Origin of the sequence: Citrobacter sp. Cf116 (genome assembly GCF_030336505.1) — a bacterium.
In the GTDB taxonomy this organism is placed as follows: Bacteria; Pseudomonadota; Gammaproteobacteria; order Enterobacterales; family Enterobacteriaceae; genus Citrobacter; species Citrobacter freundii.
Window position 1 is genome coordinate 921,567 of the sequence record NZ_JAOWEQ010000037.1, and the last position, 57,671, is coordinate 979,237.

Sequence of the window (57,671 nt, forward strand, 5' to 3'; positions counted from 1 at the left end):
CGATGGACAGCGCTTCGCACAGAATCAGCGGGTAGTTATCGACACGGGAGCTGAACACCAGTCCATCCATCTGATTAAGCGCACTCATCAATGTGCGCTTATCGCTCTCAAAACCGTGATTGATGACGTTATCTCCCGCAAATGGCGAAAATTTGCCGAAGGTATGCAACTCAATTTTGTCTCCGAGCGCGGTAATCGCTCGCACCAGTTGCTGACTGGTTTTGCCGTCATAGCGCAGGTCATGAGCCACCACGGCAATTTTCGGCCGACCGCTCTCCTCAGGCATCGCGGGTAGTTCGGCAAGAATGGTTTCAGTTGCCACATCAATGCCATTATTGATAATGCGGCAGCGTCCCGCGCCATACAGGCTGTTGAAGGCGTCGGCCACATGCTGACTGGGCGAGATAAACTGGCAACCCAGCGCCAGCATCGCACGAAACATCTGCCGCTTACCGGGTAACTGCTGATGTGCTTTATCGATTTTTACCGGCGGATAGTTGCTCAGCGTTGGGCATTGCAGACAGCCAGTTTTCCAGCCTTCGCAGCCATCGGTAAAGGCACAGCGCCCGGTCACACTCCAGTGATCGTGCAGCGTCCAGACGAAGGTGATATCCGGTTTATGCGCTTTCACTTTTTGGCAAAAGGAGACTACCTCTTCCAGGTTCAACCAGTAGCTGTGCAACACATGAAAATGCAGTACCAGCGGGCCGTTAGTGCGGGTAACCGTACGATATAGCTTGTCGAGATTGCCGAACATGTCGCGGTTCGCGAAACGAAACAGCGCAATGTTCGCCGCCGACGTCAGGCGCGGCGTATATTTGATAATCTGCGGGTATTTCGCATGGCTGGCGCTTTTTTTACCGCCTTTGCCATAGCCATAGACAAAACGCGACGACAGCCCTTTTTCCAGCGACCTCAGATGCAAATCTAACGCCACGCCTGCCGCCCCACCTTCTGCGAGTCGCACATTAAATTGTAATATCTTCATTTTATTACCTTCACCCGTGCCTTCTCGCCCACGACCAGCGCATTGTCCGGAACGCTATCCACCACGACGCTCCCGGCACCAATCGTCACGTTATCGCCAATAGCAACGTCGCCAAGCAGAGTGACATTGGCCCCCAGCTCAACGCTGTTACCGATTACCGGGCAGGACAAATCGTTGGTGCCAAGATTGCCGATGGTGACGCCGTGACGTAGGGTAAAATCATCCCCCACAACCACGTGTTTATTGATAACCACCCCATAGCCATGATGGATGGTGAAACGACGACCGATTGATGCAGCAGCCTGAATTTCATAGCCAAACAGGCATTCGGTGATAAGGCGGTACATCACCAGTATCGGAGCGGCCCACAGGTTGTTTAAGATGTTTTTTTTACGCCAGACGGAGCAAAAATGGGCAATCCGATAGGCCACCACCATGCAGCAGGGGCGCAGACTCCAGCCGTTCACGCGTAAATCTTCCAGCATAATTAGCGTCCTCGCAGTCCGTCGGCCAGACGCTTACTGTTGCGAACAGAAAGCAGCGTCAGTAGCGTGCGCCAGTTCATCCGTTTGTTGCGGATCTGGTAGAGGGTAAACAGCTGATATTTCTTGCTGGCCCGGTCAAATTTGCCTTTGTGCTTGCGGTAAAACTGAAAGTAGCCGGAGAATTTATTCGGCGATGAGGTAATGCGCATCTCACCGTGATTCACATGCAGGATTTGCGTTGCCTCCTTGACCTTCCACGGTTTGCCATACGCCACCACCATGCGCAGGAAGATGTCGTAATCCTGCGCCGCTTTCAGCGTGGTATCGAACAGACATGCTTTAAACCGCCATGCCCAGGTAAATACCTGATTACCAATGATGTTGCGCTTATAAAACCTGCGGCGTGAATAAACGGACTTCGGATAGAGCGGCAGACTGGTCGGCTGCGAATACACTTCGCCCTCACAGACATAGTCATTGGCATACAGAAACGCCCGCGTGACCAAATGATGGCGATAGTTGAGAAATACACTCAGTCGGTTCGGCGTCCATTCATCATCATCATCAATCCCCGTAATGTATTGCCCGTTGGCCTGCATAATGGCCTGATTACGTACCGCGCAGGCCCCGGAGTTGGTGGAATTATGCGTATACGACACGCGCGGATCGTTGAGTTCCTCAACAAACTGCTGCAACTGCTCATATGAGGAAGAGCAATCATCCACAATGATCATCTCCCAGTGAGGATAGTCCTGCCGCAACACCGATTTAATCGCCCGAATGGCCAGCTGCTGGCGGTTCCAGGTTGGCATGTAAATTGAAATTAGCGGGTTTTCTGTGGTCATTTTCGTTTCCAAAAAAAGTTGCCTGATGGCACTACGCTTATCAGGCCTACATTCGATATGCGTTGCTGTTAGTTATTTCGAATCCGACGTGTATTCGTATTCGTAGTAGCCGTAATCCTGATACCCGCTGGCGCGGCGGAAGATCGAGTTGAGGATCACCCCTTTCACCTGAATGCCATTTTGCTCGAAGCGGCCCAGGCTGGTTTCCACCTCTTTCAGCGTGTTGACCGCATAACGCGCTACCATCAGCGTGGTTCCGACGTGGCGCCCTACGATAGCCGCATCGGTCACCGCCAGAATTGGTGGGGTGTCAATCAACACCAGGTCATAGTGCGAGCTGGCCCAGGCAATCAGTTCGCCGAAGCGCTCGCTCATCAACAGTTCGGAAGGATTGGGAGGAATTTGACCGCGAGGGATCAGATCAAAATGCGGAATCGATGTCGGTTTAGCGCTGGATGAGATATCCCCTTTGCCAATGAGGATCTCAGACAGGCCGTTGACATTATTGGTCCCCAGCAGTTCGTGGGTATAGCCTTTGCGCATGTCGCAGTCGATCAACAGCACGCGTTTGTTGGTCTGGCTGATGACCGCCGCCAGGTTGGCGCAGACAAACGTTTTCCCGATCGACGGGCTGACGCCGGTCAGCATCAAAACGTTGTTGCGCGCCTGCATCATGGCAAAGTGCAGGCTGGTGCGCAGGCTGCGGACCGCTTCGATGGCGAGATCCGTCGGATTCCCCACGGCCAGCAGTTGGCTTTGCTTGTAGCGTTTCACACCTTTAATGGTCTGAACGTTATCACGCGCTTTTTGCCATTCAGACAGCGGAATACTGGCATACACGCTGATACCATGCTCTTCCAGCGCCTGCGGGCTTTCAATACCGCGATTAAACAGAGAACGCAGCAGTACGCCCACCACGGAAAGCATTAAACCGAGAATGATACTGCCGAGAATAATCAGCGCCGTTTTCGGCTTCAGCACGCCAGGCTGGGCAATCGCGGGATCGACAATGCGCACATCACCGACCGTACTGGCCTCGGTAATCTTCAGTTCCTGTTGCTTGTTCAGCAACTGCATATAGACCTGCTGACCGGACTCCACATCACGCGTCAGGCGAACAATTTCCTGCTGTGTTTTCGGCATCGCCGTTACACGCCCGTTCAGCTTACTTTTCTCATCTTCCAGCGCCTGGCGTTTTTCCAGCAGCGTGCGGTACGCCGGATGCGCTTTGGTGAACAGCTTGGAAATCTCCGCTTCTTTGAAGGTCAGTTCATTCAGTTGCGCATCGATATTCACCATCGAATCCAGCACCGCTTTGGCTTCCAGCGGCAAATCCACGGAGTCTTTATCCTGACGAAAGGCGTTCAGCTTGTTTTCAGCAACATCCAGGTGGTTACGCACTTCAGGCAACTGTCTGGCCAGAAACGCCAGACTTTTGGCGGCTTCTTCGGATTTACGTTCCACGTTTTGTTGCAGATAGTTACGGGTAATACTGTCGAGGATCTGGCGGATTTTCTCGCGGTCTTCACCGGTAAAAGTCAGGCTCAATACACCGGTATCTTTGCCTGTTTCCGTCACCATCAGGTTATTTTGCAGGGTGTTTATCATGCCCAGCGTGGAGAATTTGCTGACGGTAAATTGGCTCTCCGGGCTGGCATGAATCGCCTCAACCAGCATCGTCACGCCATCGTGTTCCAACACCTTGCCGACTTGCCCCCGAACGCTAAAACCCCCGTCACTCACCAGTTGATAGCTTTTGTCATTCAGCACATTGAGCGTGAAGGTCTGTTCATTCATTGCCTTTGGCAGCGTGAAGGTAGTCACATTAACCGTTTCGTTCTGACGGCCCATCAGCCGGTCCCAGCCCGCGCCAAAAATAGGGAACGTATCTTTGGTAACGCCGATATCGAGGTTGAGATCGTCTACCGTTTTCCCTAATACCAGTCGTGACTGAATGAGCTGAATTTCCGCTTCCGAGGCCGGGGGTTTGTTCGACAACGCCGAGCCAATATCCTGCACCAGTGAATTTCCAGTATTTTGCTCAATTTGCACCAGCGCGTCCGCACTATAGATGGGGGTGGCGAACAGCGTGTAGACCGCGGCACACAATGCAAAAGCCGCGGTAATGCCAAGTACCCACCAGCGGGCTTCCACCACCGTTGCGACCAGACGACCAATATCGATTTCATCATTGCCCGTTACCGGCGCAGCAGACTGTTTAACTTTTTCTGTCATCGTTTTCCCTGCTCTGCGTTCAGTGCCTGAGCCCATTGGCGGGCAGACCGTTCAAGTAATGTGTACACCGCGTCAAACGCATCACGGCTTTTACGATACGGATCGGGAATTTCGCGCTCGCTGTCCCAGTGACCAAAAAGCATCACTTTGCCGCGCATCTCCGGCACCATTTCACACAGGGCAGAGATATGGCGCTTTTCCATGGCCAGGATCAGGTCATATTCCCGGCACATTCGTCCCGAGATCTGCCGGGCACAATGATTATCCAGTGACAGGTTGTGCGCCTGCGCCACGCTAATGGCGCACGGATCCGCGCCTTTCCCCACCAGCGCCCCAAGACCGGCAGAAGAGACCGTCAACGCCGGGTGAAATTGCCTTAACAAGCGCTCTGCCGTCGGGGAACGGCAAATGTTCCCCACACAGACAACTAAGATTTTGTTAAACATGACGATTACCAGTTGTGAAGGTCGCTGGCAGTGTCCGTCATATAGCGAACACCGCTAATAGTCGGCAGCAACTGATTGATCAAACGGTTCCAGCGAGCAACCGGTGCAGTAGTGACGTACACCACATCGTATGGCTGGAGTCGGAATGATGTTGCCATCACCAGCGATGTCGCATCGGACATATCAAGCTGATAGATATTGGCGATCTTGCCGTTGTTCCCGCCTTCGCCTTTCAATGGTCGAATAACGAAAATACCGCTGGCATTGGAGGTGGTCAGGTCAATACCTTCGGCATTGCCCAGCGCTTCGGTAAGCGTCATGCCACTGAAGTCCATTTTGAGGGTGCTCTGTTTTTTCACTTCCCCCATTACAAAGACTTTCAGATCGTCATTACGCGGGACAAACAGAATGTCGCCAGGATAGAGCAGTCGGTTCTGGCTCAGGTCGCCATTTTGCATCAGTGCTTGCAGTGAAATGCGTTGCTCCTGCCCTTTATGAGTCAGCACAACGTTGCGCCAGTCTGCCGCTTCGGTGAGACCGCCAGCGGCGTTAATGGCATCGAGAACGGTAAGCGGCACGTTGGTGATGGCCTGCTGACCGGATTTGTTCACCTGCCCGGAGACATAGGCCTTCTGCGAGCGGAAAGCGGCGATATTAACGTCCACCTGCGGGTCAGCAATGTACTTCGCTAAGCGCCCGGTAATATCACTACGAATCTCTGCCAACGTTTTCCCTACCACGCTGACTTTGCCGATGTAGGGGTAAAACATCGTGCCATCAGGTTGTACCCAGTTGCCGGTATCGCTTGAACTACGGTACTGCCCGGCCGGGGTGGTGAGTTCAGGATGGTCCCAGACGGTCACATTTAGGACATCCCCCGGGCCAACCCGGTACTGATACCCGGCAATCTCCTGGTCCAGCGACATATTAGGTTGTGCAACATTTGGTCGAGGACGTAATTGTTCTACCAGCCGTGGGGTGAGTGGATAAACATTCACCATGCGATCGATATCAAAATCAGCGTCCTGCTGTTTAATCACATCTTTGCCCATCGTAGACATATTGCTGCCCGGAAGCACGGTACAACCGTTTATCAAGATTACCGATACCAATACTGGTATCAATTTAAGTTTGGATTTCATCATTGATTATTTATCACTTTGGCAGAGTAATTATCACATGCAATCTAAATAGCGACTTCGCCTGTACGTATTTACCTTGCCGTTAATTGAAATGGAATTTAACTGGCATCAGTCCTAAAAAAAATGAATTCATCTACGGTCTCTTGACAGAATAATTTAGGCTTATTTCAGGCGACCAGACACGCTACCGCCCCTGGCTTCACTAGCTACCAATGCACTGATTAATTTAAATTTTTATCTTCTCCTTTATTTTCATCACATTTACAGCGGCAACGCATCGGGAATGCGCGCCACTGGTTAATGAGGAAATATTTATCTTTTAATTATTACCGCAAGAATTGTTGCAGCTAAGCGAATATCAGGCAAGATAACAAGCCACCGATACCAAGCTTTTAAGATTAATATTAAGCGTTGGATTTGTATATTTTAGGATTTTATTGATGTTGACAATATTGATATAGAAACATCCCACCTGCGATATTTCCTAAATATATTTAGATTAATAAAATCATTTCCTGTAGTTACATTAAGGCTATTATCCTGCATCTGTTCTGATATAACCGACAGAGAAATCCCCTCTCGCCATTGCATTTTTCGCCAGTTTTACCCATGATCGAATTGTGACAATTGTCATACAACTATGGGTATAGCATTTACTATGGAATGGATTGCCGATCCGTCAATCTGGGCCGGACTGGTCACGTTAATCGTGATCGAACTTGTTCTTGGCATTGATAATCTTGTTTTTATTGCCATCCTCGCGGAGAAACTACCTCCTGCCCAGCGGGATAAGGCGCGTATTACCGGGCTACTGCTGGCGATGGTTATGCGCCTGCTGCTGCTGGCATCAATATCCTGGCTGGTAACGCTGACCACACCGCTGTTCAGCATTCGCGATCTCAGCTTCAGCGCCCGCGACCTGATCATGCTGTTCGGTGGTTTCTTCCTGCTGTTTAAAGCCACTATGGAGCTCAACGAACGGCTGGAAGGAAAAGACAGCGATAACCCCACCCAGCGTAAAGGCGCTAAGTTCTGGGGTGTGGTCGCGCAGATCGTGGTGCTGGACGCCATATTCTCTCTCGATTCCGTCATTACCGCTGTTGGGATGGTCGATCACCTGGCCGTGATGATGGCTGCGGTGATTATTGCCATCAGCCTGATGGTGCTGGCGAGCAAGTCGCTGACGCGCTTTGTCAACAGTCATCCAACTATCGTTATTCTGTGCCTGAGCTTCTTGCTGATGATTGGTTTTAGCCTGGTGGCCGAAGGGTTTGGTTTCCATATCCCGAAAGGTTACCTGTACGCGGCCATCGGCTTCTCGGTGATGATCGAAGCATTGAACCAGTTGGCTATTTTTAACCGTCGTCGCTTCCTCTCAGCCAACCATACTCTGCGCCAGCGCACCGCCGAAGCGGTAATGCGGCTGCTGAGCGGGCAAAAAGAAGATGCCGAACTGGATGCCGAAACCGCGGCAATGCTGGCGGACCATCATGAAGGTCAGATTTTCGCGCCTCAGGAGCGGAGGATGATTGAACGTGTGCTGAACCTTAATCAGCGTACCGTCAGCAGTATCATGACCTCGCGTCACGATATTGAACACATCGACCTCAATGCTCCCGAAGCAGAAATCCGCGCCTTACTGGAAAAAAACCAGCATACGCGTCTGGTGGTCACTGGCGAAGACGGGGAGGAAGAACTGCTTGGCGTGGTGCATGTCATCGATTTGCTGCAACAGTCTCTGCGCGGCGAGCCGCTCGACCTGCGCGTCCTGATTCGCCAGCCGCTGGTGTTCCCGGAAACTCTGCCGCTACTTCCGGCGCTTGAGCAGTTCCGAAACGCCCGGACGCACTTCGCGTTTGTAGCCGATGAATTTGGTTCCGTCGAAGGGATTGTGACGCTGAGTGATGTGATGGAAACCATCGCCGGCAATCTGCCAAACGAGGTAGAGGAAATCGACGCCCGCCATGATATTCAGAAAAACGCCGATGGTTCATGGACCGCTAACGGGCATATGCCGCTGGAAGACCTGGTGCAGTACGTCCCTATCCCATTAGATGAAAAACGTGAGTATCACACCATTGCCGGGCTTTTAATGGAATATTTGCAGCGCATCCCAAAAACCGGGGAGGAAGTCCAGGTTGGCGACTATCGGCTAAAAACCCTGCAGGTGGAAAATCATCGCGTGCAAAAAGTCCAGCTGATACCGCTACACAGTGAAGAAGAGATGGATTACGAGGTGTAAGTCACGAGCCGGATGGGGCATTAGCCACCATCCGGCAATATGAATCAGAGCTTATCCAGCAACTTTTTAACATCTTTGCCGTTGCGGGAATCTTTATTGCGATCGGCCCAGTCATTCAGGCGACGTTTTGCTTCATCCTGCAGATGTTTACGCAAAAGCTGATCAACTTGCAGACTGTAGTTCAGTGATTGCCATTGACCATAGACTCTGAGAGGAACCGGGGTGGCCTTCAGGAAATTAATCAACTTACTTTCGCCATCCCAACCTCCCAGCACGCGAATGTTAAACAGCGTGTCGCAATTCTGCTTCACCAGATCTAACGTTCCTTTGCCGGTCAGTGCCAACATAGCGGACTCCCCTACCATGTTATCCAGCGTCACCTCACCGTTATCCAGCGTCATATCGGTTACAAAATGATCCAGACGGGTCACGTTCTCCATATTTTGCTGGGCTTTAGCATCTCCACCGCTACGCTCGACGGCCTGCTGTATCATCTGCTGGAAGTTCATCCCTTCCATTCGCGTATCGTTCATTTCGACATGGGCCTGCCCTTGCCAGCTGTGACGAAACGCCTGGGCGTCAATATCCGAGCCGGAAAAATCTCCCGCCAACGACAGCTTGCCGGTGAGTGCGATGGGGTAATCAAAGGCCTTCAGAATAGTGCCAATTTCAACACCTTCCAGGCGCGGATGAAAGACCGCTCGCGGTTCTCCCTTTCTGGCATCCAGCGTGCCGGGCAATGAGATCAGCCCGCCATCACTTTTTCCCTGCAACTGTGCAATGCTCAGTAAGCCGAACCGGTTGTCTATTTTTGCCGAGACATTCTCAAACGCCATTTTCCGCCACAGCACTTTGTCAGCCTGCAAAGCGATGTCTGCCGAAAAACCCTTGAGTCCCTGATACGAAACAGCATCAACCTGGGAAGCAATAACGGGGCGCGCCAGCGTTGACTGACTCTGACCTTGCTGAACTTCACCTTTTGCTGTCACCGCTGCGTCATGTTGTACGAGCAGGTTATCCAGATTGAGCTGACCAAATTTTAGGTCAACGGCCCATTCCGGTTTTTCCAACAAGGCCACATGCGCTTGCCCGGAGAAAGAAGAGTCATTAGCGGTCAAATTTATCTGGCTAAATGAAAGCTGTTTTTTCTCTTCCAGCCATTGCGCCTGAAGATGTCCCTGACCGTTAATCCCCTGCGGCGGCAGATCGGCCCCCTGCAGTTGCCAGCTTAACTGCTCAATATTCGCAGATAAGTTGTGCGGATAATCGGAGGCATCGACCGTACCGTTAAAGGATAACGCGAGATCGCGCTGATCGCGGTTCACACGCCCGGAGAAATCAAACGTGCCGCGGTGCTGGCTATCTTGTTCCATCTCCAGACGAATATCGCGAACGGTAACCTGTTCATCGTCTTCATGTTGGAACACCAGAACACTGTCGGCAACGCGCAGACGGGCGATATCAAACGACCATCCTTTGTCTTCCGCCAGATCGGGCAACATATTGTCTTTTGGGGCAACGGGTGCATCTTTGCCGCGTACCGCCTCAGTTTGCGGGGTCAATTGAATCACTGCGCCTTTGAGCATCACCTGCTTCACGCTGAGCTGGTGACTCAACAGCGGCCACAATGCAACGTCGAGACGCATATTATCAGCACGAACCAGGGGTTCGCTGGCGCCTTCAGCCGTTAACATCACTCGCCCTGAGAGGATACTCAGTTGCGGCCATACGTGCCAACGCAGGGGGCCATCCAACTGCAGCTGATACCCGCTACGTACGGCAACCTGCTTGACCATATACGCGCGGAAATCATTCGGATTCACCAACAGTACTAACGCAGAAAAGCCGGTCACCAGCACGACCAGAAGAATCATCAGCGTCGTCAGAAATCGTCTCATGCTATCCCCAATGGACTGATAAACACTCAGTCTTTATCGATCCGGCTGGCAACGGCGCCCTGCTGGTCGCGATACTTCGCATCCTGACGACGGTTGTAGGGTCGCGCTGCCGGACCGGAAAGCGGTTCGAAACTTAACGCGCCAATCGGCATCCCCGGACGCAGAGCCAGCGGTAATTTTCCGGAGTTGTAAAACTCCAGTACGATACAGCCAGACCAGCCCGGATCGATACGGTGTGCGGTGACGTGTACCATCAGTCCCAGACGAGCCAGCGAAGAACGACCATCTAACCAACCGACGAGATCGGAAGGCAGCGTCACGGATTCGAATGTTACCGCCAGTGCAAGTTCCCCCGGATGCAGGAAAAAGGCTTCGCCGTCCTTAAGGACGATTTCATCACTCATCACGCGATCCAGCGCGGCGCTGACTTCATCTTTCGGTCCGCTTAAATCGATATACGCCGCCGTATGACCGCGGAACGTACGGAATTTGTTGCCAAGGCGCACATCTACCGTGGCGCCATTGATTCGCTCGACAGGAGGGCGTGGATTGATCGACAGGCGACCTTCATCCAACCAGGCTTCAATATCTCGGTCACATAAACGCATGGCACTTTCTCCTTTCGTGCTTCAAACCCTTAATGCCAGGAGCGTTAAGGGTGAACCAGGTTATCACTGAACGGTACACAATTCGCTGAACTTATTCAAAGAACTGACTGATTTTAGCCTTCAGAATATCGATGGCGATGCGGTTTTTACCCCCGCGCGGCACAATGATGTCGGCGTATTGTTTTGAAGGCTCAATAAATTGCAGGAACATTGGGCGGACGGTTTTCTGGTATTGCGCCATCACCGAATCCATTGAACGACCACGTTCGTTCACATCCCGCTTGATACGGCGCATCAGGCAAATATCCAACGGCGTATCAACAAAAATAGAGAAGTTCATCTCGTCACGCAAACGCGCATCCGTCAGCAGCAAAATGCCTTCCAGGATGATGACTTTCTTGGGTTCGATATGAATTGTGTCTTGCGTACGCGTATGCTCAACATAGCTATATACCGGCAGCTCAATGGCAGAGCCGCGTTTCAGCGTTTGCAGATGTTGAAACAGCAGGCTATGGTCCATCGCGTTCGGATGGTCGTAGTTGGTTTTTACACGTTCTTCCATCGACAGATGGCTTTGATCTTTGTAATAGCTGTCTTCGGGAATAACGCCAATATGTTCGTCACCGACTTGTTCACGCAATTCGCGATAAAGAGTACTGGCAATAAGGCTCTTGCCGGAAGCCGATGCGCCGGCAATGCCGATAATGACGCACTGATGGGACTGATCAGTCATAAATTTAGCGACCTGATTAACCTGGATGTAAGGAAGGGCGGCGCCGAAACGCCAAACGCGGCAATTATAGGGATTTCATCGGCGCGACGCCACCCCAGGCTGTACCAATGCTGTCCCTGTCGCAAATTAAAATGGTCAGATTTAGAACAGCCGCTATATTTATTCACCTGCCTTAGGAATTAATAGCTTGGGAGTGTTAATTTATGAGCAGCTGGCGTATAAATTGTAAATTGTTTGTACTAGCATAATCCCAGATTAAATGTGATGCGTCCGGCATCTCTGCTGGGCGACAACGGCTATTTGGGTAGAGTGGTAATGAGTAAACAATCCCAACATGTTTTAGTTACCTTACCCCATCCTCTACTGCGCCTGGCCAGTTTAGGTCTGGTGGCTTTCATCTTTACGTTGTTTTCGCTGGAACTGTCACGTTACGGCGCACAGCTTGCACCGCTGTGGTTTCCAACCTCTATCATGATGGTGGCTTTTTACCGTCACGCTGGAAAGATGTGGCCTGGGATCGCGCTGGCTTGCTCATTCGGTAGCATCGGCGCCTCTTTACTCTTCTTCCCCGTACAGTCGCTTAATTTCGCCTATACAGTCATTAACATTATTGAGGCAGTTGTTGGCGCAGTGTTATTGCGTAAACTGCTGCCCTGGTACAATCCCTTACAAAATCTTAACGACTGGGCGCGTCTGGCATTTGGCAGCGCGGTTGTTCCGCCACTGCTGGGCGGCGTATTGATGTGGATGTTGCTGCCGAAGGAAACTACGTTAAATACCTTTCTCATTTGGGTACTGTCAGAATCCATTGGCGCACTGGCGTTGGTGCCGTTAGGTTTGCTGTTTAAACCACATTACCTGCTGCGCCATCGCAACCCGCGATTATTACTTGAGACCCTGATTACGCTTCTGGTGACCTTAACGTTCAGTTGGCTATCCATGATGTACATTCCATGGCCATTTACCTGCGTTATTGTCCTGCTGATGTGGAGCGCTGTCCGCCTGCCGCGTATGGAGGCGTTTTTAATATTCCTCAGCACCGTGATGATGGTTTCGCTGATGCTGGCCGCCGACCCTTCACTGCTTTACACCCCGAAACAGAACATGATGACGGACATCCCCTGGTTGCCGTTTTTGATGATCCTGTTGCCAGCCAACATGATGACCATGGTGATGTACGCGTTTCGAGCCGAACGCAAGCACATTTCAGAAAGCGAGTCGCGCTTTCGCAACGCCATGGAATATTCCGCGATAGGCATGGCACTGGTTGGCACCGAGGGGCAATGGCTACAGGCCAATAAAGCCTTGTGCCAGTTTCTGGGCTATAGCCAGGAGGAGCTACGTTCGCTGACCTTCCAGCAATTAACCTGGCCGGAAGATCTGAACAACGACCTTGAACAGCTCAACATGCTGGCACGCGGAGAGATTAATAGCTATTCCATGGAAAAACGCTATTACACCCGCGCGGGCGACGTCGTCTGGGCGTTGCTGGCCGTTTCGCTGGTGCGCCATAGCGACAACACTCCACTCTACTTTATCGCGCAGGTTGAAGACATTAACGACCTGAAGCATACCGAGTGGATTAATAAACGGCTGATGGAGCGCATTACTCTCGCCAATGAAGCCGGGGGTATTGGGATTTGGGAATGGGAACTGCAGCCTGACGTGATCAGTTGGGATAAACGGATGTTCGATCTGTATGAAGTTCCCGCACATATCAAACCCAGTTGGCAAGTCTGGTATCAATGCCTCGTACCTGAAGATCGCGAGTACGCCGAAAATGTGATTCGTGATTCGCTGGCCGCACGGGCTCCGTTTAAGCTTGAGTTTCGTATCGCAGTAAAAGATGGCATACGCCATATCCGCTCGTTGGCCAACCGGGTGCTGAATAAAGACGGTGAAGTTGAACGCTTACTTGGTATCAATATGGATATGACCGAAGTGAAGCAGCTTAACGAAGCGCTGTATCAGGAAAAAGAGCGCCTGCACATTACGCTGGACTCAATCGGCGAAGCGGTAATTTGTATTGATGTCGATATGAACGTGACCTTTATGAATCCGGTCGCTGAGAAAATGAGCGGCTGGCAACAGGACAGTGCCATCGGCATTCCGCTATTGACGGTACTACATATTACTTTTGGCGAGAACGGTCCGCTGATGGAAAATATCTACAGTGCTGACATGTCTCGTACGGCAATCGAGCAGGAAGTGGTCCTGCATTGTCGTAACGGCAACAGTTATGACATCCAGTACAGCATCACGCCCCTCAGCACCCTTGACGGCGGCAGCATTGGTTCGGTGTTAGTCATTCAGGACGTCACAGAGTCACGGAAGATGCTCCGCCAGCTTAGCTACAGTGCCTCACATGATGACCTGACGCAGTTGGCAAACCGGGTCAGCTTCGAAAACCATCTAAAACAATTGCTGCATTCAGTACACGACACGCGCCAGTGCCATGTACTGGTTTTTATCGATTTGGATCGTTTTAAAGCGGTAAACGACAGCGCGGGTCATGCCGCCGGCGATGCCCTGCTGCGTGAACTCTCTGCGCTTATGCTCAGCATGTTGCGATCCAGCGATATGCTGGCGCGCCTTGGCGGCGACGAGTTTGGTCTGTTGCTGCCGGATTGTAATATCGAAAGCGCCCGCTTTATCTCAGGACGCATCATCAGTGCTATTAACAATTACCAATTTATGTGGGAAGGCCGTTTGCACCGTATTGGCGCCAGTGCGGGAATTACGCTGATTGATGAGAAAAACCATGTCGCGACTGACGTTATGTCTCAGGCCGATATCGCCTGCTACGCGGCGAAAAACAGCGGCCGTGGGCGAGTCTGTGTCTATGAACCTCAGCAAAGCCAGGCCCATGCCGCGCGTAGCCAACTGTCATTGGATGAACAAAGACACACTATTACACACAACCCTATGCTGATGATCGCCAGAGGTGTTGCTTCTCCGCGTATACCGGAGACTTTTAGCTTCTGGATTATCTCGCTTCGCTTAGGCACCGCTGAGGGTGAAGTCATTGAAGATCAAGCCTTCCATGCCGGGTTGGTCGATCCCACGTTGAGTCAGGCGCTCGATCGTCGGGTATTCGGCGAGTTCTTCCAGAGTGCTGCCCCGGCTGTCGCCAACAAGGGCCTCAGTATTGCCCTGCCCCTTTCCGCCGCCGGCCTGCTCAACACAGAGCTGGTAGATGAGCTGCTGGAGCACTTGCAACGCAGCCCGCTACCGCCACGATTGCTGCATCTGACCGTTCCATCAAGCGTCATCAAAACAAGCCCAACGCAGGCGGTATCCGCCCTGCATCGACTGCGGCAGTACGGTTGTCGAATTGTGTTAAGTCAGGTTGGTCGCGACTTAGAGCTTTTTGACAACCTGAAATATCACATTGTCGATTACCTGTTACTCGACAGCGAGCTAAGTGCCAGCGCTCCCGGCAACTTGATCGACGAAATGTGGGTGTCCATTATCCAGGGTCATGCTCAGCGCCTGGACATTAAAACCATCGCCGGTCCGGTGCAACTGCCACTCATCATGGATACGCTTTCTGGCATCGGTATTGATATGATTTATGGCGATATTATTGCCGACGCCCAACCGCTGGATCTGCTACTGAATACCAGCAATTTCGCCATCAACTGACGGTTGCCAACCATCCGTATACCAGATATGCAACAGCGCATAGGAGCGCCAGGGTTTCCAGCGCTCTGCATACCGCCGGATCTGGGCTGGTGTCATGCCGGGAAAACGCTGCTTAATCAGATAATCATCCGGCAGAAAAACGTCCTTCGCCTGCCAGCCGCGCAGCGCAAAGTAGTTGGCGGTCCATCGCCCTATCCCGGGAAATGTTTGTAGCTGCTTAACGCCTTGTTCGATATCGGCAGGGGCTGTTGTCGCGAGCGTTCCTTCAAGGGTTGCATGAGCAAGGTGAATCAACGCTTCAGCGCGTTTGAGCGGCATTCCTAACGTTTTCAGGTGCAGCGGATCGGCGTTGGCAAGCTCTTCTGGAGAGGGAAAACACACATACTCGGGCGCATCCTCCAGCGTATTGCCATAAGCGTGCGCTACTTTCGCTGTCAGTTTCGCGGCCATCGCCACGCTGACTAACTGTCCTAAAATCGCCCGTACCCCTTGCTCAAAAGCATCGACACATCCCGACAGGCGCAATCCCGGACGCGCCGCGCCGAGGTTACCCAGCGCGCCGACAATTTGCTGCGGGCAACATGAAAGATCGAACAAGCGCGTTATTTTTGCCAGGCACTCGGAGGCTACAGGCTGTAACCCTGAGCTCAACGTCACGTGTAACACATTGGCGTGCAGATCCGGGACAACACTCACCAGACCACGATGCTCCCCTACGGACAGACTTCGGACATAACTCAGTTCTTCTACGGTTTCGACACCTTCAACCGCACGGGCGGCAAGAAATCCCAGCATCCAGGGCCAGTCATAAGGCGGTTGCCAGCTCAGCGTGAACATTCGGTTTTCCTTTTAAAGCAAACTTACAGCATAAACGGTATTCAATCAGTACGCCTTGCTTTCATATTCCAGTTGTCGGGCCGTCAACTATTCGTTAAAGTCACGCCCCTTCTTCACTGGCATGGGGATTTTTACGGTGTTTATTGGTTTTGACTACGGTACGGCAAACTGTTCAGTGGCCGTTATGCGTGATGGGCAGCCCCACCTGCTCAAAATGGAAAATAACAGCACGCTGCTACCCTCAATGCTGTGTGCACCAACGCGCGAAGCGGTTAGCGAGTGGCTGTATCGCCATCACGACGTTCCAACCACGGACGATGAAACACAGGCGCTGCTTAGCCGTGCGATGCGCTACAATCGCGAAGAGGACATCGACGTTAACGCCAACAGCGTGCAGTTCGGTCTGACATCGCTGGGTCAGTATATTGAAGACCCTGAAGAGGTGTACTTCGTTAAATCGCCAAAATCATTTTTGGGCGCCAGCGGTCTGAAGCCGCAGCAAGTTGCGCTGTTTGAAGATCTGGTCTGTGCAATGATGCTGCACATTCGCAACCAGGCGCAAAGCCAACTGCCGGAAGCTATCACTCAGGCCGTAATTGGTCGCCCCATCAACTTCCAGGGATTAGGCGGCGATGACGCCAACACCCAGGCGCAGGGGATTCTTGAACGTGCGGCCAAACGTGCCGGTTTTCAGGATGTCGTCTTCCAGTACGAGCCGGTAGCAGCGGGGCTGGATTACGAAGCCACACTGCAGGATGAGAAACGCGTGCTGGTGGTAGATATTGGCGGGGGTACGACCGACTGTTCACTACTGCTGATGGGGCCGCAATGGCATCAGCGCGCCGATCGCGAAAACAGCCTGCTGGGACACAGTGGCTGCCGTGTAGGCGGGAACGATCTGGATATCGCGCTGGCGTTTAAACACCTGATGCCGCTGCTAGGTATGGGCGGTGAGACTGAAAAAGGGATCGCCTTACCGATTCTCCCCTGGTGGAACGCGGTTGCGATCAACGATGTTCCCGCGCAAAGTGATTTCTACAGCAGCGCCAACGGTCGTTTACTGAACGATCTTGTCCGCGACGCGAAAGAAGCCGATAAAGTAGCCTTGCTGCTTAAAGTCTGGCGCGAGCGTCTGAGCTATCGCCTGGTGCGCAGCGCAGAAGAGAGCAAGATCGCGCTTTCCGACCAGACCATTGTAACGGCGGCGATACCGTTTATCAGCGACACGCTGGCAACCGATATTAGTCAACATGGATTGGAGGCCGCGCTCAATCAGCCCCTGGCGCGCATTCTGGAGCAGGTCAAACTGGCGCTGGACAACGCGCAGGAAAAACCGGACGTGATTTATCTGACCGGCGGCAGCGCGCGTTCACCGCTGATTAAAAAAGCCCTCGCCCAGCAGCTTCCAGGGATCCCTATCGCGGGTGGCGATGACTTCGGTTCTGTCACCGCCGGTCTGGCCCGCTGGGCTGAGGTTGTTTTCCGCTAAGCGGCTCGCAAGCTGAAAGGTGTGCGTATTGACATCACCGTTGCTGTGGCTTATTTTCAGGAGTGAGGGTTAGGGAAGGTTTCCCCTCCCCCTGGTGTCTTAGTAAGCCGGTAAGCTAATGACTAAGAGTATCACCAGTATGATGACGTACTTCATCATAACCCTTTCCTTATTTTGGCCCCTTCCTCGGGAGGGGCTTTCCCGTTCCAGCGTCCCGCTGAAATCTCTGGCTTACCTCCTTTTGCCTTGACCGCACTCTAACGCACAATGACGCATTCGCTATTTTCGCCGCAAATTGTTGCGTAACGCCTCGCAAAGCCGCGTCAGCATTCAGACGAATCCCGACAGTGTTTCATAATTCCTCCATTTTTCTCCCTTGTTCACTGGCTAAACTAGTATCATTCCGCGAATCGTTTCAGGATGAGAAACTCATAACAATGAAAGGCAGTAATAAATCCCGCTGGGTGATAGCAATCGTGATCGTCGTGGCCACCGTCGCCGCCATCTGGTTCTGGCAAAGCCGCAGCGCTTCCCAGGAAACCGCACCGGGCGCTACCAAACCAGCGCAGCACACGCCTGGGTCGGCACGCCGTGGATTGCGCTCCGGACCGTTGGCTCCCGTGCAGACTGCCACTGCCACCGAGGAAGCCGTTCCACGTTACCTGACAGGGCTGGGTACCATTACTGCCGCCAATACCGCCACGGTACGTAGCCGGGTGGACGGTCAGCTCATTGCCTTACACTTTGAGGAAGGACAACAGGTAAAAGCCGGCGACCTGCTGGCAGAGATAGATCCCAGCCAGTTCAAAGTCGCTCTGGCTCAGGCGCAGGGACAACTGGCAAAAGATAAAGCCACGCTGGCGAATGCCCGTCGCGATCTTGCCCGCTATCAACAGTTGGTTAAAACCAATCTGGTCTCCCGCCAGGAGCTGGATGCCCAGCAGGCGCTGGTCAATGAGACGTTAGGCACAATCAAAGCGGATGAAGCCAGTGTCACCAGCGCTCAGTTGCAGCTCGACTGGAGTCGGATAACCGCACCTGTCGATGGTCGTGTCGGCCTGAAGCAGGTCGATGTCGGTAACCAAATTTCCAGCGGCGATACCACCGGGATCGTCGTCATTACGCAAACTCATCCCATCGACCTGATATTTACTTTGCCTGAAAACGACATTGCTACCGTGTTGCAGGCACAAAAATCGGGGAACCAGCTGAAGGTCGAAGCCTGGGACCGAACCAATTCACAAAAACTGAGTGAAGGCGTCCTGCTCAGTCTCGACAATCAGATTGATGCCACTACAGGAACCATCAAAGTTAAAGCCCGTTTTAACAATCAGGATGATGCGTTATTCCCTAACCAGTTCGTCAACGCCCGCATGCTGGTCGACACGCAGCAAAATGCCGTTGTGATCCCAACAGCAGCCCTGCAGATGGGCAACGAAGGGCACTTTGTCTGGGTACTGAACAGCGACAACAAAGTGAGCAAGCATCTGGTTAAACCGGGTATTCAGGACAGCCAAAAAGTGGTGATCGCCGCTGGGTTGTCCGCAGGCGATCGGGTCGTGACTGACGGTATTGACCGTCTGACGGAAGGCGCAAAAGTCGAAGTCGTTGAGGCGCACGACGCCTCTGTTTCCGATGAGAAGACAGCGCCACGCGGATACGGCAAAAAAGGAGCCAACTCCTGATGCAGGTGTTACCTCCGGACAACACAGGCGGACCATCGCGCCTGTTCATTCTGCGCCCCGTCGCCACTACGCTGCTGATGGTCGCGATTTTGCTTGCCGGTATTATCGGTTATCGCTTCCTGCCAATCGCCGCCTTACCTGAAGTGGATTACCCCACGATTCAGGTCGTTACGCTCTATCCTGGCGCCAGCCCGGACGTCATGACCTCGGCGGTAACCGCGCCGCTTGAACGTCAGTTTGGCCAGATGTCTGGCTTAAAACAGATGTCATCACAAAGCTCCGGTGGCGCATCGGTCGTTACGTTACAGTTTCAACTGACGCTCCCGCTGGATGTTGCCGAGCAAGAAGTTCAGGCCGCGATTAACGCCGCCACCAATTTATTACCCAGCGATCTACCTAACCCTCCGGTCTACAGCAAGGTAAACCCGGCAGATCCGCCGATCATGACGCTGGCGGTCACTTCCAGCGCCATGCCGATGACGCAGGTGGAAGATATGGTCGAAACCCGCGTCGCGCAGAAAATCTCTCAGGTATCCGGCGTGGGTCTGGTAACACTTTCCGGTGGGCAACGTCCGGCGGTCCGCGTGAAACTTAACGCTCAGGCCATTGCCGCACTCGGTCTTACCAGCGAAACCATCCGTACGGCCATTACCGGTGCCAACGTCAATTCAGCAAAAGGGAGTCTTGATGGCCCAACGCGCGCCGTTACCCTTTCAGCTAACGACCAGATGCAGTCCGCAGATGAATATCGTCAGCTCATTATTGCCTATAAAAACGGTGCACCGGTTCGTCTGGGCGATGTCGCTACCGTCGAACAAGGAGCAGAAAACAGCTGGTTGGGTGCATGGGCAAATAAGCAACAAGCTATAGTGATGAATGTGCAGCGCCAGCCTGGGGCGAACATTATCTCCACGGCAGACAGTATCCGCCAGATGCTGCCACAGCTCACCGAAAGCCTGCCCAAATCGGTTAAGGTCAGCGTACTTTCCGATCGCACCACCAATATTCGTGCCTCTGTTGCAGACACCCAGTTCGAGTTGATGCTGGCGATAGCGCTGGTGGTGATGATTATCTACCTGTTTCTGCGCAATGTTCCGGCGACGATTATTCCTGCAGTCGCCGTACCGTTGTCGTTAATCGGCACCTTCGCGGTGATGGTATTTCTTGATTTCTCCATCAACAACCTGACCTTAATGGCGCTAACCATCGCGACAGGCTTTGTTGTGGATGACGCTATCGTGGTTATCGAGAATATTTCACGCTATATCGAAAAAGGCGAAAAACCGCTGACTGCTGCCCTGAAGGGCGCGGGCGAGATTGGTTTTACCATCATCTCCCTGACGTTTTCATTGATTGCGGTATTGATCCCACTGCTCTTCATGGGCGATATCGTCGGGCGCTTGTTCCGTGAATTCGCCGTTACGCTGGCGGTGGCGATTCTGATTTCCGCCGTTGTCTCGCTCACTCTTACGCCGATGATGTGCGCGCGTATGCTGAATCAGGCCTCATTGCGTAAGCAAAATCGCTTCTCCCGCGCCTCAGAGCGAGTGTTTGATCGCGTCATCGCCGGGTACGGTCATTGGCTGGCAAAAGTACTTAACCATCCGTGGCTCACACTTAGCGTAGCGCTCGGCACGCTGGCATTGAGCATCATGCTATGGGTTTTTATCCCCAAAGGTTTCTTCCCAATCCAGGACAACGGCATTATCCAGGGTACGCTACAGGCACCGCAGTCCAGCTCATTCGCCAGCATGGCCGAGCGCCAGCGTCAGGTATCAGATGTCATCCTTAAAGATCCGGCGGTAGAGAGCCTGACCGCTTTTGTCGGTGTGGATGGTACTAATCCGGCATTGAACAGCGCGCGTTTGCAAATCAACCTTAAACCGCTGGATGAACGTGACGATCGGGTGCAGAAAGTGATTGCGCGCTTACAGGACGCGGTTGACAGGGTTCCCGGAGTTGACCTTTATCTTCAGCCCACTCAGGATCTGACGATTGATACTCAGGTGAGCCGGACGCAATATCAGTTCACGCTGCAAGCGACATCCCTTGATGCCCTCAGCACCTGGGTTCCACAGCTGTTAGCAAAACTACAGCAGCTACCGCAACTGTCCGACGTCAGCAGCGACTGGCAGGACAAAGGGCTGGTAGCGTATGTGAACGTCAATCGCGACAGCGCAAGCCGTTTGGGCATCAGCATGTCAGATGTCGACAACGCCCTGTACAACGCCTTCGGCCAGCGTTTGATTTCGACTATTTACACCCAGGCAAATCAATATCGCGTGGTGTTAGAACATAACACCAACAATACGCCGGGGCTTGCGGCACTGGATACAATACGTCTGACCAGTAGCGACGGTGGCATAGTACCGCTCAGCGCAATCGCCAGTATTGAACAGCGTTTTGCCCCGCTGTCGATTAACCACCTCGATCAGTTCCCGGTCACTACCATCTCGTTCAACGTGCCAGACGAACATTCGCTGGGTGATGCGGTACAGGCGATTCTGGACGCCGAAAAAACGCTTAACCTGCCCGCAAATATTACGACCCAGTTCCAGGGCAGCACGCTCGCCTTCCAGGCCGCGCTGGGAAATACCATCTGGTTGATTGTGGCTGCGGTTGTGGCGATGTATATCGTGCTCGGCGTGCTGTATGAGAGCTTTATTCACCCAATTACTATTCTCTCCACGCTGCCGACGGCGGGCGTCGGGGCACTGCTGGCGTTAATGATTGCCGGCAGCGAACTGGACGTCATCGCGATTATTGGCATTATTTTGCTCATCGGTATCGTCAAGAAAAACGCCATCATGATGATCGACTTTGCCCTTGCCGCGGAGCGCGAACAAGGCATGGCACCGCGCGATGCTATTTTCCAGGCCTGTCTGCTGCGTTTCCGCCCAATTCTGATGACTACGCTGGCGGCACTGCTCGGCGCGTTGCCGCTGATGTTGAGTACCGGCGTGGGCGCAGAGTTACGCCGTCCGTTAGGCATTGGCATGGTCGGTGGACTGCTTGTGAGTCAGGTATTAACCCTGTTTACCACCCCGGTAATTTATCTGCTGTTTGACCGTCTGTCGCTGTATGTGAAAAGCCGCTTCCCGCGTCAGGAAGAGGAAGCGTAAATGAAATTTTTCGCGCTTTTCATTCATCGGCCGGTGGCGACCATTCTCATTTCGGTGGCTATCACCCTATGCGGTATTCTGGGCTTTCGTCTGCTGCCGGTCGCTCCGCTGCCGCAGGTGGATTTTCCGGTGATAATGGTCAGCGCATCATTACCCGGTGCCTCCCCAGAAACGATGGCGTCTTCGGTCGCAACTCCGCTGGAGCGCTCGCTGGGCCGCATCGCGGGCGTAAACGAAATGACTTCGAGTAGTTCGCTTGGCAGTACGCGTATTATTCTCGAATTCAAATTCGACCGTGACATCAATGGCGCGGCGCGGGACGTTCAGGCCGCGATTAACGCCGCGCAAAGCCTGCTGCCCAGCGGGATGCCGAGCCGACCAACGTATCGCAAAGCTAACCCTTCCGATGCGCCAATCATGATCCTGACGCTGACGTCTGACACTTACTCGCAGGGTGAACTGTACGATTTCGCATCAACACAACTGGCGCAGACCATCGCGCAAATCGACGGTGTGGGCGACGTGGACGTTGGAGGCAGTTCTCTGCCTGCCGTGCGGGTAGGACTCAACCCGCAGGCGCTGTTTAACCAGGGCGTGTCACTGGACGACGTGCGTAGCGCGATCGACAATGCCAACGTGCGTAAGCCGCAGGGCGCTATCGAGAATGATACCCATCGCTGGCAGGTACAAACTAACGATGAGCTGAAAACCGCCGCCGAATATCAACCGATTATCATCCACTATAACAACGGCGCAGCGGTGCGACTGGGTGATGTTGCGTCTATAACCGACTCTGTACAGGACGTTCGTAACGCGGGGATGACCAACGCCAAACCGGCCATTCTGCTGATGATCCGCAAGCTGCCGGAAGCCAATATTATTCAGACGGTAGATAGCATTCGCGCCAAATTACCGGAGCTACAAACGCTGGTCCCGGCCGCCATCGATCTGCAAATCGCCCAGGACCGTTCACCGACCATTCGCGCTTCATTAGAGGAAGTTGAACAGACGCTGATTATCTCCGTGGCGCTGGTTATCCTGGTGGTCTTTGTTTTCCTGCGATCCGGGCGTGCGACTCTGATCCCCGCGGTAGCGGTTCCGGTCTCGCTGATCGGTACCTTTGCCGCCATGTATCTGTGCGGATTCAGCCTGAACAACCTGTCGTTGATGGCGTTAACCATTGCCACGGGATTTGTCGTAGATGACGCCATCGTGGTGCTGGAAAATATTGCCCGCCACCTGGAAGCGGGAATGAAGCCACTCCAGGCGGCGTTACAGGGTACGCGCGAAGTGGGATTCACCGTCCTTTCCATGAGCCTGTCGCTGGTGGCGGTATTCCTGCCGCTGCTGTTAATGGGCGGATTGCCTGGACGCCTGCTGCGCGAATTTGCCGTCACGCTGTCGGTTGCCATCGGTATCTCGCTGCTGGTGTCGCTGACATTAACGCCAATGATGTGCGGCTGGATGCTTAAATCCAGCGCCCCGCGTGAACAGCCGCGTAAACGGGGATTTGGTCGCGTGCTGGTAGCGCTGCAGCAAAGCTACAGCACTTCACTTAAATGGGTACTGCGCCACACGCGACTGGTGGGCGTGGTATTACTCGGCACCATTGCGCTGAATATCTGGCTTTATATTTCCATCCCCAAAACCTTCTTCCCAGAGCAGGATACGGGCGTATTGATGGGAGGGATCCAGGCTGACCAGAGCATCTCTTTCCAGGCGATGCGCGGTAAACTGCAGGATTTTATGAAGATCATCCGCGACGATCCGGCGGTGAACAATGTCACCGGCTTTACCGGTGGGTCACGGGTTAACAGCGGGATGATGTTTATTACCCTCAAGCCCCGCGATGAGCGCCGTGAAACCGCTCAGCAGGTGATCGACCGCCTGCGCGTTGCGCTTTCAAAAGAACCAGGTGCGAATCTGTTTCTGATGGCGGTGCAGGACATCCGCGTTGGCGGACGCCAGGCCAACGCCAGCTATCAATACACATTGCTGTCCGACGATCTGGCGGCGCTGCGTGAGTGGGAACCGAAGATCCGTAAGGCGCTTGCCGCCCTGCCCCAACTGGCGGACGTCAACTCCGATCAGCAGGACAATGGCGCGGAGATGAATCTGATTTACGATCGCGACACCATGTCTCGTCTTGGGATCGACGTGGCGGTCGCCAACAGCCTGCTGAATAACGCCTTTGGTCAGCGACAAATTTCAACCATCTATCAGCCGATGAACCAGTACAAAGTGGTGATGGAGGTCGATCGACGTTACACCCAGGACATCAGCGCACTGGACAAAATGTTCGTCATCAACAATGACGGTAAAGCGATCCCGTTATCGTACTTTGCCAAATGGCAGCCAGCGAATGCCCCACTGTCGGTAAACCATCAGAGCTTGTCCGCCGCCTCAACCGTTTCGTTTAACCTGCCGACAGGTTCTTCACTGTCAGAAGCGACGGAGGCCATCAACAGAGCCATGACCCAGCTCGGCGTCCCCTCCACGGTTCGTGGCAGCTTTGCCGGTACCGCCCAGGTATTTCAGGACACTATGAACTCGCAGGTGATCCTGATAATCGCCGCCATCGCCACCGTCTATATCGTGCTGGGTATGCTGTATGAAAGCTATGTACATCCGCTGACCATTCTCTCCACGCTACCTTCGGCAGGGGTCGGGGCTTTGCTGGCGCTGGAGCTGTTCAATGCCCCATTCAGCCTAATCGCCCTGATAGGGATCATGCTATTAATTGGAATTGTGAAGAAAAACGCCATCATGATGGTCGATTTTGCACTGGAAGCGCAGAGAAACGGTAAGCTGCAGCCGGAAGAAGCTATTTTCCAGGCCTGCCTGTTGCGCTTTCGCCCAATCATGATGACCACGCTGGCGGCGTTATTTGGCGCACTGCCGTTAGTGTTATCCGCAGGGGATGGCTCTGAGCTGCGCCAGCCGTTGGGGATAACCATTGTCGGTGGGCTGGTCGTGAGCCAACTCCTGACGCTGTACACCACGCCTGTGGTCTATCTCTTTTTCGACCGTCTGCGTCTGCGTTTTTCGCGTAAAAACAGCAAACCGGTAGCAGAGTTATGACAGAACTTCCCGACAGCACCCGCTGGCAACTTTGGATTGTGGCATTTGGTTTTTTTATGCAGTCGCTGGATACCACCATCGTTAATACCGCGCTTCCCTCGATGGCGGCAAGCCTCGGGGAAAGCCCGTTACACATGCATATGGTCATAGTGTCATATGTTTTAACCGTTGCCGTGATGCTGCCCGCCAGCGGATGGCTGGCGGACAAAGTTGGCGTGCGTAATATCTTCTTCACCGCCATTATCCTGTTTACGCTTGGCTCGCTGTTTTGCGCCTGGTCCAGCACGCTCAACGAGCTGGTGATGGCGCGCGTCTTACAAGGCGTTGGCGGTGCGATGATGGTGCCAGTCGGCAGGCTGACGGTGATGAAAATCGTCCCGCGTGAGCAATATATGGCGGCGATGACGTTTGTCACTTTACCCGGTCAAATCGGCCCGCTGCTGGGCCCAGCGTTAGGCGGAATTCTGGTTGAATACGCCTCCTGGCACTGGATCTTTTTGATTAACATTCCGGTAGGCATTGTCGGCGCGATAGCGACGTTAATGTTGATGCCCAACTACACCATGCAAACCCGACGCTTCGACCTCTCCGGATTCGCGATGCTGGCGGTCGGTATGGCGGTTCTGACGCTGGCGCTCGATGGCAGCAAAGGAACCGGACTCTCCAGTATCACGCTGGCGGCGTTGGTCATCTGCGGGGTGCTGGCTATTGCGCTGTATCTGAAACACGCCCATCGAAATCCCCGCGCGCTGTTTAGCCTGAATCTGTTTCGCACATCGACCTTCTCGCTAGGTCTGTTCGGCAGTTTTGCCGGACGCATCGGCAGCGGTATGCTGCCGTTTATGACGCCGGTGTTTTTACAGATTGGCCTCGGTTTTTCACCGTTTCATGCCGGACTGATGATGATCCCGATGGTGCTGGGCAGTATGGGCATGAAGCGCATTGTGGTGCAGGTCGTTAACCGCTTTGGTTACCGTCGCGTACTGATTACCACCACGCTTGGCCTGTCGCTGGTCAGTCTGTTGCTAATGACCACGGCACTGCTGGGCTGGTATTACGCCCTGCCCTTCGTGCTGTTTTTACAGGGAATGGTCAACTCAACGCGCTTTTCATCCATGAATACCCTGACGTTAAAAGATCTGCCTGACGATCTCGCCAGCAGCGGCAACAGCTTGCTGTCGATGATCATGCAGCTGTCGATGAGTATCGGGGTGACCATCGCGGGTCTGCTGTTAGGCATGTTTGGCCAGCAACATATCGCCATCGACAGCGGTAGTACGCATAGCGTCTTTATGTATACCTGGTTGTGCATTGCATTCATTATTGCGCTGCCCGCCATTATTTTTGCCCGCGTGCCGAACGACACGCAAACCAATGCGGTGATTTCACGACGCAAAAGGAGCACCTGATGAAGTTCTGGCGGCCCGGTATCACCGGCAAACTGTTTCTGGCGATTTTCGCCACCTGCATTGTGTTGCTGATCAGCATGCACTGGGCCGTACGCATAAGCTTCGAACGCGGTTTTATCGACTATATTAAGCACGGTAACGAACAGCGGCTGCAAATGCTCAGCGATGCGTTAAGCGAGCAGTACGCGCAGCACGGCAACTGGCGATTCTTACGCAATAACGATCGTTTTGTTTTCCAGATCCTGCGCTCTTTTGAACACGACAACGACGATGATAAACCGGGTCCAGGCATGCCGCCACACGGCTGGCGTACACAGTTTTGGGTTGTCGATCAAAATGCCCACGTACTGGTCGGCCCGCGGGCTCCTGTCCCCCGCGACGGTATGCGCCATCCCATCCGCGTCAACGGTAGCGAAGTGGGTGCTGTGATTGCCTCTCCGGTGGAGCGTTTAACGCGTAATACCGATATCAATTTCGACATGCAGCAAAGACGTTCCAGCTGGCTTATCGTCGCGCTCTCCACGATTCTGGCTGCGCTGGCAACGTTTACGCTGGCGCGCAGCCTGCTGGCCCCGGTTAAACGGTTGGTGGAAGGCACGCACAAACTGGCGGCGGGCGATTTCACCACTCGCGTTACGCCAACCAGTACGGATGAGCTAGGCAAGCTGGCGCAGGACTTCAACCAGCTCGCCAGTACGTTGGAAAAAAACCAGCAGATGCGTCGTGACTTTATGGCCGACATTTCTCACGAACTGCGCACGCCGTTGGCGGTGTTGTGCGGTGAACTGGAGGCTATTCAGGATGGCGTCCGCCAGTTCACGCCCGACTCCGTTGCTTCTTTGCAGGCTGAAGTGGGTACGCTCACCAAACTGGTTGACGACCTTCATCAGCTCTCCATGTCAGATGAAGGCGCGCTGGCCTATCAGAAATCATCGCTGGATCTTATCCCGCTGCTTGAGGTGGCAAGCGGCGCATTTCGTGAACGCTTTGCCAGCCGTGGACTGACGATTCAACTCTCGCTCCCGGACAGCATGACGGTATTTGGCGACAGGGATCGCCTGATGCAGTTGTTCAACAATCTGCTGGAAAACAGCCTGCGCTACACCGACAGCGGCGGCGGGCTGCACATCAGCGCCGAACAACGCGAACGCATGGTGTTATTAACCTTCGCGGATTCCGCTCCCGGCGTAAGTGATGAGCAGTTACAGAAGCTGTTTGAACGATTTTATCGCACCGAAGGCTCGCGTAACCGCGCCAGCGGAGGTTCCGGGCTGGGGCTGGCGATTTGCGTCAATATCGTACAAGCGCATAATGGTCTGATCCGCGCCGCCCATTCGCCTTTTGGTGGGGTTAGCATTACAGTAGAGTTACCGCTGGAACGCGATTTACAGAGAGATGTATGACTGAGTTACCCATTGATGAAAACACACCGCGTATTCTGATCGTGGAAGACGAACCCAAGCTGGGGCAACTGCTCATCGACTACCTGCGGGCAGCGAGCTACGCTCCTACGCTCATCAGCCACGGCGACCTGGTTCTGCCTTACGTGCGCCAAACACCGCCCGATCTGATCTTGTTGGATCTGATGCTGCCCGGTACCGATGGTCTGACCCTGTGTCGGGAAATCCGCCGCTTCTCAGAAGTCCCCATCATGATGGTAACCGCTAAAATCGAAGAGATTGATCGCCTGCTGGGGCTGGAGATCGGTGCAGATGATTATATTTGTAAACCGTACAGCCCGCGCGAAGTCGTCGCGCGTGTTAAAACGATCCTGCGCCGATGCAAACCGCAGCGCGAACTACAACAAATGGATGCAGAAAGCCCGCTTATCGTCGATGAAGGCCGTTTTCAGGCCTCCTGGCGTGGGAAGATGCTCGATTTAACACCCGCTGAATTCCGCTTACTTAAAACGTTGTCACATGAGCCGGGAAAAGTATTCTCCCGAGAACAATTGCTTAACCATCTCTATGACGATTATCGCGTCGTTACCGACCGCACCATCGACAGCCATATTAAGAACCTGCGACGCAAGCTGGAGTCGCTGGATGCTGAGCAGTCGTTTATCCGCGCGGTCTATGGCGTGGGGTATCGCTGGGAAGCCGACGCCTGCCGAATTGCTTAAACACTCCTGCCCTTCAGGGCCCGCTGCTTCATGGGGCCCTGGTGACTAGCAACTCTCCAAATATCGCTCATACTCTTTCTGACAACACTGTCGTCAATAACTGTTTGATCTAAAACTTTTAATCAAGGAGTTCATATGGCTGGTTGGTTTGAATTAAGTAAGAGTAGCGATGATCAGTACCGCTTTGTTCTTAAAGCTGGGAACGGGGAAATAATCCTTACCAGTGAGCTTTACACTACCAAAAGCGCTGCGGAAAAAGGGATCGCATCTGTCCAGGCTAACAGCCCTCTGGATGAGCGTTATGAGAAAAAAACAGCGGCTAATGGAAAATTACATTTCAACCTGAAAGCTGCAAACCACCAGATTATTGGTAGCAGTCAACTGTATGCGAATGAACAGTCACGCGAGACCGGTATTACTTCGGTTAAGACCAATGGTGTCAGTCAGACGATAAAAGATAAGACCTGATAATTACTCGCTCAGCCGGGTAACGCAACGCTGTCGCCCGGCGTTTTTCTTTACCTGCCTTCCCTGCAGCGCTACAATGCCCGCCCTTAATATGGGGGCACTCCCCTAACCGCCTCATTGAGTGAGGCGAGTCTGACCTGTCATCAGAACGAGAAAATTATGTTTAAACCGGAACTCCTTTCCCCGGCGGGAACGCTGAAAAACATGCGTTACGCTTTCGCCTATGGCGCAGACGCTGTGTATGCGGGCCAACCGCGTTACTCACTGCGCGTACGCAACAACGAATTCAACCACGAAAACCTGCAGCTCGGTATTAATGAAGCCCATGAACTGGGTAAAAAATTCTATGTGGTGGTTAACATTGCCCCACATAATGCCAAGCTGAAGACCTTCATTCGTGATCTGAAACCGGTGGTGGAAATGAGGCCGGATGCACTGATCATGTCAGACCCTGGTCTGATTATGCTGGTGCGCGAAAACTTCCCTGACATGGACATTCACCTTTCGGTACAGGCTAACGCCGTAAACTGGGCGACGGTGAAATTCTGGAAGCAGATGGGGCTGACCCGCGTGATCCTCTCCCGTGAGCTGTCGCTGGAAGAGATTGAAGAGATCCGCACCCAGGTGCCGGATATGGAGCTTGAGATCTTCGTTCACGGCGCGCTGTGCATGGCTTACTCCGGCCGTTGCCTGCTCTCTGGCTACATCAACAAGCGTGACCCAAACCAGGGTACCTGTACCAATGCCTGCCGCTGGGAATACAACGTGCAGGAAGGGAAAGAAGATGTAGTGGGCAATATCGTGCATAAGTACGAGCCTATCCCGGTACAAAACGTCGAACCCACGCTGGGTATTGGCGCACCAACAGACAAAGTCTTTATGATTGAGGAAGCCCAGCGCCCGGGTGAGTACATGACCGCATTCGAAGACGAACACGGCACTTACATCATGAACTCGAAGGATTTGCGTGCCATTGCCCACGTTGAGCGCCTGACGCAGATGGGCGTGCATTCCCTGAAGATCGAAGGCCGCACCAAGTCGTACTATTACTGTGCACGTACCGCGCAGGTCTATCGTAAAGCCATTGATGATGCCGCAGCCGGTAAACCGTTCGACCCGCAACTGCTGGAAACGCTGGAAGGCCTGGCGCATCGTGGTTACACCGAAGGGTTCCTGCGCCGCCATACACATGACGACTATCAAAACTACGAATACGGCTTCTCTGTTTCCGAGCGTCAGCAGTTTGTCGGCGAATTCACCGGCGAACGTAAAGGTGAACTGGCGGCCGTGCTGGTAAAAAACAAATTCACCGTCGGCGACAGCCTGGAGCTGATGACCCCACAAGGCAATATCAACTTTACTCTCGAGCAGATGGAAAACGCGAAAGGCGAAGCCATGCCAGTTGCGCCGGGCGATGGTTACACCGTGTGGATGCCTGTACCAGAGGATATCGATCTGAATTATGCATTGTTGATGCGTAATTTTGCCAGTGAGTCCACACGTAACCCGCATGCTAAGTAGTTAATTACGGTTATTTTTCAGCGTTCGGAAGATTCTTAGAAATCGATCACATACCGTTTCGTTCATTAAGGGTATTATCCACTCCGCTGAAAAACATAACCCATAAATGCTAGCTGTACCAGGAACCACCTCCTTAGCCTGCGTAATCTCCCTTACGCAGGCTTATTTTTTGCCTGCCGTTTAAACTCTCCGAATCTCCCCAATTCAAATCTTTACTTTCAGGCGAAAAAAAACCGGGCATTACGCCCGGCTCAATTAGGTGATTAAAGATTAATGTGCTGCTTCTGGCTTGTGCTTTTGTGCACTCTGGAAACCATAGGTCAGCTCATTTTTCTCTTTATCCAGCGCAACAGTCACCTGACCGCCATCTACAAGCGAACCGAACAGCAGTTCGTTAGCCAATGGTTTTTTCAGGTTATCCTGGACAACACGCGTCATTGGACGTGCGCCCATTGCGCGGTCATAGCCTTTCTCTGCCAGCCAGTCACGTGCTTCCTGACTCACTTCAAGAGAGACACCTTTCTGATCCAGCTGAACCTGAAGCTCGACGATAAACTTATCAACAACCTGATGAATCACCTCGGTAGAGAGATGATCGAACCAGATAATGTTGTCGAGACGGTTACGGAATTCCGGCGTAAACACTTTTTTGATTTCGCCCATCGCATCAGTACTGTTGTCTTGATGAATCAACCCAATCGATTTACGCTCAGTTTCACGTACACCAGCGTTGGTGGTCATGACCAGCACCACGTTGCGGAAATCCGCTTTACGCCCGTTATTGTCGGTCAGCGTGCCGTTATCCATCACCTGCAGCAACAGGTTAAAGACATCCGGGTGCGCTTTTTCGATTTCATCCAGCAGCAGTACCGCATGCGGATGCTTAATAACAGCATCCGTCAGCAAACCGCCCTGGTCAAAACCGACATATCCTGGAGGCGCACCAATCAGACGGCTGACTGTGTGGCGTTCCATGTACTCGGACATATCAAAACGCAGCAGTTCAATGCCGAGGGCTTTGGAGAGCTGCACCGTGACTTCGGTCTTACCGACACCAGTTGGTCCGGCAAACAGGAACGAACCGACCGGCTTATGCTCATGTCCCAGACCGGCACGGCTCATTTTGATCGCTTCAGTCAGCGCCTCAATGGCTTTATCCTGTCCGAATACCAGCATTTTCAGACGGTTGCCCAAGTTTTTCAGCGTGTCGCGCTCGCTCTGCGATACGCTCTTCTCCGGGATCCGCGCAATGCGGGCCACTACGGACTCAATATCCGCCACGTTGACGGTTTTCTTGCGCTTGCTGACCGGCATCAGACGCGCACGTGCGCCCGCCTCATCAATCACGTCAATCGCTTTATCCGGCAGATGACGATCGTTAATGTATTTCACCGCCAGTTCGACCGCTGCACGCACCGCTTTGGCGGTATAGCGGACGTCATGGTGCGCTTCGTATTTCGGCTTCAGACCATTGATTATCTGCACGGTCTCTTCTACCGATGGCTCAGTGACATCGATTTTCTGGAAACGGCGCGCTAACGCGCGGTCCTTTTCAAAGATATTGCTGAATTCCTGATAGGTTGTGGAGCCTATAACACGGATCTTACCGCTGGAGAGCAACGGCTTGATCAGGTTAGCCGCATCCACCTGGCCGCCCGATGCCGCACCCGCGCCAATAATGGTATGGATCTCATCGATAAACAGAATGCTGTTAGTATCCTGTTCCAGCTGTTTCAGCAGCGCCTTAAAGCGTTTCTCAAAATCACCGCGATATTTGGTGCCAGCCAACAGCGAGCCGATATCCAGGGAGTAAAGGGTACAATCAGCCATGATTTCAGGCACATCACCCTGGACGATACGCCAGGCGAGGCCTTCGGCAATGGCGGTTTTACCGACACCAGATTCTCCCACCAACAGCGGGTTGTTTTTTCTGCGACGGCACAGTACCTGAATGGCGCGCTCCAGCTCTTTGTCCCGGCCAATGAGCGGATCAATTCCGCCCACTCGGGCAAGCTGGTTAAGGTTAGTCGTGAAGTTCTCCATACGGTCCTCCCCGCCAGCTTGCTCTTCGTTATTTGGCTGATGCCCAGAGTCAGAAGACTGGCTGGGTTCATCTTTACGCGTGCCATGAGAGATAAAATTCACCACATCAAGACGACTTACTTCATGCTTACGCAGCAGATAAGCCGCCTGAGATTCCTGCTCGCTAAAGATAGCAACCAGCACATTTGCGCCGGTAACTTCATTGCGTCCGGAGGACTGAACATGAAAGACCGCACGTTGCAGTACACGCTGAAAACTCAACGTCGGCTGCGTGTCGCGCTCTTCCTCACTGGCAGGCAATACAGGTGTGGTCTGTTCAATGAAGGCTTCGAGTTCCTGACGGAGCGCCACCAGATCCACAGAACACGCTTCCAGCGCTTCGCGGGCCGACGGGTTACTGAGCAACGCCAGTAACAAGTGCTCGACGGTCATAAACTCATGTCGGTGCTCGCGCGCTCTGGCGAAAGCCATGTTTAAACTGAGTTCCAGTTCTTGATTGAGCATAGGCACCTCCCCCAATGTTTATGCCTGCATTCAGGCTTTTTCCAGCGTACACAGCAACGGATGCTCGTTCTCCCTCGCATATTTGTTCACCATCGCTACTTTGGTTTCAGCCACTTCGGCAGTAAACACGCCGCAAATCGCTTTGCCTTGATAGTGAACTGCAAGCATCAGTTGCGTTGCACGTTCTACATCATAAGAAAAGAATTTTTGTAACACGTCAATAACAAACTCCATCGGAGTGTAATCATCATTGACTAATATCACTTTATACATAGATGGCGGTTTTAGCGCGTCGCGCAATTTGTCTTCCGCCAGCAGATCGAAATCCAGCCAGTCGTTCGTCTTACCCATTGTCAGTCGTCATCTTCAGTTACGGTTTCCGGCAGAAAATCTTGCCGCTGACAAGCAGCCTATGCGCACAATCAATCTACCTCAAGTATTAGATAACTATCATCTATTAGTGCCATCCGCGACATCTGTCACATAACCGACAATAGCGTTAACTGCTTCAAATTTTGATGCATTTTTACCCTATTCTGTCTGCCTGGCGCTTGACGCCCCGCCTGATTTCTCTAAATTGTAGTTTCGAGAGTTGGCGAGGTTTTGAACAGCCCCCACTCCGCCACCGGTTCATTCCATCTTACTTATATAAGATTTACGAAGGATGTCGAAGTATGGAAACGGGTACTGTTAAGTGGTTCAACAACGCCAAAGGGTTTGGTTTCATTTGCCCCGAAGGCGGCGGCGAAGATATTTTCGCCCATTATTCCACCATTCAGATGGATGGTTACAGAACGCTAAAAGCCGGACAGTCTGTCCAGTTTGATGTCCACCAGGGGCCAAAAGGCAATCATGCCAGTATCATCGTGCCTGTCATTGAAGCAGAAGCTGTCGCATAGCTCTTCTGTCTCATTGTGTACATCCCGCAGTCAAAATGCCAGCCTTTGCGGCTGGCATTTTTATCTCTGTGGCATTATTCCCGCGCCAGAGCATCTACTGGATCCAGACGTGCCGCATTCCGCGCCGGTAGCCAGCCAAACAACACCCCGGTTGCAGTCGAACACAGGAACGCCGTCAACAGCGCGACGGGTGAGAATCCAATTTCCCAGCCCGGCAGGAATAGCTGAAGTGTAAAGGCGATCAGCATCGACAGGCTAATGCCCAACGCGCCGCCAACCAGACACACTAACACCGCTTCAATTAAGAACTGTTGCAGCACATCACTGGCACGCGCGCCAACCGCCATACGAATGCCAATCTCACGCGTTCGTTCGGTTACCGAAACCAGCATAATATTCATCACGCCAATCCCACCAACCACCAGCGAAATCACCGCCACCAGCGTCAGAAAGAGTTGTAATGTACGTGTGGTCTTTTCAGCGGTTTTCAAGACACCGTCCATATTCCAGGTGAAGAAATCCTTCTTACCGTGGCGCAACGTCAACAGTCGGGTCAGTTGCTGTTCGGCCTGGGCACTGTCAAAACCATCCTTTACTCGCACGGTGATCGAGTTCAGCCACGACTGCCCCATAATTCGTCCGGACATGGTGCTGTAGGGCAGCCAGACCCGCAGGATCTTGCTACTGCCGAACATCGACTGTTTCTCTTCTGCAACGCCAATTACCGTGGCCGGCATATTTCCCACCAGCACGACTTCGCCGACAACTTTCGCTTTATTGGGGAACAACTGGCGCCGGGTATTACTGTCGAGCACCACCACCTGAGCGCGCCCCGCCAGTTGCTCGGCGTTAAAGGTGGTCCCTTCGCTAAATGTCATGCCATAGACGTTGAAATAGTCGCCGCTCACGCCGTTAGCACTGGCAGCAACGTCGATATTGCCATAGCGTAACCGCAGGTTCTTCGATACGGCAGGCGTTACCGAACTGACCCAGGGCTGCTTCTGTAGCGCCGTCAAATCGTCATACTTCAATGCCTGTTGATATTGCGGATCGTCGTCGCCGAAATCTTTGCCAGGATAGATATCAATGGTGTTAGTACCAATAGCGCGAATATCTGCCAGTACCAGTTGTTTAGCCGCATCGCCTACCACCACGATCGACACCACCGAAGCAATACCGATGATGATCCCAAGCATGGTGAGTAGCGTTCGCATCTTATTTGCGGCCATTGCCAGCCAGGCCATGGTAAGCGCTTCACGAAAACCGCTGACAAACTGACTCCAGCCGGATGCCGTTTTCACCGTTGGCTCCGCGATATCGCGTCCGCCAGAAGGTTTCTGTGGCGGCGGATTGCGCACAATCTCGCCGTCACGAATTTCAATGACCCGCTCGGCCTGTGCGGCAACCTGCGGGTCGTGCGTGACGATAATTACCGTGTGTCCGCGATCGCGCAGCTGATGCAAAATTGCCATTACTTCTTCGCCGGAATGGCTATCCAGCGCGCCAGTGGGTTCGTCGGCAAGAATAACCTGTCCCCCGTTCATCAGCGCACGCGCAATACTTACCCGCTGCTGCTGACCACCGGAAAGTTGAGAAGGTTGATAGTCAACCCTGTCGCCCAGACCCAGCCGCTGGAGTAATTCCTGCGCACGCGCCAGGCGCTGCTTACGCTCGGTGCCAGCGTAGACCGCAGGCACCTCGACATTTTGCGCCGCGGTTAAATGTGACAGCAAATGATAGCGCTGGAAGATAAAGCCGAAATGCTCACGGCGCAGCTGTGCCAGCGCATCGCTATCCAGCGTGGAAACATCCCGCCCGGCAACCCGGTACGTACCGCTGGTAGGTTTGTCCAGACAGCCGAGAATGTTCATCAGCGTCGATTTACCCGAACCCGACGCCCCGACAATCGCCACCATTTCCCCGGCCTGAATGCTCAAGGATACGTCCTTCAACACCTCAACCAGGCCTTCACCTGAGGGATAGCTGCGGCGGATATGGCTCAGTTCAAGCAATGCTGTCATTTTGCAGCTCCAGCGTTGCCCTCGCCGGTAATGACTTCATCACCCTCTTCCAGCCCTTTCACGATCTCCACATCGGTGTCATTCCGCGCGCCGATAACCACTTCACGTTCGCGGGTTTCGCCGTTACGCAGTAGCCTGACGTTATAGCGGTTGTTACCAATAGGATCGCCCAGTGCCGACAGCGGGATCGTCAGAACATTTTTGACATCAGTGAGCTGGATATGGACCTGCGCGGTCATATCCAGACGCAGGATCCCTTTCGGATTGGGAACTTCGAAGCGGGCATAGTAGAAAATCGCATCATTCACTTTCTCTGGCGTCGGAAGAACATCTTTCAGCGTGCCTTCGTAGCGCGTCTGCGGATCGCCCAGTACGGTAAACCAGGCTTTTTGCCCAGGTTGCAGGTGAATTACATCAGCCTCAGAAACCTGCGCTTTTACCAGCATGGTGCTCATATCCGCCAGCGTCAGAATATTAGGTGCTTGCTGGGCGGCAATAACGGTTTGCCCTTGCAGGGTAGTAATTTGCGTTACTTCGCCTGCCATTGGCGCGACAATGCGGGTGTAATCAAGGTTGGTTTTTGCCGTATCGAGAGAAGCCTGATTACGTTTAATTTGCGCGTCAATTGTGCCAATTTGCGCCTGTTTGACCGCCATTTCGGTGGCCGCCGTGTCGAGATCCTGCTGTGAAACGGCCTGGGTTTTTGCCAGCTGTTGCTGACGGGAAAGCGTCACCCGCGCCAGTTTCCACTCAGCTTCTGCCTGTAAACGCTGGGCGCGCAATTCCATTAGCGTCGCTTCAACCTCTTTGATTTGGTTTTGCGCCTGTTCAGGATCGATTACGCCGAGCAACTGATCTTTTTTGACTTTATCGCCAATCGCGACCGACAGCGTTTTTAACTGCCCGCTGACCTGCGCCCCGACGTCAACTTTACGCAGCGCATCCAGTTTACCGGTAGCCAGCACGCTTTGCTGCAGATCGCCCGGACGAACAATTAATGTTTGATACTGAGGTAAAGGCGCATTAAGCGTTCGCCAAAGTGCAATTACCGCCACAATAAGGATGATGGCGAACAGAAAATAGCGTTTTTTGATTTTTCCCTTGAGCTTCATAAATGCCCCAATTCCCCCAATACGTCCACCAGAGTGGAGTGCTAAACATCAACGTTAAATAAATCGCCGTTGAAAAGCGCAAGAATAACAGAGTTATTGATGAATGGTTAAGATCCGCTGTGCTGAAATTAGTACCAGGGTATCAATCGGATTTATATTATGAGTCAACTAACTGAAAGCACTTTTCTTTCCACCAAACCCGTCACCAGCTTTGGTCTTTTTTACAGCCTGAGCAGCGGCCATTTACGTCCCGCACATTGCTGGGATAAGCGGAGCTTTCGTCGTAAGTTTATCTGGCGCTCACTCTTGATACCTCGCCTCACCCAGGAATGGATGACAGAACTGTCCCAATGGCCGGATCTTGAAAACCTGCTATCCCACCAACCCCGACTGCCGGTGCGTTTGCATCGTCCTTACCTTGCCGCAAACTTCACCCGTAAAATGCGTTTAGACGCGGTGCGTTTTCATTATAATGTTATCCGCCATGCATTTTTACCCGCAGAATTTAACGCCTTATTAAGCAATGACGGCTTACAGCTGGCGCAAATTGAAGGCAAAGATGGCGATATATTTACCGTAACCATGATGATGTTCCCGGTGCTGGATAAAGAGGGAGAGAGCACTATTCAGGTGCAAAATGGCGACGGCGACGTGCTGACTAAAATGACGTTTACGTTCTGCGAATATAATGGCAAAAGTACATTATTTATTGGCGGTGTGCAGGGCAATGCACAACTTCCTCACGAAGCAATCCAAAAAGCGACCAAGTCCTGTCACGGGATATTCCCAAAACGTATTGTAATGGAAGCCATTTGCCGGTTAGCAGAGCGATTGAATATCGATAATGTTATGGCAGTCAGCAATGAACAGCATATCTTTCGCAGCCAACGCTACCACGATAAAAATAAGGTAATTCATTCCGACTACAACGCATTTTGGGAATCGGTTGGCGGCGAGTGCGACAGACACGGGTACTATCATATTCCGCGCACGCTGGCGCGAAAAAACGAGGCGGATATTGCCAGCAAAAAACGCGCAGAATACCGCCGCCGCTATCAGCTACTGGACAGCATCCATTCGCAGCTGTCGTCGATGTTTCACCACTAATCCGCTCTACCGCGTGCCAGCCACAGCACGCGGGAAAACATTTTTCGCAGCAGCGTTGGCACTGCGTCAACGCCGCGCCGCCCGGCTTCCATCGCTACCTCAATGGCTAAATCCGGTTTTGACGAACGATGTATCGCCTTGGAGATAATTTTGCGCATGTTCATGGGCACGTTCTCCGGGATTTGCGCCACCCGGTGAAAGACGTCAGCAAACCCCTGGCGATACATAAAGTGTTCCATATCCAGCGCGGGGAGCATGGTCAAATGCTCACGCTCTTCCTCTCTGTCGTCATTCAATAAGCTACGTACCGTGGCCGCATACTTTTTCCCGGCTTCATCACCATCGACCAGCACATGCCACTCGATACCCATCCGGCGGGCGAATTTAACCAGCGGCTTAAGGCCGGACTGGGCGAATTCAATAACTTTAATCCCTTCTGCATCAAAGTGATGTCCGCACTGACGGGCCAGTTCGTTAATAACCCAGGTTTCCGTTTCGCCTTCTACCAGCAACCAGCAGCGGGCAAACAACGATGACGCACGATTAAAACGAATATGAAATGCGATTCGCCGACCATCTTCTGCACTGATCCCACCCGGCCCCAGCCGCCAGGCGGCGACGCGGGATGATTCACGAACCAGACGAACAACATGTTCCACGGGCGTAAGGGACAACAGCTCACCGGAGTTGGTTGTCGCCACTCGCTGCAGAGGCAGTAAATTCAACAAGTGCCAGGCCACCGACAGCATGATGGGATGTAAACGCGTTTCCGGATCTTCCACCAGCAATAAAGGTCGGGCGTCTTTATCCAGCCTCAGCGTGCCTTTGGCCTGCAACAGGGTCGAAAACAGGCCCAACAGAATAACCCGGTGCGTACGTCCGCCGGGTTTATCAATCATGCGGTTAATAATGTCCAGATAGCGCCAGCTCCGTTGTTCGTTATTGGAGCGACGGCGCATCAGACGGTAACGGGACTGGCCAGCCCCCTGCTCGGAAAAATAGTGCTCCAACAACTGCACCATGGCCGATAACCCCTGGCGGATCTGCCCGTCGGTCAGGTTTTGCGGTCGGGTAGCCAGCTCACGCGCCAGAAAATCCAGTTGGCGGGCGGTGACTTCGACGTCCGCCGAATCCGGCACGGTACCGTTGCGGATCCGTCGCATAAACCGCGCGTCGCGCAGACGCAGTACCGGCATCAGGCGCACAAGATGCCGCGCCTGATCGTTAATGTCATCGAGAGGTAATGGATGGCCGTCGCCGTCAAGAAAACTGCGCAAGGTCAGAACGCTACCGTCATCCGCACACTCGCCTTCCAGACGATAAAAAATGCGGTGATAGCCATCCTGGCACGGCGTCCAGCTGGCTTCCAGAGGGCGATAGCGACGTACCCGGTGACGACCCGGCTGGGATTCACGAAACGTCAGGATAATGTGCAGGTGGTGTTCCCGGCCCTGTATATCGCCCGGCGGGAACCAGAAATCCTCGCGGACAAAATGATACAAGTCTGGCTCCGGCGACAGCAGCAGGGTTAAGGCATCCAGCAGACTGGATTTACCCCACGCGTTCTCCCCAATCAGCACGTTGCTCTGCTCCAGCATCAACGACAGACGGTTAATACCACGAAATCCAACAATCTCAACGCGTTCGAGAATCATATAGCCTCCGGAAATGCTAACTTTTTCCTTCAAGTTATCAGGAGTATAACGGCAAGCGGGTGCTCAGGACACCCGATATCAATCTGGCGTGAATCGCAAAAGCAAAAAAAATAAGAATATTCTTCTTATGTTTTCTCCTGAATATAATTTCAGAACTTAATCATCGTCCTTTCGCTAGTTGGACTATGCTTCATTCATCCAAGATTCAAAAAGGAATCGCAACATATTGCCTTAAATCAAATTTTTTCATCAATTTAACTGGCGAAGGGATGATATTTTTTTCTAAAATACCCGCTCTTTCATCATCGTCCCTTTTAGCGATGAATTACCGGGCAAGGAATACGAACCCGGAACTTTTAATTGAGGTGGTTATGTTCAGGAAATTAGCAGCTGAATTCTTCGGTACGTTTTGGCTCGTTTTTGGTGGGTGCGGTAGTGCAGTGCTGGCAGCCGCATTCCCGGAATTGGGAATTGGATTTGCCGGTGTCGCGCTGGCATTCGGCCTGACCGTATTAACCATGGCATTCGCCGTGGGTCATATTTCAGGTGGGCATTTTAACCCGGCGGTAACCTTCGGTTTATGGGCTGGCGGTCGTTTCCCGGCAAAAGATGTTATTGGTTACGTTATTGCTCAGGTTGTAGGCGGTATTGTTGCAGCAGCGGCGCTGTATCTTATTGCCAGCGGTAAAGCAGGTTTTGATGCAACGGCCAGTGGTTTTGCTTCAAACGGCTTTGGTGAACATTCACCAGGCGGTTATTCCATGCTTTCTGCCGTCGTCATTGAAATTATTCTGACCGCAGGCTTCTTATTAGTGATCCACGGCGCGACCGATAAACATGCTCCGGCAGGTTTTGCACCTATCGCAATTGGTCTGGCGTTAACTCTGATCCACTTGATCAGTATTCCAGTCACCAACACCTCCGTAAACCCGGCACGTAGTACCGCAGTAGCCATTTTCCAGGGCGGCTGGGCATTGCAACAATTGTGGTTCTTCTGGGTTATGCCGATTATCGGTGGGGTACTCGGCGGCCTTATTTACCGCACTCTGCTGGAAAAACGCGATTAATCGCTAACAAAAAAGGCCTGGCGCAAGTCAGGTCTTTTTTATCCTCTCTATATTTCCTTTTATTTGCAACTTTACTCCCCTCTTTGCTTTGAGTAGTGTGTGCTAGCGCATTTCGTCTTACTTCTCAGCAAGGATCTGGTTTTCATGTTTTCAGGGCTGTTAATCATTCTGGTTCCCCTTATTGTGGGCTACCTTATTCCGCTCCGGCACAGGACTGCATTACAACTTATCAATCGCCTGTTGAGCTGGATCGTCTACCTTATTCTCTTTTTTATGGGTATTAGCCTGGCGTTTCTGGATAATCTCGCCAGCAACCTGTTAGCTATTCTTCATTATTCTGCAGTCAGCGTGACGGTCATTATACTGTGTAATATTGCGGCGCTGTTCTGGCTGGAGCGTTCGCTGCCCTGGAGACACAACCACAAGCAAGAAAAGCTCCCCTCGCGAATTGCAATGGCGCTTGAGTCGCTCCAGCTTTGCGGCGTCGTCGTCATCGGTTTCCTGCTCGGCCTCACTGGGCTTTCCATTCTGCAGCATGCCACCGAAGCCAGCGAATATACGTTAATCTTTTTACTGTTCCTGGTGGGGATCCAGCTGCGCAACAGCGGTATGACCTTAAAGCAAATTGTGCTGAACCGTCGGGGGATGATCGTGGCCGTCGTCGTCGTCGCCAGTTCGATGCTGGCGGGGGTTATCAATGCATTGATCCTCGGTCTGCCGCTGAAAACCGCGCTGGCGATGGCATCAGGTTTTGGCTGGTATTCCCTGTCCGGTATTCTGTTGACCGAATCGTTCGGACCCGTAATTGGTAGTGCCGCCTTCTTTAACGACCTGGCCCGTGAACTGATCGCCATTATGTTGATTCCAGGAATGGTGGGCCGCAGCCGCTCTACCGCGCTGGGATTATGCGGGGCGACATCAATGGATTTCACCCTGCCCGTTTTACAACGCAGCGGCGGCCTGGAAATGGTCCCGGCAGCCATCGTCCACGGCTTTATTTTGAGTCTGTTAGTGCCTCTGCTGATGGCGTTTTTCTCCGCCTGACGCCCGGGCAAATACCTCTCTGGCGGTAGTCAGCTACCGCCAAAATTGCGCTAAATCAATCTCCCTGCAAGTAGTAGCAGAAATCCCTTTTATCCCTACGCGCACAGGCATAATCTTAAACATGTATATTAAATATAACTTTAAAAGGTGTGACCATGTTTTGTGTGCAATGTGAACAAACCATCCGTACTCCGGCAGGAAACGGCTGCTCTTACGCGCAGGGTATGTGCGGTAAAACGGCTGAAACCTCCGATTTGCAGGATCTGCTGATTGCTTCCCTACAAGGTCTGTCTGCATGGGCTGTTAAAGCACGTGAATACGGCATCATCGACCATGAGGTTGATAACTTTGCGCCGCGTGCGTTCTTCTCCACGCTGACTAACGTAAACTTCGATTCCCCGCGTATTGTTGGCTATGCCCGTGAAGCTATCGCCATGCGCGACGCCCTGAAAGCACAATGCCTGAACATCGACGCGAACGCAGCTGTCACCAACCCGATGGCCGATCTGCAACTGGTCAGCGACGATCTGGGCGACCTGCAACGTCAGGCCGCTGAATTCACCCCGAATAAAGACAAAGCGACCATCGGCGATAATATCCTCGGCCTGCGTCTGCTGTGTCTGTACGGCCTGAAAGGTGCGGCAGCTTACATGGAGCACGCCCACGTTCTTGGTCAGTACGACAACGATATCTATGCTCAGTACCACAAAATCATGGCGTGGCTGGGTACCTGGCCTTCCGATATGAACGCTCTTCTGGAGTGTTCAATGGAAATCGGCCAGATGAACTTCAAAGTGATGAGCATTCTGGACGCCGGTGAAACCACTAAATACGGTCACCCGACCCCGACTCAGGTCAACGTAAAAGCAACCGAAGGTAAGTGCATCCTGATCTCCGGTCACGACCTGAAAGATTTGTACAACCTGCTTGAGCAGACTGAAGGCACCGGTGTTAACGTTTATACCCACGGTGAAATGCTGCCAGCACACGGCTATCCGGAACTGCGTAAGTTCAAACACCTAATCGGTAACTACGGCAGCGGCTGGCAGAACCAGCAGGTTGAATTCGCCCGCTTCCCTGGCCCAATCGTGATGACTTCTAACTGCATCATCGACCCAACCGTTGGCGCCTACGACGACCGTATCTGGACCCGTAGCATCGTCGGCTGGCCGGGCGTGAGCCACCTTGAAGGTGACGATTTCGGTCCGGTTATCGCACAGGCGCAGCAGATGGCTGGCTTCCCGTACAGTGAAATTCCGCACCTGATCACCGTAGGTTTCGGTCGTCAGACCCTGCTGGGCGCTGCTGATACCCTGATCGACCTGGTGAGCCGCGAAAAACTGCGTCACATCTTCCTGGTTGGCGGTTGTGACGGCGCACGTGGTGAACGTAACTACTTCACCGACTTCGCCACCAGCGTACCAGACGACTGCCTGATTCTGACCCTTGCTTGCGGTAAATACCGTTTCAACAAACTGGAATTCGGCGATATCGAAGGTCTGCCGCGTCTGGTCGATGCCGGTCAGTGTAACGATGCCTACTCTGCCATTATCCTGGCGGTCACCCTGGCAGAGAAACTGGGCTGTGGCGTGAACGATCTGCCGCTGTCTCTGGTGCTCTCCTGGTTCGAACAGAAAGCGATTGTTATTCTGCTGACCCTGCTGTCTCTGGGCGTGAAAAACATCGTCACTGGCCCGACTGCGCCTGGTTTCTTCACACCGGATTTGCTGGCAGTTCTCAACGAGAAATTTGGTCTGCGTTCCGTGACCACCGTTGAAGAAGACATGAAGCAACTGCTGAGCGCGTAAGGAGTAAAGAATGACGATGCCAACTCATCAGTGCCCATGGCGGATGCAGGTTCACCACATCCATCAGGAAACGCCGGATGTATGGACAATTTCGTTGCTGTGCCACGATTATTATCCTTACCGCGCCGGGCAGTATGCACTGGTCAGCGTACGTAATTCAGCGGATACGCTGCGTGCTTACACCATTTCCTCAACACCGGGCGTTAGCGAGTACATTACGTTGACCATCCGCCGGATTGACGATGGCGCAGGTTCACAGTGGCTAACCCGCGACGTGAAGCGCGGCGACTATATCTGGCTGTCCGATGCCATGGGTGAGTTCACCTGTGAAGATAAAGCGGAAGACAAGTTCCTGATGCTGGCCGCAGGCTGTGGCGTTACGCCAATCATGTCAATGCGTCGCTGGTTGGCAAAGTACCGCCCGCAAGCGGATGTACAGGTAATCTTTAACGTTCGCTCGCCGCAAGATGTCATTTTTGCCGACGAGTGGCGTGAATATCCGGTGACATTAGTTGCTGAAAACAATGCCACCGAAGGTTTTGTTTCTGGCCGACTGACTACCGAACTGCTGAAAAGCGTACCGGATCTGACCTCGCGTACAGTGATGACCTGTGGCCCGGCACCGTATATGGATCTGGTCGAGAAAGAAGTCAAAGCACTGGGTGTGACGCGCTTCTTTAAAGAGCAGTTCTTCACACCTGTTGCCGAAGCCGCCACCAGTGGTCTGAAGTTTACCAAGCTACAGCCGGCGAAAGAGTTCTATGCGCCGGTGGGCAGTACGCTGCTGGAAGCGCTGGAAAGCAACAAGGTTCCGGTTGTCGCCGCATGCCGTGCAGGCGTTTGCGGCTGCTGCAAAACCAAAGTGGTTGACGGTAACTACACGGTCAGCAGCACCATGACGCTGACCGACGCAGAAATCGCTGAAGGTTATGTGCTGGCCTGTTCCTGCCATCCGCAGGGTGATTTAGTGCTGGCGTAATTGGCCGGTATCTGATGTGCAAAAGGCTGCCTGGCTGTACCGGGTGGCCTTTTTTTATGCTCTCAGGCGCTGCAAAATTCTGATATTTTCACTCTACCCGGCAAAATACCTCCTTCCCCCCGTGAATTATCGACCACACTTACCCTTCGCAGATTAAGCATAATCCCCGACTACCACGTCGAACTTTCTACAAGGATCCCCATGAAAAAAGTGGCCATTGTCGGCGTCGGTCCCACCGGGATTTATACGTTTCATGCCCTGGTTGAGCGCGGTGAACCGCTGGAAATAGAGCTTTATGAGCAAGCTGAAGAGGCGGGCGTTGGCATGCCTTATAACAGCGACAACAACGCAGACTTCATGCTGGCAAATATAGCCAGCATAGAGATCCCACCGATTTATATCAGTTATCTGACGTGGCTACAGAATCAAAGTGATGACTATCTGGCGCAGTTTCGGATTGAACGTAATTCTTTGCATGAACGGCAATTTTTGCCCCGCGTGATCCTCGGTGACTATTATCGCGATCGTTTATTCGCTATCGTCGAGAAAGCGCGAGGCTCAGGCTTCACGATTAGCATAAACGAATTAAGCAAAGTCACCGACCTGCAAGCGACCCCGAATGGGGTCTCTCTGTGGATCAATCATGCTTTACAGCCTGTCGAGGTGGACTTCGCCGCTATCGCCACCGGTCATCTGTGGCCTGAAACGGATGTACAGACACGGAAGTTTTTCCCCAGCCCGTGGACCGGTCTGATGGACGTCCAGATTAGCGCTTGTCGGGTAGGAATTCTCGGCACCTCGCTCAGCGCGATTGACGCAGCGATGGCCGTGGCCTGCCAACACGGTGCCTTCACCACCGGGGCTGATAACGCACTCCAGTTTATCTGTAAATCCGACAGCCAAAGCCTGAAGCTGACCCTAATGTCGCGCAACGGTGTGCTGCCTGAAGCGGATTTTTACTGCCCTCTGCCCTATGAATCGTTGAATATCGCAACGCCTGAAGCAATTGAAGACGTCATTGTCTATGGGCAAAAAGGATTACTGGACCGCATTTTCCGGATTATTGTACAACAACTGCAAGATGCAGCCCCGCAATGGAGCCAAGAGATAGCACTTGAGACGCTCAACGCCGATACATTCCCCGAGGCCTACTTTGCCGACAGGCTTGAGCACGAACCTTTTGAATGGGCGAAGCGCAACCTGATTGAAGTTGAACGCAACAAACAGGAACAGCGTACCGTCGCGTGGCGCTATACCCTGCTGCGGCTACACGAGGTAATCGAAGAGATCGTCCCACATCTTGATCCGCCTGATGAAAAGCGCTTTAAGCAAGGACTGGCGCGCGTGTTTATCGATAATTATGCGGCAATCCCGTCTGAATCAGTCCGCAGACTGCTGGCGCTGCACGACGCCGGGCTGATTGAGATCCTCACACTTGGTGCGGATTATGAGCGTACGAATGAGCAGGAAATGACGGTAATTTACCACCACGGTCGACGCAGCGAATTCGATGTGTTTATTGACGCCCGAGGGCAACGGGCATTGCAGAGCAAAGATATCCCTTTCCCAACGCTACGCCATCAACTGCTGGCCTGTGGCGATGAGATCCCGGACATCGGCGAAGATTACACGCTGCAAGCGCCGGAAAACGCCCGCAATCGCATCGCTTTTGGCGGGCTGCCGTGGTTGATGCACGATCGTCCGTTTATTCAGGGACTGGTTGTCAGTGCTGAAATAGGCGCCGCGATGGCAAGGGCATTGACGCAGCGAGCGCTGAGACGTCGGCACAAACTATGGAACAGTGATGACATATAGATTAGCGACAGATTGAACGACGAGGCGGGCAAACCGTTAGCGCCCCCCGCCTCGGTATTGACTCACAAATGGTAACTATCGCCAGGCAGAATTTCCTGCAACGGAGTAACGCCCCGCCCCCAAAAACGCCACGGCCAGCGCACCGATGAAGAAATACACCAGACTTTCAATCGCCCATGCACCGGTTTTATCCAGTGTCCAGGTTTCGCCCATCCCGACCATCAGCCATGCCACAACCATCGTAAACGCCAGCCCCAACGCTGCCGGACGCGTCAGGATGCCTAGAATAATCAGACACGGCGCTACAACCTCTCCCAGCAGAACGCCGTACGCAATAAAGCCCGGGAAACCTTTCGCTATCAACATACCGCTGATGCCATCAATACCAGCAAACAGTTTATGCAGCCCATGAAACAGCATCAGCCCACCGACGGCAAGGCGTAACAAAAACTTGCCAAAATCTTCGTGAGCCAGTACCCGGTTAACTGTATTTAATAGTTTTATAACCATTTGAATTTATTCCTTGTTTCACCATGTCCAATAACAAACTACGCTTAATACAGATTAAATGAAACCTGCCGGAAATAAGGGGTAATGAGAAGCATAACGATTATCTTCATCTAAACTTGTAACCGGTATCACATTAGAGGAGAAGGAAAACCATGAAACAAACGGTTGCCGCTTTTATTGCTAAAACACTCGAACAAGCTGGCATTAAACGTATTTGGGGTGTGACGGGAGACTCGCTCAATGGCCTTAGTGACAGTCTGAATCGTATGGGCACGATTGACTGGATGCCAACCCGCCATGAAGAGGTTGCCGCTTTTGCCGCAGGCGCAGAAGCCCAACTGACCGGTGAGCTGGCCGTCTGTGCCGGCTCATGCGGACCGGGAAACCTGCACCTGATTAACGGCCTGTTTGATTGCCACCGCAACCATGTCCCGGTGCTGGCGATTGCCGCGCATATTCCCTCCAGTGAGATAGGCAGCGGTTATTTTCAGGAGACCCACCCGCAGGAGTTGTTCCGTGAATGTAGCCACTATTGCGAGCTGGTCTCCAGCCCTGAGCAGATCCCCCAGGTGCTGGCTATAGCTATGCGTAAAGCGGTGCTCAACCGTGGCGTCTCCGTGGTGGTATTACCCGGCGACGTGGCGCTGAAGCCCGCCCCTGAAAGCGCCACCACGCACTGGTATCATGCACCGCTCCCGGTAGTCACCCCGGAAGAGGAAGAGCTGAGAAAACTGGCGCAACTGCTGCGCTACTCCAGCAACATCGCCCTGATGTGCGGCAGCGGCTGCGCCGGTGCGCATAAAGAGCTGGTTGAGTTTGCGGCTAAAATCAAAGCCCCGATCGTGCACGCTCTGCGCGGGAAAGAGCATGTTGAGTACGATAACCCCTATGACGTGGGTATGACCGGGCTGATTGGCTTTTCATCCGGCTTCCATACCATGATGAATGCCGACACGCTGATCCTGCTCGGTACCCAATTCCCCTATCGCCCGTTCTACCCCACCGACGCCAAAATTATTCAGATTGATATCAAGCCGGCGAGTATTGGCGCGCACAGTAAAGTTGATATGGCGCTGGTAGGCGATATTAAATCCACGTTACGCGCCCTACTACCTTTGGTGGAAGAGAAAACCGAGCGGCAGTTCCTGGACAAAGCACTGGAGCACTACCGCGAGGCGCGCAAAGGGCTGGATGATTTAGCCAAACCCAGCGATAAAGCCATTCACCCGCAATATCTGGCGCAACAGATCAGCCACTTTGCCGCTGACGATGCCATCTTTACCTGCGACGTTGGCACGCCAACGGTGTGGGCAGCACGCTATCTGAAAATGAACGGCAAACGTCGCCTGCTCGGATCGTTTAACCACGGGTCGATGGCTAATGCCATGCCGCAGGCACTCGGCGCACAAGCGACCGAACCAGGACGTCAGGTTGTGGCAATGTGCGGTGACGGCGGCTTTAGCATGCTGATGGGCGATTTTCTGTCGGTGGTACAAATGAAGTTACCGGTGAAGATTATTGTCTTCAACAACAGCGTGCTGGGATTTGTGGCGATGGAGATGAAGGCTGGTGGTTATCTGACTGACGGCACCGAACTGCACGACACGAATTTCGCGCGGATTGCCGAGGCCTGTGGCATCACGGGCATTCGCGTAGAGAAATCTTCAGAGGTTGATGAGGCGCTGCAAAGGGCGATGTCAATTGACGGCCCGGTGCTGGTCGATGTGGTGGTGGCGAAAGAAGAGCTGGCGATCCCGCCGCAGATCAAACTCGAACAAGCCAAAGGTTTTAGCCTGTATATGCTGCGCGCAATCATCAGCGGACGCGGTGATGAAGTGATCGAACTGGCGAAAACTAACTGGCTCAGGTAAAACATCCTTATTAAACCACACACAAAATCATTCATGATGCATCAAGGCGGCAAGCCCGAAAATCCCCAGGAGCATAGGAATACTATGTGACTGGGGTTTGAGGGTGCAGCCAACGCCGAGGCAGCTTGAAGGATGAAGTGTAATAAGGAGATACCATGATTGATTTACGCAGTGATACCGTCACCCGACCCAGTCGCGCCATGCTCGAAGAGATGATGGCCGCCCCGGTCGGGGACGACGTCTACGGTGATGATCCTACCGTTAATGCCCTCCAGCAATACGCGGCCGAGCTTTCTGGCAAAGAAGCCGCCATTTTCTTACCTACTGGCACTCAGGCGAACCTGGTTGCACTGCTCAGCCATTGTCAGCGCGGCGAAGAGTATATCGCCGGTCAGGGCGCGCATAACTATCTCTACGAAGCGGGTGGCGCAGCGGTGCTCGGCAGCATTCAACCGCAACCCATCGATGCCGCGCCGGATGGCTCCCTGCCGCTGGACAAAGTGGCAGCAAAAATCAAAGCAGACGATATCCATTTTGCCCGCACCCGTCTGCTCAGTCTGGAAAACACGCATAACGGCAAAGTGCTGCCGCGCGAGTATCTGAAAGAGGCCTGGGAATTCACCCGGGAGCGCAATCTTGCCCTGCACGTCGACGGCGCGCGTATTTTTAACGCCGTCGTCGCCTATGGCTGTGAGCTTAAAGATGTCACGCAATACTGCGACTCGTTCACCATTTGTCTTTCCAAAGGTCTGGGAACGCCGGTAGGCTCGCTGCTGGTCGGCAGCCACGAGTACATCAAGCGTGCCATTCGCTGGCGCAAAATGACCGGCGGCGGAATGCGCCAGGCGGGTATTTTGGCGGCGGCCGGACTGTATGCGCTGAAAAATAACGTGGCGCGTTTGCAGGAAGACCATGACAACGCCGCCTGGATGGCGGAGCAACTGCGCGAAGCAGGGGCGGACGTCATGCGCCACGACACCAACATGCTGTTTGTTCGCGTTGGCGAAGAGCGCGCGGCCGCGCTGGGTGAATATATGAAAGCGCAGGGTGTGCTGATTAACGCCTCCCCGATTGTGCGCCTGGTGATGCATCTGGACGTATCACGTGAACAACTTGCTGAAGTCGTCGCCCACTGGCGCGCTTTTTTAACCCAATAAGGAGATGGGCGTGCCGCAACGGATTTTGGTTCTTGGCGCCAGTGGCTACATTGGTCAGCATTTGGTACAGGCGCTCAGTCAGCAAGGGCATCAGGTGTTGGCTGCGGCACGTCGCATTGAACGACTGGAAAAGCAGCAACTGGCCAACGTCAGTTGCCATAAGGTCGATTTGAATTGGCCAGATAACCTCCCCCCGCTGCTGGCGGGTGTTGATACGGTTTATTACCTGGTCCATGGCATGGGTGAAGGCGGTGATTTTATCGCCCACGAACGTCAGGTGGCGATGAACGTCCGCGATGCACTGCGTAATACACCAATCAAACAGCTTATTTTCCTGAGCTCATTACAGGCTCCCCGGCATGAACAATCCGATCATCTGCGTGCGCGACAGATAACCGCAGATACTCTGCGTGAATCAGGCGTGCCAATGACGGAATTGCGTGCGGGCATTATCGTGGGGGCAGGTTCCGCTGCCTTTGAAGTGATGCGCGACATGGTCTACAACCTGCCGGTACTCACCCCTCCGCGCTGGGTGCGCTCACGAACCACACCCATCGCGCTGGAGAATTTGATGTACTACCTGGTGGCGTTGTTGGATCATCCCACGCAACATCACCGCGTACTCGAAGCAGCCGGCCCGCAGGTGTTGAGCTATCAGGAACAGTTCGAGCATTTTATGGCGGTCAGCGGTAAACATCGCCTGCTCATCCCCATCCCCTTCCCTACCCGCTGGATTTCGGTCTGGTTTTTAAACGTCATTACGTCAGTGCCGCCAACCACGGCCAAAGCGCTGATCCAGGGCTTAAAACACGACCTGCTGGCCGATGACACCGAACTACGTGCGCTGATCCCGCAAAAGCTGATTGCCTTTGATGACGCGGTGCGCAGTACGTTGAAGGAAGAAGAAAAGCTGGTCAACTCCAGCGACTGGGGTTACGACGCACAGGCGTTTGCCCGCTGGCGTCCAGAATATGGCTATTTCGCCAAACAAGCTGGCTTTAGCGTTGAAACCTCCGCCAGTAAAAAAGCACTGTGGCAGGTAGTGAATCGACTCGGCGGCAAAGAAGGCTATTTCTTTGGCAATATTCTATGGAAGACACGCGCGGCGTTGGACCTGCTGGTCGGCCATAAGCTGGCAAAAGGTCGTCCCGAACACCCACTATTGCAAGTTGGCGACACCGTTGATAGCTGGAAAGTCATCATCGTTGAGCCGGAGAAACAGCTGACGCTGCTGTTTGGGATGAAAGCGCCGGGATTGGGTCGCCTGAGCTTCACACTGGAAGATAAAGGCGATCATCGACGCATTGATGTACGCGCCTGGTGGCATCCGCACGGTATGCCAGGCCTCTTCTACTGGCTGTTGATGATCCCCGCCCACTTGTTCATTTTCAGGGGGATGGCGAAGCGAATAGCCAAACTTGCAGAACAAATCACAGACTAATGATAAAAAGAGCCTGTATTCTTTCATGTTTCCCATTGCATACAGGCGTATTTCACGGAAGAATGCGCACGACGTTTTTTAAACACAGTGGATTGATATGAAGGTACTGGTTACCGGAGCCACCAGCGGCTTGGGCCGAAACGCGGTTGAGTTTTTATGCAGCAAAGGCGTCAGTGTCAGAGCCACCGGTCGCAACGAAGCGATGGGCAAGCTGCTGGAGAAAATGGGCGCAGAGTTTGTGCATGCGGATTTGACCGAGCTGGTTTCTTCGCAAGCAAAAGTGATGCTTGCCGGCATCGACACGCTGTGGCACTGCTCCAGTTTTACCTCACCGTGGGGAACTCAGGAAGCCTTCGATCTGGCCAACGTTCGCGCAACTCGCCGTCTGGGCGAGTGGGCCGTGGCCTGGGGCGTTCGCAACTTCATTCATATCTCCTCGCCGTCGCTCTATTTTGATTATCACCACCATCGCGATATCAAAGAGGACTTTCGCCCGCACCGCTTCGCCAATGAATTTGCCCGCAGCAAAGCAGCTGGTGAAGACGTGATCGCGTTGCTGGCGCAGGCCAACCCGCAGACGCGTTTTACGGTATTGCGTCCGCAAAGCCTGTTCGGACCACACGATAAGGTCTTTATCCCGCGCCTGGCCCATATGATGTACCACTATGGCAGCATCCTGTTGCCGCACGGCGGAAGTGCGCTGGTAGATATGACCTACTACGAAAATGCAGTGCACGCGATGTGGCTGGCAAGTCAGCAAGCCTGCGATAAGCTGCCGTCAGGTCGCGCGTACAACATTACCAACGGCGAGCATCGCACTCTGCGCAGCATTGTGCAGAAGCTCATCGACGAGCTGAATATTGATTGTCGGATCCGCTCCGTTCCCTACCCGATGCTGGACATGATTGCCCGCAGCATGGAGCGTTTAGGCAATAAATCGGCAAAAGAGCCAAAGCTGACGCATTACGGCGTCTCGAAGCTAAATTTTGATTTTACGCTGGATACTACCCGCGCTCAGGAAGAGTTGGGTTATCAGCCCATTGTGACGCTGGATGCAGGGATTGAACGTACCGCGGCCTGGCTGCGCGACCACGGTAAGCTGCCGCGTTAACCATTGCCGGATGGCGGCGCAAGCGCCTTATCCGGCCTACAAAATCCAGCCTAAATTAGCCGTAGGCCTGATAAGCGAAGCACCATCAGGCATTGGTATTCTGCGTTAACCCTGCCCGTATTTTTCCAGTAACGCTTCGGCAATCGCCTGAGTTTCTGCATCCGCCACGCCGTTCCACAGCGTCGGGCGGAAGTGCATCTGGAAGGCCATAATCACCCGCTGCTGTTCGCGCGGCGTCATATCAGATTTTATCTCATAGCCGTAACGCGACAGCAGATCGAGTAAAGATTCGGTTGCTACCGGCGTATGAGGCGCTCGCCCGGCAAGATAAAATGCTACGCGCTGAGTGTCCGGCCACGCGCCAATTCCCTGTTCGGCCAGCACTTTCCATGGGAAAAGCGGTCCAGGATCGTCCTTACGTTGCGGCGCGATGTCCGCATGGGCTACCACGTTCTGCGGTTTTATGTCGTAGCGGGCGATAATATCTTTCGCCAATGGGATCAGCGCCTGAATCTGCGCGGGTTCAAACGGCGCAAAATATTTTATCCCTGCCGATTTTTGCCAGCCGCGGTTTTCCAGCTCAATGCCAATTGAGGTATCGTTAATACGCGTAGCGCCACGCCAGAAGCTAATCCCCGCATGCCAGGCCAGATCTTTTTCCGGCACCAGTTGCCAGATACGCGGTTTGCCGTGGTAGAGCGGCGGCACAGCCGGGATCAAATAATGCGAGCTGACGTTTTTATCGGTCAGCGTAGCCAGAGAAGAGTCAAAATCATCGGCCGTGTAATGGATAACCAGCACTTTAATGCGTGGATAAGCAGCCTGTGCCTGACGGCGGGTATCTAACTGATACCCGTCTTTGTCGACAATCCCTTTTTCGCCAGCACATCCCACCAGCAACAGCGTAAATGCCAGCAGACACAACAGACGCTTCATCGGCGAGTTTTCACCGCGGTACCGCTGACGCTCACCATCAGCATACTGCCGTCTTTGCCCACGGTTTCGTAATCAATATCAATACCGACCACCGCATCAGCACCCAGCGCTTTGGCCTGTTCGCCCAGCTCCTGGAAAGCAATTTCACGCGCTTTACGCAGCTCTTTTTCATACGCGCCGGAGCGACCGCCGACAATATCGCGAATGCCGGCGAAAAAATCGCGGAAGATATTCGCGCCTAAAATGGCTTCGCCAGTCACAACACCGCAGTATTCCACGATGCTCTGCCCTTCCAGCGTAGGGGTAGTCGAAAACTGCATGGTTAATCTCCTTTTTGCGCTAAGAGCACGATCTCAAAAGCATTATCGAACCGATCCACTATCATTGAAAGGATATATTCTATCAACGTAGAACACTAATAGTAGAAAGCTAATAAGGAAATCATTATGCGCTACTCGAAACTCTCTCTGCTGGTTCCATTTGCACTACTTCTCAGCGCCTGTACGACCGTGACGCCGGTCTATAAAGATAACGGCACGCGTAGCGGTTCATGCGTAGAAGGCGGGCCAGACAGCGTGGCTCAACAATTCTATGATTACCGTATTCAGCATCGAAACAATGATCTTACCCCACTTCGTCCATACCTTAGCGACAACCTGGCTAAACTGCTGACCGACGCCAGCCGCGATAATGCACACCGCGACCTGTTTAACAGCGATCCGTTCTCCAGTCGGGCTACGTTACCGGACAGTGCCAGCGTCGCCAGCGCATCGACTATTCCGAATAGTGATGCACGCAACATTCCGCTACGCGTAGAGCTGAAACAGGGTGACCAGAGCTGGCGTGATGAAGTGCTGATGATCCGCGAAGGCCAGTGCTGGGTCGTTGATGATGTACGCTATCTGGGCGGCAGCGTACACGCGCCAGCCGGGACGTTGCGCCAGTCTGTCGAAAACCGTTAATCGCGCCATTTACTCGCCCAAATCATAACCCCCATTAATTGTCTGGCATTCTGCATAGAATGCCGACAATTATTCTTGCCCACTGGTGGCCCCGCTATTTTGTGCTATGTTTAGAGAAGAATGCGGTTTGCATTTAACTTTTAACGCATAAATATTGCATAACTATTCTGTCAAAGGTAGTATCTGCGGCTTCAATAGCTATCAGACTGCCAGTATCGAGTGTCAATGAGTATTCAATTAAACGGCATTAACTGCTTCTACGGCGCACATCAGGCGCTGTTCGATATCACGCTGGATTGCCCTCAGGGTGAAACACTGGTGTTACTTGGCCCAAGTGGAGCCGGGAAAAGCTCGCTACTGCGCGTACTCAACCTGCTTGAGATGCCGCGCTCGGGCACGCTCTCTATTGCGGGTAACCGTTTCGACTTCACGAAAACCCCGTCAGATAAAGCCATTCGGGATCTGCGTCAAAACGTGGGCATGGTCTTCCAGCAATATAATCTTTGGCCGCATCTCACGGTGGTGCAGAACCTGATTGAAGCGCCCTGCCGCGTACTGGGGCTGACGAAAGAGCAAGCGATGGCGCGTGCCGAGAAACTGCTGGAACGACTGCGTCTGAAGCCGTACAGCGATCGCTATCCACTGCATCTGTCCGGCGGCCAGCAGCAGCGTGTGGCCATTGCCCGCGCGTTGATGATGGAACCACAGGTGCTGCTGTTTGATGAGCCTACCGCAGCGCTTGACCCGGAAATCACCGCCCAAATCGTCAGCATCATTCGTGAGCTGGCAGAAACCAATATTACTCAGGTGATCGTCACCCACGAAGTGGAAGTTGCTCGTAAAACGGCCAGTCGCGTGGTGTACATGGAAAACGGTCATATCGTCGAGTTTGGGGATGCGAGCTGCTTTGCCAACCCGCAAACCGAAGCGTTTAAAAACTACCTTTCTCACTAAGATTCGGGACAATACAATGAAAAAAGTTCTGATTGCCGCGCTAATCGCAGGTTTTAGCCTTTCCGCTACCGCAGCCCAAACCATTCGTTTCGCCACCGAAGCGTCTTATCCTCCGTTTGAATCGATCGATGCTAACAACAAGATCGTAGGGTTTGACGTTGATCTGGCGAATGCGCTGTGTAAAGAGATTGACGCTACCTGTACCTTCACCAATCAGGCCTTCGACAGCCTGATCCCGAGCCTGAAATTCCGTCGTTTTGACGCGGTGATGGCCGGTATGGACATCACGCCTGAGCGTGAAAAACAGGTTCTGTTCACCACCCCTTACTACGACAACTCTGCGCTGTTTGTTGGCCAACAGGGTAAATACACCAGCATTGATCAGCTGAAAGGCAAAAAAGTCGGCGTTCAAAACGGGACGACGCACCAGAAATTCATCATGGATAAACATCCGGAAGTGACTACCGTGCCGTATGACAGCTATCAGAATGCCAAACTCGATCTGCAAAACGGTCGTATTGACGGCGTCTTTGGTGATACCGCAGTAGTAACAGAGTGGCTGAAAGACAATCCAAAACTGGCCGCGGTTGGCGACAAAGTCACGGATAAAGATTACTTCGGTACTGGTCTGGGCATCGCTGTGCGCCAGGGCAATACCGAGCTGCAGCAGAAATTTAACGCTGCGCTGGAAAAAGTGAAGAAAGATGGGACTTACGAGACCATCTACAACAAATGGTTCCAGAAGTAATATTTGATGAATGAATTTTTTCCTTTAGCAAGCGCCGCCGGGATGACCGTCGGCCTTGCCGTTTGTGCGCTGATTATTGGCCTTGCACTCGCCATGTTTTTTGCCGTCTGGGAGTCAGTAAAATGGCGCCCGGTGGCATGGGCGGGCTCGGCCCTGGTCACCATCCTGCGCGGTCTGCCAGAAATTCTGGTGGTTCTGTTTATCTATTTCGGCTCCTCACAACTGCTGCTGACGCTGGCCGATGGCTTTACGATCAATCTCGGGTTTGTACAAATCCCGGTTCAGATGCAGATCGAAAACTTCGACGTCAGCCCGTTCCTGTGCGGTGTCATTGCACTGTCATTGCTGTATGCCGCTTACGCGTCGCAAACGCTGCGTGGCGCGCTGAAGGCCGTGCCACTCGGGCAATGGGAGTCAGGTCAGGCGTTAGGTTTGTCTAAAGCCGCGATCTTCTTTCGTCTGGTGATGCCGCAGATGTGGCGTCATGCCTTACCGGGACTGGGTAACCAGTGGCTGGTATTGCTGAAAGATACCGCGCTGGTCAGCCTTATCAGCGTGAACGATCTGATGTTGCAAACCAAGAGCATCGCTACCCGTACCCAGGAGCCGTTTACCTGGTACATTGTGGCGGCCGCTATTTACCTGGTGATTACGCTGGTGAGTCAGTACATTCTCAAACGCATTGACCTGCGCGCGACACGTTTTGAGCGGAGACCAGGCTGATGCTTGAGTATTTACCTGAATTGTTGAAAGGGCTGCATACAAGCCTGACGCTGACGGTCGCCTCCATCGTGGTTGCTCTGGTACTGGCGCTGATCTTCACCGTCATCCTGACGCTGAAAACGCCGGTACTGGTGTGGCTGGTTCGCGCTTATATCACGCTGTTCACCGGTACACCGCTGCTGGTGCAAATCTTCCTGATCTAC

Annotated in this window: 46 protein-coding genes (2 of these 46 cut by a window edge); 27 read left to right on the forward strand and 19 right to left on the reverse strand. The window is 53.1% G+C overall.

Annotation, left to right across the window (positions count from 1 at the left end; all coding sequences use genetic code 11):
- The 6 genes from wcaC to OGV74_RS13915 form a co-directional block, all read right to left on the reverse strand.
- On the reverse strand, positions 1 to 988 hold the 5' portion of the coding sequence (gene wcaC, locus OGV74_RS13890; protein ID WP_086504322.1) for a colanic acid biosynthesis glycosyltransferase WcaC. Its footprint begins 230 nt before the window's first position; the window shows 988 of its 1,218 coding nt (coding positions 1-988); the start codon lies at positions 986 to 988; the stop codon falls past the left edge of the window.
- On the reverse strand, positions 985 to 1,473 hold the full coding sequence (gene wcaB / locus OGV74_RS13895) for a colanic acid biosynthesis acetyltransferase WcaB (protein ID WP_003036758.1): 489 nt from the start codon (positions 1,471 to 1,473) through the stop codon (positions 985 to 987). The genes wcaC and wcaB overlap by 4 nt, the downstream gene beginning before the upstream one ends.
- 2 nt (positions 1,474 to 1,475) lie before the next feature.
- Positions 1,476 to 2,318 carry a colanic acid biosynthesis glycosyltransferase WcaA gene (wcaA, locus tag OGV74_RS13900; protein WP_003036760.1) on the reverse strand — a complete coding sequence of 281 codons (843 nt, stop codon included), beginning with the start codon at positions 2,316 to 2,318 and terminating at the stop codon, positions 1,476 to 1,478.
- Between the two features lie 72 nt (positions 2,319 to 2,390).
- Positions 2,391 to 4,553 (reverse strand): tyrosine-protein kinase Wzc, encoded by a 2,163-nt coding sequence (gene wzc / locus OGV74_RS13905; protein WP_054528564.1) that lies wholly within the window; start codon positions 4,551 to 4,553, stop codon positions 2,391 to 2,393.
- Positions 4,550 to 4,999: a low molecular weight protein-tyrosine-phosphatase Wzb gene (gene wzb / locus OGV74_RS13910; RefSeq protein WP_003036763.1), complete on the reverse strand. Its 450-nt coding sequence runs from the start codon at positions 4,997 to 4,999 to the stop codon at positions 4,550 to 4,552. Before wzb ends, wzc begins: the two co-directional genes overlap by 4 nt.
- Positions 5,000 to 5,004: 5 nt before the next feature.
- Positions 5,005 to 6,144 carry a polysaccharide export protein gene (locus OGV74_RS13915; protein ID WP_003036765.1) on the reverse strand — a complete coding sequence of 380 codons (1,140 nt, stop codon included), beginning with the start codon at positions 6,142 to 6,144 and terminating at the stop codon, positions 5,005 to 5,007.
- Between the two features lie 655 nt (positions 6,145 to 6,799).
- Between OGV74_RS13915 and OGV74_RS13920 the strand changes: the two genes are divergently transcribed.
- Positions 6,800 to 8,383, forward strand: coding sequence for a TerC family protein (locus OGV74_RS13920; RefSeq protein WP_057063461.1), 1,584 nt, complete (start codon positions 6,800 to 6,802; stop codon positions 8,381 to 8,383).
- Positions 8,384 to 8,427: 44 nt separating this feature from the next.
- Here OGV74_RS13920 and asmA read toward each other — a convergent pair whose 3' ends face one another.
- The 3 genes from asmA to udk form a co-directional block, all read right to left on the reverse strand.
- The gene (gene asmA / locus OGV74_RS13925) at positions 8,428 to 10,281 is read right to left on the reverse strand and encodes an outer membrane assembly protein AsmA (protein WP_032949611.1); all 1,854 of its coding nucleotides are present in this window, start codon (positions 10,279 to 10,281) and stop codon (positions 8,428 to 8,430) included.
- A 26-nt stretch (positions 10,282 to 10,307) separates the two neighbouring features.
- Positions 10,308 to 10,889 carry a dCTP deaminase gene (dcd, locus tag OGV74_RS13930; RefSeq protein WP_003036774.1) on the reverse strand — a complete coding sequence of 194 codons (582 nt, stop codon included), beginning with the start codon at positions 10,887 to 10,889 and terminating at the stop codon, positions 10,308 to 10,310.
- 91 nt (positions 10,890 to 10,980) lie between these two features.
- Positions 10,981 to 11,622, reverse strand: coding sequence for a uridine kinase (gene udk / locus OGV74_RS13935; RefSeq protein WP_003036776.1), 642 nt, complete (start codon positions 11,620 to 11,622; stop codon positions 10,981 to 10,983).
- Positions 11,623 to 11,937: 315 nt separating this feature from the next.
- On the opposite strand from udk, the gene OGV74_RS13940 reads away from it, so the two are divergent.
- A complete protein-coding gene (locus OGV74_RS13940; protein ID WP_086504964.1) occupies positions 11,938 to 15,267 on the forward strand; it encodes a diguanylate cyclase in 3,330 nt (1,109 codons plus the stop codon).
- Here the strand turns inward: OGV74_RS13940 and alkA are convergent.
- Positions 15,235 to 16,104, reverse strand: a complete 870-nt coding sequence (alkA, locus tag OGV74_RS13945) for a DNA-3-methyladenine glycosylase 2 (protein WP_286520972.1) — start codon at positions 16,102 to 16,104, stop codon at positions 15,235 to 15,237. The genes OGV74_RS13940 and alkA overlap by 33 nt on opposite strands.
- A 136-nt stretch (positions 16,105 to 16,240) precedes the next feature.
- Here alkA and yegD point away from each other — a divergent pair, with 136 nt between their 5' ends.
- Complete coding sequence (yegD, locus tag OGV74_RS13950; protein ID WP_086504324.1) at positions 16,241 to 17,593, forward strand: molecular chaperone; 1,353 nt, start codon at positions 16,241 to 16,243, stop codon at positions 17,591 to 17,593.
- A 99-nt stretch (positions 17,594 to 17,692) separates the two neighbouring features.
- Here the strand turns inward: yegD and OGV74_RS13955 are convergent, their stop codons facing one another.
- Positions 17,693 to 17,752, reverse strand: a complete 60-nt coding sequence (locus OGV74_RS13955; RefSeq protein WP_106672390.1) for a type I toxin-antitoxin system Ibs family toxin — start codon at positions 17,750 to 17,752, stop codon at positions 17,693 to 17,695.
- Between the two features lie 278 nt (positions 17,753 to 18,030).
- Here OGV74_RS13955 and OGV74_RS13960 point away from each other — a divergent pair, with 278 nt between their 5' ends.
- From OGV74_RS13960 to trhP, 8 genes are all read left to right on the forward strand, one after another.
- Positions 18,031 to 19,278, forward strand: coding sequence for an MdtA/MuxA family multidrug efflux RND transporter periplasmic adaptor subunit (locus tag OGV74_RS13960; RefSeq protein WP_286520974.1), 1,248 nt, complete (start codon positions 18,031 to 18,033; stop codon positions 19,276 to 19,278).
- Positions 19,278 to 22,400: an MdtB/MuxB family multidrug efflux RND transporter permease subunit gene (locus tag OGV74_RS13965; RefSeq protein WP_086550160.1), complete on the forward strand. Its 3,123-nt coding sequence runs from the start codon at positions 19,278 to 19,280 to the stop codon at positions 22,398 to 22,400. Before OGV74_RS13960 ends, OGV74_RS13965 begins: the two co-directional genes overlap by 1 nt.
- The gene (gene mdtC / locus OGV74_RS13970) at positions 22,401 to 25,481 is read left to right on the forward strand and encodes a multidrug efflux RND transporter permease subunit MdtC (RefSeq protein ID WP_086504326.1); all 3,081 of its coding nucleotides are present in this window, start codon (positions 22,401 to 22,403) and stop codon (positions 25,479 to 25,481) included.
- Positions 25,478 to 26,890 (forward strand): MFS transporter, encoded by a 1,413-nt coding sequence (locus OGV74_RS13975; protein ID WP_044711356.1) that lies wholly within the window; start codon positions 25,478 to 25,480, stop codon positions 26,888 to 26,890. Before mdtC ends, OGV74_RS13975 begins: the two co-directional genes overlap by 4 nt.
- Positions 26,890 to 28,293, forward strand: a complete 1,404-nt coding sequence (baeS, locus tag OGV74_RS13980; RefSeq protein WP_286520978.1) for an envelope stress sensor histidine kinase BaeS — start codon at positions 26,890 to 26,892, stop codon at positions 28,291 to 28,293. The genes OGV74_RS13975 and baeS overlap by 1 nt, the downstream gene beginning before the upstream one ends.
- Complete coding sequence (baeR, locus tag OGV74_RS13985) at positions 28,290 to 29,012, forward strand: envelope stress response regulator BaeR (RefSeq protein WP_003036797.1); 723 nt, start codon at positions 28,290 to 28,292, stop codon at positions 29,010 to 29,012. Before baeS ends, baeR begins: the two co-directional genes overlap by 4 nt.
- Positions 29,013 to 29,147: 135 nt before the next feature.
- The gene (locus tag OGV74_RS13990) at positions 29,148 to 29,480 is read left to right on the forward strand and encodes a YegP family protein (protein ID WP_003036800.1); all 333 of its coding nucleotides are present in this window, start codon (positions 29,148 to 29,150) and stop codon (positions 29,478 to 29,480) included.
- A 159-nt stretch (positions 29,481 to 29,639) separates the two neighbouring features.
- Positions 29,640 to 31,001: a prephenate-dependent tRNA uridine(34) hydroxylase TrhP gene (gene trhP, locus OGV74_RS13995; protein ID WP_003036803.1), complete on the forward strand. Its 1,362-nt coding sequence runs from the start codon at positions 29,640 to 29,642 to the stop codon at positions 30,999 to 31,001.
- 270 nt (positions 31,002 to 31,271) lie between these two features.
- On the opposite strand, the gene clpA is transcribed toward trhP, so the two are convergent.
- Together clpA and clpS are read right to left on the reverse strand one after the other, a co-directional pair.
- On the reverse strand, positions 31,272 to 33,548 hold the full coding sequence (gene clpA, locus OGV74_RS14000; RefSeq protein ID WP_286520980.1) for an ATP-dependent Clp protease ATP-binding subunit ClpA: 2,277 nt from the start codon (positions 33,546 to 33,548) through the stop codon (positions 31,272 to 31,274).
- Between the two features lie 30 nt (positions 33,549 to 33,578).
- Positions 33,579 to 33,899: an ATP-dependent Clp protease adapter ClpS gene (gene clpS / locus OGV74_RS14005; RefSeq protein WP_003036810.1), complete on the reverse strand. Its 321-nt coding sequence runs from the start codon at positions 33,897 to 33,899 to the stop codon at positions 33,579 to 33,581.
- A 323-nt stretch (positions 33,900 to 34,222) separates the two neighbouring features.
- On the opposite strand from clpS, the gene cspD reads away from it, so the two are divergent.
- Positions 34,223 to 34,447 (forward strand): cold shock-like protein CspD, encoded by a 225-nt coding sequence (cspD, locus tag OGV74_RS14010; RefSeq protein WP_086504328.1) that lies wholly within the window; start codon positions 34,223 to 34,225, stop codon positions 34,445 to 34,447.
- A 74-nt stretch (positions 34,448 to 34,521) separates the two neighbouring features.
- Here the strand turns inward: cspD and macB are convergent, their stop codons facing one another.
- Both macB and macA read right to left on the reverse strand, forming a co-directional pair.
- Positions 34,522 to 36,468 carry a macrolide ABC transporter ATP-binding protein/permease MacB gene (gene macB / locus OGV74_RS14015; protein ID WP_003036815.1) on the reverse strand — a complete coding sequence of 649 codons (1,947 nt, stop codon included), beginning with the start codon at positions 36,466 to 36,468 and terminating at the stop codon, positions 34,522 to 34,524.
- Entirely contained in the window at positions 36,465 to 37,580 is a 1,116-nt protein-coding gene (macA, locus tag OGV74_RS14020; RefSeq protein ID WP_003036818.1) for a macrolide transporter subunit MacA, read from the reverse strand. Before macA ends, macB begins: the two co-directional genes overlap by 4 nt.
- A gap of 159 nt (positions 37,581 to 37,739) precedes the next feature.
- Here macA and OGV74_RS14025 point away from each other — a divergent pair, with 159 nt between their 5' ends.
- On the forward strand, positions 37,740 to 38,687 hold the full coding sequence (locus tag OGV74_RS14025) for a VirK/YbjX family protein (protein ID WP_058842342.1): 948 nt from the start codon (positions 37,740 to 37,742) through the stop codon (positions 38,685 to 38,687).
- On the opposite strand, the gene OGV74_RS14030 is transcribed toward OGV74_RS14025, so the two are convergent.
- The gene (locus tag OGV74_RS14030) at positions 38,684 to 40,342 is read right to left on the reverse strand and encodes an ATP-dependent endonuclease (RefSeq protein WP_003036822.1); all 1,659 of its coding nucleotides are present in this window, start codon (positions 40,340 to 40,342) and stop codon (positions 38,684 to 38,686) included. The genes OGV74_RS14025 and OGV74_RS14030 overlap by 4 nt on opposite strands.
- A 371-nt stretch (positions 40,343 to 40,713) precedes the next feature.
- Between OGV74_RS14030 and aqpZ the strand changes: the two genes are divergently transcribed.
- The 5 genes from aqpZ (at position 40,714) to OGV74_RS14055 (ending at position 47,055) form a co-directional block, all read left to right on the forward strand.
- Positions 40,714 to 41,409, forward strand: a complete 696-nt coding sequence (gene aqpZ / locus OGV74_RS14035) for an aquaporin Z (protein ID WP_003840208.1) — start codon at positions 40,714 to 40,716, stop codon at positions 41,407 to 41,409.
- A 144-nt stretch (positions 41,410 to 41,553) separates the two neighbouring features.
- A complete protein-coding gene (locus OGV74_RS14040) occupies positions 41,554 to 42,453 on the forward strand; it encodes a LysO family transporter (protein ID WP_003027250.1) in 900 nt (299 codons plus the stop codon).
- A 155-nt stretch (positions 42,454 to 42,608) separates the two neighbouring features.
- Positions 42,609 to 44,261: a hydroxylamine reductase gene (gene hcp, locus OGV74_RS14045; RefSeq protein WP_003840204.1), complete on the forward strand. Its 1,653-nt coding sequence runs from the start codon at positions 42,609 to 42,611 to the stop codon at positions 44,259 to 44,261.
- 10 nt (positions 44,262 to 44,271) lie between these two features.
- Positions 44,272 to 45,240, forward strand: coding sequence for an NADH oxidoreductase (hcr, locus tag OGV74_RS14050; RefSeq protein ID WP_003027256.1), 969 nt, complete (start codon positions 44,272 to 44,274; stop codon positions 45,238 to 45,240).
- A gap of 201 nt (positions 45,241 to 45,441) precedes the next feature.
- On the forward strand, positions 45,442 to 47,055 hold the full coding sequence (locus tag OGV74_RS14055; RefSeq protein ID WP_086504329.1) for an FAD-NAD(P)-binding protein: 1,614 nt from the start codon (positions 45,442 to 45,444) through the stop codon (positions 47,053 to 47,055).
- Between the two features lie 75 nt (positions 47,056 to 47,130).
- Here OGV74_RS14055 and OGV74_RS14060 read toward each other — a convergent pair whose 3' ends face one another.
- Positions 47,131 to 47,565, reverse strand: a complete 435-nt coding sequence (locus OGV74_RS14060; protein WP_032949620.1) for a DoxX family protein — start codon at positions 47,563 to 47,565, stop codon at positions 47,131 to 47,133.
- Between the two features lie 152 nt (positions 47,566 to 47,717).
- On the opposite strand from OGV74_RS14060, the gene poxB reads away from it, so the two are divergent.
- The 4 genes from poxB (at position 47,718) to OGV74_RS14080 (ending at position 53,145) form a co-directional block, all read left to right on the forward strand.
- Positions 47,718 to 49,436: a ubiquinone-dependent pyruvate dehydrogenase gene (poxB, locus tag OGV74_RS14065; protein ID WP_286520984.1), complete on the forward strand. Its 1,719-nt coding sequence runs from the start codon at positions 47,718 to 47,720 to the stop codon at positions 49,434 to 49,436.
- Positions 49,437 to 49,591: 155 nt separating this feature from the next.
- On the forward strand, positions 49,592 to 50,593 hold the full coding sequence (gene ltaE / locus OGV74_RS14070; RefSeq protein ID WP_048218216.1) for a low-specificity L-threonine aldolase: 1,002 nt from the start codon (positions 49,592 to 49,594) through the stop codon (positions 50,591 to 50,593).
- A 10-nt stretch (positions 50,594 to 50,603) separates the two neighbouring features.
- A complete protein-coding gene (locus tag OGV74_RS14075; protein WP_032950900.1) occupies positions 50,604 to 52,034 on the forward strand; it encodes an SDR family oxidoreductase in 1,431 nt (476 codons plus the stop codon).
- 97 nt (positions 52,035 to 52,131) lie between these two features.
- Positions 52,132 to 53,145, forward strand: coding sequence for a 3-beta-hydroxysteroid dehydrogenase (locus tag OGV74_RS14080; protein WP_003840192.1), 1,014 nt, complete (start codon positions 52,132 to 52,134; stop codon positions 53,143 to 53,145).
- 105 nt (positions 53,146 to 53,250) lie between these two features.
- On the opposite strand, the gene OGV74_RS14085 is transcribed toward OGV74_RS14080, so the two are convergent.
- Together OGV74_RS14085 and OGV74_RS14090 are read right to left on the reverse strand one after the other, a co-directional pair.
- On the reverse strand, positions 53,251 to 54,081 hold the full coding sequence (locus OGV74_RS14085) for an N-acetylmuramoyl-L-alanine amidase (protein WP_003027275.1): 831 nt from the start codon (positions 54,079 to 54,081) through the stop codon (positions 53,251 to 53,253).
- Positions 54,078 to 54,401 carry a heavy metal-binding domain-containing protein gene (locus OGV74_RS14090; protein ID WP_001160725.1) on the reverse strand — a complete coding sequence of 108 codons (324 nt, stop codon included), beginning with the start codon at positions 54,399 to 54,401 and terminating at the stop codon, positions 54,078 to 54,080. The genes OGV74_RS14085 and OGV74_RS14090 overlap by 4 nt, the downstream gene beginning before the upstream one ends.
- Before the next feature lie 126 nt (positions 54,402 to 54,527).
- On the opposite strand from OGV74_RS14090, the gene OGV74_RS14095 reads away from it, so the two are divergent.
- The 5 genes from OGV74_RS14095 to artM all read left to right on the forward strand — a co-directional run.
- Entirely contained in the window at positions 54,528 to 55,043 is a 516-nt protein-coding gene (locus tag OGV74_RS14095; protein ID WP_003027292.1) for a lipoprotein, read from the forward strand.
- 225 nt (positions 55,044 to 55,268) lie between these two features.
- Complete coding sequence (gene artP / locus OGV74_RS14100; protein ID WP_003027295.1) at positions 55,269 to 55,997, forward strand: arginine ABC transporter ATP-binding protein ArtP; 729 nt, start codon at positions 55,269 to 55,271, stop codon at positions 55,995 to 55,997.
- 16 nt (positions 55,998 to 56,013) lie between these two features.
- A complete protein-coding gene (gene artI, locus OGV74_RS14105; RefSeq protein WP_003027298.1) occupies positions 56,014 to 56,745 on the forward strand; it encodes an arginine ABC transporter substrate-binding protein ArtI in 732 nt (243 codons plus the stop codon).
- Positions 56,746 to 56,751: 6 nt separating this feature from the next.
- Positions 56,752 to 57,468 carry an arginine ABC transporter permease ArtQ gene (gene artQ, locus OGV74_RS14110; protein ID WP_003027301.1) on the forward strand — a complete coding sequence of 239 codons (717 nt, stop codon included), beginning with the start codon at positions 56,752 to 56,754 and terminating at the stop codon, positions 57,466 to 57,468.
- A protein-coding gene (gene artM / locus OGV74_RS14115; protein WP_003840185.1) for an arginine ABC transporter permease ArtM crosses the window boundary here: on the forward strand, positions 57,468 to 57,671 show its beginning. The gene runs 465 nt beyond the window's last position; only the first 204 of its 669 coding nucleotides appear in the window; it begins with the start codon at positions 57,468 to 57,470; its stop codon lies off the right edge, out of view. The genes artQ and artM overlap by 1 nt, the downstream gene beginning before the upstream one ends.

Coding starts and splice junctions, on each gene's coding strand:
- asmA (WP_032949611.1), bottom strand. CDS start 10,281: ATGAGACGATTTCTGACGACGCTGATGATTCTTCTGGTCGTGCTGGTG.
- artI (WP_003027298.1), top strand. CDS start 56,014: ATGAAAAAAGTTCTGATTGCCGCGCTAATCGCAGGTTTTAGCCTTTCC.
- wzc (WP_054528564.1), bottom strand. CDS start 4,553: ATGACAGAAAAAGTTAAACAGTCTGCTGCGCCGGTAACGGGCAATGAT.
- OGV74_RS13940 (WP_086504964.1), top strand. CDS start 11,938: ATGAGTAAACAATCCCAACATGTTTTAGTTACCTTACCCCATCCTCTA.
- poxB (WP_286520984.1), top strand. CDS start 47,718: ATGAAACAAACGGTTGCCGCTTTTATTGCTAAAACACTCGAACAAGCT.
- OGV74_RS13915 (WP_003036765.1), bottom strand. CDS start 6,144: ATGATGAAATCCAAACTTAAATTGATACCAGTATTGGTATCGGTAATC.
- OGV74_RS13920 (WP_057063461.1), top strand. CDS start 6,800: ATGGAATGGATTGCCGATCCGTCAATCTGGGCCGGACTGGTCACGTTA.
- OGV74_RS14095 (WP_003027292.1), top strand. CDS start 54,528: ATGCGCTACTCGAAACTCTCTCTGCTGGTTCCATTTGCACTACTTCTC.
- artQ (WP_003027301.1), top strand. CDS start 56,752: ATGAATGAATTTTTTCCTTTAGCAAGCGCCGCCGGGATGACCGTCGGC.
- ltaE (WP_048218216.1), top strand. CDS start 49,592: ATGATTGATTTACGCAGTGATACCGTCACCCGACCCAGTCGCGCCATG.
- baeS (WP_286520978.1), top strand. CDS start 26,890: ATGAAGTTCTGGCGGCCCGGTATCACCGGCAAACTGTTTCTGGCGATT.
- hcr (WP_003027256.1), top strand. CDS start 44,272: ATGACGATGCCAACTCATCAGTGCCCATGGCGGATGCAGGTTCACCAC.
- baeR (WP_003036797.1), top strand. CDS start 28,290: ATGACTGAGTTACCCATTGATGAAAACACACCGCGTATTCTGATCGTG.
- clpS (WP_003036810.1), bottom strand. CDS start 33,899: ATGGGTAAGACGAACGACTGGCTGGATTTCGATCTGCTGGCGGAAGAC.
- alkA (WP_286520972.1), bottom strand. CDS start 16,104: ATGTTCACGCTGAGCTGGCAACCGCCTTATGACTGGCCCTGGATGCTG.
- hcp (WP_003840204.1), top strand. CDS start 42,609: ATGTTTTGTGTGCAATGTGAACAAACCATCCGTACTCCGGCAGGAAAC.
- mdtC (WP_086504326.1), top strand. CDS start 22,401: ATGAAATTTTTCGCGCTTTTCATTCATCGGCCGGTGGCGACCATTCTC.
- wzb (WP_003036763.1), bottom strand. CDS start 4,999: ATGTTTAACAAAATCTTAGTTGTCTGTGTGGGGAACATTTGCCGTTCC.
- clpA (WP_286520980.1), bottom strand. CDS start 33,548: ATGCTCAATCAAGAACTGGAACTCAGTTTAAACATGGCTTTCGCCAGA.
- OGV74_RS14085 (WP_003027275.1), bottom strand. CDS start 54,081: ATGAAGCGTCTGTTGTGTCTGCTGGCATTTACGCTGTTGCTGGTGGGA.
- OGV74_RS14040 (WP_003027250.1), top strand. CDS start 41,554: ATGTTTTCAGGGCTGTTAATCATTCTGGTTCCCCTTATTGTGGGCTAC.
- OGV74_RS14090 (WP_001160725.1), bottom strand. CDS start 54,401: ATGCAGTTTTCGACTACCCCTACGCTGGAAGGGCAGAGCATCGTGGAA.
- wcaA (WP_003036760.1), bottom strand. CDS start 2,318: ATGACCACAGAAAACCCGCTAATTTCAATTTACATGCCAACCTGGAAC.
- OGV74_RS13975 (WP_044711356.1), top strand. CDS start 25,478: ATGACAGAACTTCCCGACAGCACCCGCTGGCAACTTTGGATTGTGGCA.
- OGV74_RS14080 (WP_003840192.1), top strand. CDS start 52,132: ATGAAGGTACTGGTTACCGGAGCCACCAGCGGCTTGGGCCGAAACGCG.
- cspD (WP_086504328.1), top strand. CDS start 34,223: ATGGAAACGGGTACTGTTAAGTGGTTCAACAACGCCAAAGGGTTTGGT.
- aqpZ (WP_003840208.1), top strand. CDS start 40,714: ATGTTCAGGAAATTAGCAGCTGAATTCTTCGGTACGTTTTGGCTCGTT.
- artP (WP_003027295.1), top strand. CDS start 55,269: ATGAGTATTCAATTAAACGGCATTAACTGCTTCTACGGCGCACATCAG.
- OGV74_RS14025 (WP_058842342.1), top strand. CDS start 37,740: ATGAGTCAACTAACTGAAAGCACTTTTCTTTCCACCAAACCCGTCACC.
- OGV74_RS13990 (WP_003036800.1), top strand. CDS start 29,148: ATGGCTGGTTGGTTTGAATTAAGTAAGAGTAGCGATGATCAGTACCGC.
- OGV74_RS14060 (WP_032949620.1), bottom strand. CDS start 47,565: ATGGTTATAAAACTATTAAATACAGTTAACCGGGTACTGGCTCACGAA.
- macA (WP_003036818.1), bottom strand. CDS start 37,580: ATGAAGCTCAAGGGAAAAATCAAAAAACGCTATTTTCTGTTCGCCATC.
- wcaB (WP_003036758.1), bottom strand. CDS start 1,473: ATGCTGGAAGATTTACGCGTGAACGGCTGGAGTCTGCGCCCCTGCTGC.
- trhP (WP_003036803.1), top strand. CDS start 29,640: ATGTTTAAACCGGAACTCCTTTCCCCGGCGGGAACGCTGAAAAACATG.
- OGV74_RS13965 (WP_086550160.1), top strand. CDS start 19,278: ATGCAGGTGTTACCTCCGGACAACACAGGCGGACCATCGCGCCTGTTC.
- macB (WP_003036815.1), bottom strand. CDS start 36,468: ATGACAGCATTGCTTGAACTGAGCCATATCCGCCGCAGCTATCCCTCA.
- udk (WP_003036776.1), bottom strand. CDS start 11,622: ATGACTGATCAGTCCCATCAGTGCGTCATTATCGGCATTGCCGGCGCA.
- OGV74_RS13960 (WP_286520974.1), top strand. CDS start 18,031: ATGAAAGGCAGTAATAAATCCCGCTGGGTGATAGCAATCGTGATCGTC.
- dcd (WP_003036774.1), bottom strand. CDS start 10,889: ATGCGTTTATGTGACCGAGATATTGAAGCCTGGTTGGATGAAGGTCGC.
- OGV74_RS14055 (WP_086504329.1), top strand. CDS start 45,442: ATGAAAAAAGTGGCCATTGTCGGCGTCGGTCCCACCGGGATTTATACG.
- OGV74_RS14030 (WP_003036822.1), bottom strand. CDS start 40,342: ATGATTCTCGAACGCGTTGAGATTGTTGGATTTCGTGGTATTAACCGT.